The sequence below is a fragment of the Streptomyces sp. NPDC023838 genome (assembly GCF_040639555.1).
In the GTDB taxonomy this organism is placed as follows: domain Bacteria; phylum Actinomycetota; class Actinomycetes; order Streptomycetales; family Streptomycetaceae; genus Streptomyces.
The window spans coordinates 55,363-111,007 of record NZ_JBFAAD010000024.1; the positions used below are offsets into that span (position 1 = coordinate 55,363).

Below are 55,645 nucleotides of genomic sequence, written 5' to 3' on the forward strand. Positions count from 1 at the left end.
ACGCCGGGACCGGCGATCCAGCACCCTGCCTGACAGGCAAGGACGGACCGCTGCTCCTGTCAATGAGTCCGCTCCTCGGAGAGTCTGGCACCATGCAGCGACATCGCAGTCTGGGACATTGTCGACCCAAGGAAGCAGGCAGTCGAAGATGAGCGATCCTGGCGGTACGAGGCAGCATCATCCAGTCGTCGTCGCGCACCGAACCCACCGCGCCGGCGACACCCAGTTGCGCATCGCCGATGCGATCACCAAGTTCGCCGGCTCCATGAAGTTCGTCTATCTTCATGCGGTCGGTTTCGGGCTCTGGATGCTGTTCGTGGAGTCGAACCCATGGCCCATGCTGACCCTCGTCGTATCCCTTGAGGCGATCTTCCTTTCGACGTTCGTCATGATCGGCCAGAACCGGCAGGCCGAGTTCCAGCAGGCGAAAGCCGATCACGACTTCGTCGAGCAGGAACTGGAGCTCAAGACGAACACCGAGCTGACCCGAGCCATCCACACGATGACCGCGGAACTCCACCGCCGGTTGCTGACCACCCCCGAGAAGCAGTAAGCCGCCGCAGCCTCACTTCCCTCGTGACCCGCGCCACCGACCCCGTGCCCCTGGCCCCCGCGCCGCTGGCCCCCGCGCCTGCCGGAAGCAGACCGCGGGTCAAGACGTCGACAGGTACGCGGGAGCAGCCCACGCGACGTCGTCGACCGCCAGCCACGGCGCAGCCGCGACGGCCGTCGGCGTCACACCGGCGAAGGCCATGACGTCCCGATGGAGGTGGGACTGATCGACGTAGCCTACCTCCGCCGCCACCCGTGACGCAGTGTGACCCGCGGCCAGACGGTGTGCCGCATGGTCGAAACGGACGAGCTGAGCGGCGCGCTTGGGGTGGAGACCGATCTGGGCCCGGAACCGGGACCACAGACGCTTACGGCTCCAGCCGACCTCGGCCGCAAGCGGCTCGATCCGGACCCCTCCCAGGTTCGTCACCATCTGCCCCCACACGAAGGCGACTTCAGGTTCGACCGCCCGTCCGGCCTCGTAGCGCCGTACGAGTGCGGCCTCCGCTATCGCGAACCGGTCGTCCCATGACCCGGCGGCGCGCAGCTGCTCCTGGGTGCGCGCGGCGGCGCGGCCCCAGAGGTCTTCGAGGGATACCACCGTGGTGCTCAACTCTGCACAAGGGCCCAGCACCGCGTGCGCGACCGGCGGCGACAGCCGCATCTGCAGGCACTCGATGCCCCGGCCGCGCCCGCGAACGCCGCCGGACGCGAGCCCTACGACGACGCTGCCGCTTCGCTGCCCGCCGCTGAAGTCGTCGACGACGATCGGCTCGTCACCGAGGTCGACGGCCACCGTGACGGCCGGGTACGGGACCACGCCCAGGTCGACGAGGTCGGTCGTACGGGCCCGGAATCCGGCCATGCTGACCCCCGGCAGCCGACCGCGTCGCGACGGGGTGGTGATGTCCCACATGGACGCGGCGTCATGGGCTCGCTCGGCAGGTCGCATGGCAGGTCGCACAGCGGGTCGCATGGCGCCAAGCTACGCGAACATTCATCCAAGACGCCACGTCCGGGCCGCGCCGACACTGATGGCTCCTGCAAGTCCCGTATCAGGAAGGACCGTTTGTGACGCGCTCACCGATCGACCCGTTCACGCCCGCCGTCGAACTCGCCGCGGCAATCCGCCGGAAGGAGGTGAGTCCGGTCGAGGTGGCCGACTGCTTTCTCGAGCGGATGGACCAACTCGACCCCAAGCTGAACGCCTTCTGCCACCGGGCCGACGACGACGTCCGCAAAGCCGCGTCCGTGGCGGCCGACGCGGTGGCGCGGGCCACGTCGACCGACGACCTCCCGCCGTTCCACGGCGTTCCGCTGCCGGTCAAGGACCTCGTCGACGTCGCCGGATGGCCCACCACCCATGGGTCGGCCGGCGCCGGGCAGGCACCGGCCGGGGCGTCGGACCCGGTTGTACGACGGTTCGTGGACGCGGGCTTCGTCCTGCTCGGCAAGACCACCACCTCCGAGTTCGGCAGCCTGCCCTTCACCGAGAGCGACGCCCTGGGCGTCTCGCGCAACCCGTGGGACCCGGACCGTACGCCCGGCGGGTCGTCGAGCGGCGCGGGCGCTGCCGTCGCCGCCGGGATGGCGCCCATCGCCCATGCGGAGGACGGCGGTGGGTCGATACGGATCCCCGCGTCGTGCAACGGCGTCGTCGGCCTCAAACCCACCCGCGGTCTGGTCACCAACGCCACCGTGGAGGTGGAGGGTCTCGGCACCAGTGGCGTGGTCACCCGCTCGGTGGCGGACACCGCGGCGGCCCTCGATGTGCTGGCGCGTCATGATCCGGCCGCGTGGTGGTCGCCTCCGACGCCGCGTACGTCCTTCGCCGCCGCGATCGGGACGGACATGCCGACCGGGCTGCGCGTCGGTGCGCTCACCGACTCCCCGATCGACGGGATACGTGTGCACCCGGCGTGTATGGCGGCCGTCGATGTCGTACTCCGGACCCTCGAATCGGCCGGTCAACACGTCGTCGACACACCCCTTCCACTGCCGTCGACCGACGAACTGGTCGCGGCGTTCACGGCCCTGTGGAACGTCGGCGGCGCCGGAATCGTCCTCGCGGAGCCGGACCGTGTCGAGCCGCACAATCGCGCCCTGCGTGAGGCGGCGCGAGGGATCGACTCCTGGGCGTACGCGGAAGGGGCGAGGAAGGCCCAGCAGTTGTCGCGGCGCATCGTCGAAGGCTTCCTCGCCGGATTCGACCTCCTCGTCACGCCGACGATGGCCTGCCTTCCGCCACTCGTGGGTGCCTGGCGGCCAGGCACCCACGACGATCCCCTGAGGGCGCTGGTGAACAGTTACCCGATGGGGGTGTTCACATCGGTGTTCAACGTGACCGGCCAGCCCGCGATCTCCCTCCCGATCCACCACGACGAGGCCACCGGCCTGCCCGTCGGCGTCCAGATCGTGGCGGCACCCTGGCGGGAAGACCTCCTGCTCCAGGTGTCCCGCACCCTCGAACTCGCCCACCCCTGGACCGGTCGCCGCCCGCCTGTCAGCTGAGTACGGAGGCTCTCCCCGACGTCCTACTTCCCGCAGACGCGGGGACCATGGCGAGGAGGGAGCCATGGCGAGGAGGGCGCCATCGCGAGGAGGGGGCCATCGCGAGGAGGGCGCCTCGGAACACGACGCCCACTCATCGAGCTGCAGCCCGGTTCACCCACCGAGTGTTTCCGCCATGCGGTCCAGGTCGGTGAGAAGGGAGGCGAGGCGTCTCGGCGGGACGGCGTCGGTCAGCTGCTGGTCGATGGTGTAGACGGCAGAGCGTGCCGCGGCGAGGCGGCGGTGGCCCTCCTCGGTGAGGTGCGCGGGCAGGGCGCGGCCATGGTCGGTCGTGGTCGCGCGGGTGATGAGGCCGGCGTCCTGCAGTGCGCGCAGGACGACGTTCATGGACTGCCGGGTGACGAAGGTGCCGCGGGCCAGTTCGGCGTTGGACAGCCCGGGGCGCTGGTCGAGGAGTTCGAGGCAGGCGTACTGCGGCACGGTCAGGCCGTGCTCACGCAAGGCCCTGTCCATCGCGCCACGCAGGGCGGCCGCCGCCCGCTTCAGGCGGTAGCCCAGTCGCTCAGTGACGTCGGCGGGCGGGGTCGGGTCGGTGGTCGTCCCATCACTCATGTCAGGAGTTTGACATAGCTGAGCGGAAACGCCTACCGTCGCATATGTCAAAGTCCTGACATTGAGCACGTCTGAGGAGCAGGAGCACCCATGACCACCACCGTTTCCGTCGCCGGGCCCGACTTCATCGCACTGCAGGTACGCGACGTCGACACGGCCGCTGCCTTCTTCGAGACGCAGCTCGGGCTGCGCCGGGCGCCCGCCTCGCCCCCCGGCGCCGTGGTGTTCACCACTGAGCCGATCGCGTTCGCCGTCCGCGAGCCCCTGCCGGGCGTGGACCTCGACAGCGTGCAGCGGCCCGGCCTCGGCGTCGCCCTGTGGTTCAAGACCAGCGACGCCGACGCCCTCCACGACCGCCTCCAGGCCGCCGGGACCCCCATCGTCAGGGAGCCGGAGGACGGCCCGTTCGGTAGGATGTTCACCTTCCTCGGCCCCGAGGGGTACGCCATCACCGCCCACGGGAACTGACCGCGCCCGCGAGGGGCAGGCCAGGACAGCCAAAGAGAACGCCCCGTTCCGGCTTTCCCCCGGCGTAGCAGACCTCGGCCCGGCCGGACCAGCGCGTCCAGGGTTTCGGCCGGCACCGCGAGGCGCTCGTCCTCGGGGCGGGCGCCTGCGTGGATCCGGGCTCGGTCCGCAGCCGTGGGGGGCGGCTTCAGCACCAGCCTGGCGTCGTGGCGCTGTACTCGGGCGAGCTCGCCGGCCCGGCGCTCCGTTCCCACCTGCGGTGGTACCGGTTGGCGCGGTGCGGTCCGGCTCTCCAGCCGGGTCTGTGTGGTCGAAGACGCTCCCTGCTGGGGAGGGATCAAGCGTGAACAGGCAACCGGTTCACTGGCTTCGCGTCGGCCGGACACCGGACGGGTCCGGCGCGGTGGCCGTGGCCGTGGCCGCGGCTGTGATCGACACCCGGAAGACCGCGCCCTCGCCCGGGGCCGTCTCCAGCTCCACCCGGCCCCCGTGGGCCTGGACCAGTGCCGAGGCGATGGCCAGACCCAGGCCGGCGCCGCCGCCGGTCTGCCGACTGCGTGAGGCGTCCACGCGGTAGAACCGTTCGAAGACCCGGGCTGCCTGCTCGGGCGCGAGACCGGGGCCCGAGTCGGCGACCTCGATGATGCCGTGGCCGTCCGCGGTGCCCACCCCGATGCGTACCGGAGAGCCCGGTGGTGTGTGCGCGACGGCGTTGCCGACGAGGTTCGCGACCACCTGGCGCAGCCGCGCCTCGTCGCCGAGTACCGGGGCGGGCCCGGGCGCGCCCGTGCCGCCCGGCCCGGTCAGTGTGACGGAACGCGTCGGGTCGAGGGCCCTCGAGTCGTGCAGGGCGTCGACGGCCAGGGTGCGCAGGTCCATGGGGGCGAGCTGGAGCGGCCGCTGCTCGTCCATGCGTACCAGGGTGAGCAGGTCCTCGACCAGACCGCCCAGGCGCACCGCCTCGCTCTCGATGCGGGCCATCGTGCGCTTCACATCGGCCTCGTCGGGCAGGGCGCCCATCCGGTACAGCTCGGCGAAGCCCCGGATGCCGGCCAGCGGGGTGCGCAGTTCGTGGCTGGCGTCCGCGACGAAGCGCCGCATCTGCTCCTCCGACTCGGCGCGCGCCGCGAACGCCGACTCCAGCTGCGCCAGCATTCCGTTGAGCGCGCTGGTCAGCCGGCCCGCCTCGGTACGCGGTGAGGCGTCCGGCATCCGGTGCGAGAGCGGGCGTCCCGCGGCGATCTCCGCCGCGGTGGCCTCGATACGGCGCAGCGGGCGCAGCCCCGCCCGTACCGCGAACCAGCCCGCCACCCCGAGCAGCAGCGCCACGACGACACCGATGAGCTGGAACGCGGTGGCCAGGTGGTCGACCGTCGACGAGACCTCTTCCAGGGGTGCCGCCACGACCACTCCGGCAGGCAGCGCCGGGTCGCCGCCGGACACCGGCATGGACACCGGCACGATCAACATCCGCCAGCTGCCGCCGCCGTGGTCGCTGGGTACCTCGAAGGGTTTGCCGAGGCGGGTCTGGAGCGCCTTCGCGTCCATCACCGGCCACAGCGGCCGGGGGTCGCCCGCGGCGACGGGCTGGCGGAACTGGTCGGTGATCTTGCCGTCGTCGGCCGCGAACGCGATCACGTACTGGCTGGGCAGCCAGGCCCGGCCGCCGCCCGCTCGGGCCGCGTGCGGCGCCGGGGTGCCCTCGACGCCGACCCGGCGCGCCACCGAGTCGCCGAACCGGCTCAGTTGCTGGTCCACCCGTTGCACGAGCTGGCCGCGGACCGAGTTCAGGACGACGGTGTCACTCACCGTCAGTCCGAGCGCCACCATGGCCATGGCCAGCAGTACGAGCCGGGAGCGCAGCGACAGCGCGGAGACGCGGCGCGGCAGCCACCCGAGCCGCGCGCGGAGGTATCTCAGCATCGCGCGGCCACCTCAGGACTGCGGGCGGCGCAGCACGTAGCCGATGCCGCGCACGGTGTGGATGAGCTTGGGTGCGCCGTCGGCCCCGGAGTCCACCTTGCGGCGCACGTACGAGATGTACGACTCGACGATGCTGAGGTCGCCGCCGAAGTCGTACGCCCACACGTGGTCGAGGATCTGCGGCTTGGACACCACCCGGTCGGCGTTGGTCATCAGGTAGGCGAGCAGTTTGAACTCGGTGGGGGAGAGCGAGACGGGCCGCCCCGCGCGCAGGACCTGGTGGCCCAGCGGGTCGAGTTCGAGATCGCCGGCCACCAGGCGGCCCTCGCTGCTCGGGCCGCCGGTGCGGCGCAGGATCGCGCGGATCCGGGCAATCAGCTCCTCCAGGCTGAACGGCTTGGTGACGTAGTCGTCGCCGCCCGCCGTCAGCCCACTGATCTTGTCGTCGACGCCGTCCTTGGCGGTGAGGAAGAGCACCGGCAGATGGTCGGGGCCCGGGCCGCCGCCGGCTTCCTCGCGGAGTCTGCGCACGACGGCGAATCCGGTCATGTCGGGCAGCATCACATCGAGCACCACCAGGTCCGGGCGCTCCTTGGCGACGGCCGCGAGCGCGTCGGCCCCGGTGGCCGCCGAGACGACCTTGAAGCCGACGAAGCGCAGCGAGGCCGAGAGCAACTCCCTGATGTTGGGCTCGTCGTCGACGACGAGCAGGCTCGCCTCGGCCGTGGCCGTGTCCGTCGGGGCCATCGGGTTCCTCCTCGTGGCGGCGTGGGCGGTGGGCGCGCGGTCAGCCCCGGCCACCGCCGAAGCCGCTCGCGCCGCCCTGGGTGACGGTGGTCGCCGCGACGTCCCCGGAGGCATTCTGACTGCCGCGCACGGTCACTGTCTGACCCGGCTGCAGATCGGACACCTTGCCGCTCTTGGCCTCGGTGACCTGGGTGCTGCCGACCGTGGTGACCTTGACGACGTTGCCCTGGGTGTCGGTGACGTAGATGGTTGTGCCGTCGACGAGCTTCACCGTACCGATGGTGAGACCGCCCGCCGCGCCCGGGCCGGTGCCGTCGCCCTGGCGCTGGCCGCCCTGCCCGGAGCCGAAGCCCGGACGCTGCCCGCCCTGCCCGGCGCCGAAGCCCTGGCGCTGGCCGCCCTGCGCGGAGCCGCCACGTGCCCCGGCCGCGGACGGTGTGCGCTGGGTGGCCGACGACGAGCCCTGGTTCTGGTTCTTCTCCACCAGGGCGCCCGCGGTGAAGGCGAGTCCCGCCACCAGGCCGCCGGAGAGCAGCAGCGTCAGCCACGGCAGCCGCGGCCGGGGCGGCGCGTTCAGCTCGGCCGAGATGTCCCGGGCGTCGGGTGGTTCGGCGAGGATGTCCTCGGGGCTGGCGGTCTGCGTCGGGCTGCCGGTCTGCGCGGGGCTGTCGGCTTGCGTGGGGCTGCCGGTCTGCGTCGGGCTGCCGGTCTGCGCGGGGCTGCCGGTCTCCGTAGGGCCGGCGCTCTCCAAGGTCTCGGCGTTGCCGAACATGTCAGCTTCTCCCTGTCCGTACATCCGTGTCCGTACATCCGTGTTCGTCGTGTCCGTACATCCATGCTCGTCACATCCGTGCATGGGGGTCACTCGTGCCGCAGGGCTTCGATGGGCCGCAGGCTCGCGGCCCGGTTGGCCGGGTAGCCGCCGAAGAACAGCCCGATGGCCACGGCGATGGCGAACGCGCCGACGACCGATTCGGGGATGATCACCGGCTTGATGCCGACGATCGTGAAGTGCGAGCCGATGAGGCCCGCCGCGACGCCGAGCCCGCCGCCGATGAGCGAGAGCAGTGTCGACTCGGCGAGGAACTGCCCGAGGATGACGCCCCGTGGTGCTCCGATCGCCTTGCGGATGCCGATCTCCCGGGTCCGCTCGGTCACCGTGACGAGCATGATGTTGGTGATGCCGATCCCGCCGACGAGCAGGGAGATCGCCGCCACCGCGCCGAGCAGCACCGTGAACGTCTTGTTGGTGTCCGCCTGCGTGGTGAGCAGGGAGGCCTGGCTGCTGACCCGGAAGTCGAGCGCGTTCGGGTCCTTGATGCCGTGCCGGCCCATCAGGACGGTCGTGATCTCGTTCTGCGCCGGCGTCGTCGCGTCGGCCGACTTGGCCTCGACGAGGATCTGGCCGATCGCGCCGAAGCCGGTGAACGCGTTCTGCACGGTGGGCAGCGGTGCGACCACCACGTCGTCCGGGTCCTGGAACCCGGTGCCGCCCTTGGTGGCGAGGACCCCGACCACTGTGAACGGGGTGCCGCCGAGCGTCATCTTCTTGCCGACGGGGTCGGCCGTGCCGAAGACATCGGTCGCCGTGGTCGAGCCGATCACGGCCACCTTGCGCGAGCCGAGTACGTCGTCCGAGCTGAAGTAGTCGCCCTTGGACACCTTGCTGTTGGACGCTTTGAAGTACGCGGGGTAGGTGCCCACCACCTGGCTGACGGTGTGTGAGGTGCCCTCGTACAGCGCGGTCTGTGAGGTGGTGGTCTCGGGGGCGACCGACTCGATGTGCGGCGCGGACGCGGGGTCGGCGAGCGCGCGTGCGTCGTCCACGGTCAGCGGCTTGGTGGCGGTGGCGCCGGAGGAGCGCGAGCCGCCGAAGCCGCCGCCCGACGACACCGTGAGGGCGTTGGTGCCGAGCTTCTCGATCGAGTCCTTCACGGCTTGCGAGGAGCCGTTGCCGACGGCGAGCAGCACGATGACCGCGGCCACACCGATCAGCACCCCGAGCATGGTCAGGGCGGAGCGCACTTTGTTCGCCGCGAGTCCGCCGAAGGCGAAGCGCAGTGTCTGGAACGGGTTCACCGGCCGCCTCCGACCAGGGAGTTGCTGTCGTGCAGGGCAGGTGCTGAGTCGTCCTTGCGCAGGGCGGGCGGCGGGCCGTCCACGGGTGCCTGGCGCACGTCGTCGACGATCCTTCCGTCGACGAGCCGGATGACCCGCTTGGCGTGGCGGGCGACTTCGTTCTCGTGGGTGATGAGGACGACGGTGCGCCCGGCCGCGTTCAGCCGGTCGACGACGGCGAGCACCTCCTCGGTGCTGTGGCTGTCGAGGTTGCCGGTCGGTTCGTCGGCGAGGAGCATCGCGGGTGCGGTGACCAGGGCGCGGGCGACGGCGACGCGCTGCTGCTGGCCGCCGGAGAGTTCGTTGGGGCGGTGGTCCATCCGGTCGGCGAGTCCGACGAGGGTGAGCGCCGCCTCGGCCCGTCGGCGCCGCTCGGCGGGCTTCACACCCGCGTACGCCAGCGGCAGCTCGACCTGGGCCAGCGCGGGGGTACGCGGCACCAGGTTGAACGACTGGAAGACGAAACCGATCTTGCGGTTACGGACGAGGGAGAGCTGGTGCTCGTCGAGGCCGCCGACGTGGATTCCGTCGAGCAGATACCGGCCGGAGGTGGGTACGTCGAGGCAGCCCAGGATGTTCATCAGGGTCGACTTGCCGGAGCCGGAGCTGCCCATGACGGCGACGAAGTCGCCCTGCTGGACGACGAGTTCGACGCCCAGGGCCCGGCCGCTCACCGGGTCGACGGGGCCGCTGAGGGCGTGAACGGCTGCGTCGCCGTGCCCGTACGTCTTGATCAGTGAGCGCACCTCGATGACGGGCGCAGGGTCCCAGGGCCCGTTGTCGGTGTTGGATTCGGATGGCGCCTCGGGCAGGGCCGGGGTTCTACGTGGCCACAGGGATGACGCTGCGATTTTGCGCGTCCACGGGGTCGGCGTCGCGGCTTTGCGTGGCCACGGGGGTGGCGTCATCCGCGGCCACCTCCGCCGCCACCGGTGCGGAAGCCGCCGCCCGCGCCGCCGCTGCCGCCACGGGTACGTCCGGCACCGCCGCCGAGGCCGCCGGGGAAGGTGCCGCTCGGGAAGCCGCCGTTGCCCGTCGCGGACACGCTGGCCAGCTGCACCTTCTGGCCCTCGCTCAGGCCGCTGAGGATCTGGTCGGCGCTGTCGCCTTCCAGGCCCACGGTGACCGGGGTACGTGACGTGCTGCCGTCTTCGTTGACCACGGTGACCGTGCGGTTGGCGCCGGTGCCGCTGACTGCGACGGTCGGCACCGACAGGGCGCCGGACGCCTCGCCCGTGACGACCTGGATGCTCGCGCTGAGCCCCGTACGCAGGTTTGAGGTGGGGCTCGTGATGGTGAGGGTGGCCGCGTACTGGACGGCGCTGCCGGAGCCGCTGTTGCCGCCTCCACCTCCGCCTCCGCTGGAGCCGGCGCCGCTGCTGACGGGCAGCGAACTGACCGACAAGACCTTGGCGTTGAGGGTGGTGCCGGACTGGGCGTTGAGGGTGACGGTGGCGGCCTGGCCGGGCTTGAGCTTGAGTGCGTCGGCCTCGGAGAAGTTCGCCGTGACCTGCATGCCGGACGGGTTGGTGAGTACGACGAAGCCCGACAGGATGGAGGATGAACTGGCGCTCGTAGAGCTGGAGTTGGAGCCGTTGCCGGAGCTGCCGCCGCCGTTGCCCGCGCTGGTGCCATTGCCGCCGGTTCCGGAGACCGTGTCGCCGGGCTTCGCCGATACGGAGGCGACGGTCCCGGCCGCCGGGGCCCTGAGCGTGGTGCCGTCCACGGCACGCTGCGCCGCGTCCACCGCGTTCTGGGCCTGGGTGAGCTGGGCCTCGGCCTGCGCGAGCTGCGCGGGGTCGACGGTCGGGTAGGCGGTGGGGGCGGGGGCGGTGTTGGCGGAGCCGCGCGTCGAGGGGGAGCCGCCGGACCCGGACCCGGACCCGGACCCGGACCCGGTGCTCGAACTCGGCTGGCCTTCCTGCACCTTGGTGAGGTTGGCCTGGGCGGCAGTCAGCGACGCCTCGTCCTGGGCGAGGGTCTCCTTGGCGGCGGTGGCGTCCACCTTGCCGAGGAGCTGACCCCGGGTGACCTTGTCGCCCGGCTTGACGTCGACCTCGGTGAGTTTGCCGCCGGTGGTGAAGTTCACCCCGGCGTCGCTCGGCGAGGACAGCGAACCGGAGCCGGACACCGTGGCGAGGACCGTGCTCTTGGTGACCGTGACGGTTCTCGCGTCGGCCCGTCCCGGAGTGTCGCTGTGGCTGGTCACCGCGGAGTAGGCGCCGCCGGCACCCGCGAGGACGGCCACACCGAGCACCGAGTTGATCAGGACGGCTTTGCGCCGTCGGGGGAGCACCTTCATGAAGGCGGATCCTGGCGGCCCGCACTTTGGAAGACCTGGGAGCTTTCTGGGAGTTTCCTGGGAGCGCGAATACCCAAGAGGCTTCGCATTCCGGTGGTTAAGGGCGATAGCGGACCACCATGCATGCCCCGGGGGTATGTGCGGGCCCGGACGTCCAGGAAACTCCCAGCTGTTCCCCCGGAGGCGCCCACCCGGGTGCGGTTCAGTCGTGGGTCGCCGACGGCGTACCCGTACAACTCATGCAGGCGAGGCCGTCGTCAGTCCAACGCACCGAGGAGACACCGGACATGACCTGGACCAAGCACCGGCCGGCGACCGTGCGCACCGCCATCGCCGCGCGCACCGCCTTCGCCGTGCGGGCCGCCGTCGTCGTGCGGGCCGCCGTCTCGGCCGGCGCCGTCGCGGCGTGCGGCCTGCTGCTCGCGGCCTGTTCGTCCTCGGACGCGGCATCCAGCGCGGAGGCGAAGCCCGCGGCTTCCGCTTCCGCCTCCGCTTCCGGCGGGGCGAAGGGCATGGACGCCTACCGGCAGTGCCTGGCGCAGCACGGCGTCACGTTGCCGCCCCGGCCGAGCGGCAGCGGCCGCCCGAAGGGGGCCGGCCGGGCGAGCGGCGGCACGAGGCCCCCCGGTGGGTTCGGCGGGTTCGGGGGCTTCGGGGGCGGGGCGTCCGCCGATCCGGCCCAGCGGGAGGCCGCACAGGCCTGCGCGAGCGAGCGCCCGCAGTTCAACGGCCGGGGCGGTGGTGCCAACAGCACCGCGATGAAGGCCTTCACGAGCTGCCTCAAGGACCACGGAGTCGTCCTTCCCTCGGCCTCCCCGGGGGCCGGAGGCGGCCTGCGCGGCCTCAACACCTCGGACCCCAAGTCCGCGCAGGCCTTCCAGGTCTGCAAGGCCCTGCTCCCGCAGCGCCGCTCGGGATCCCCGTCGTCTTCAGCGTCCCCTTCCGCGTCCCCTTCTGCGAGCCCGACGGCCTGAGGGGGCGAGCCTCCTCCGCCTGGCTGTGTGCGGTCCGCCTAGATGAATGAGTCCGATGCCGACGCACATCGACCCCGTGCTCAAGGGGGGTGCGCATGAGGTGGGACGCAGGCACGGAGGTGGGACGCAGGCACGGTATGCGCGAACTGTGCGACGTCGAACATCAGATGGGCGGACAGCACGGACACCCCTACGGGCGATGCGTACTGGAAGGTCGCGACGGACGGCATCTACGGCGATCGCTGGGGAACCATTCAGACCAGGTGGTCCGGAACCGGCAAGGAGACCATCGACCTGGGCTGGTCGATCACTGCCACCGTGGACGCCGGAGGAAACCCCGCCACAGCCGACTTCGGCAGCAGCGGCATACACGCCGTTCGCGAGCTGGCTCCGCGCTGCGACGACATACCCAAGGGCATCGGGCCCGGCTGCGTGCTGCCGTACTTCAGCCCGACGTACACCGTCGACACCAACCTGTACCCGGCGGCCGGTGCGTACTACTGGCTGATGCAGCAGAAGATGCCCTACCACGAGGGTTCGGTTCGGTGGGACTCCCTGCTCAGCTACCTCGGCACGGACACCACGGTCAAGAACCCCAAAACCGGCCAGCCGTGGACCAAGGATGACAGCCGCGGAGTGGTATGCCCGGACAAATGGGCCAAGCGTCCGGCCGACGCGTCGCTGGGGACTCTGTCCTGCGACGAATACGCCATGGCCACCACCCACGAAAGCGGCGGCTTTCCAGGCCGTAACCAGGTGACATCAGGCGACCAGTGCGCCCAGCTGTTCGCCGACAAGGTAGACGGCACCGGAAACTTCGGCATTTGGGCCGACACGAGGACCGCAACGAACGGGCCCAGCGGCAAGGAACCCTGCGGGAGGGCATCGATACCCGACAAGCAGAACTCGGGCGCGTTCAGCAACAGCTATCCGGCGCCATCATGGCGCATGCTGGACGGCGATAAGTTCTTCGTCTCCAATCCCGGATTCGATCACTGCACAAGCGTCCACACCACCTGCGCCTGGCGCAAGATCGGCTGACACGACGCGAATGCCTGTGGGGGACCAGACCGCGGTCTGGTCCCCCACACGCGTCTGCGGCCGGACAGGTCAGCCGGTGTACTCCACCCACGGACGGTCCGGATCGGGAACGTTCGGTGCCCCCCACACCAGAGCCCCGCCCGCAATACCCGGTTTGCCGTGTGTAGACAGGGACGGCACTTCAAGGCTGTCGGCGATCTCTTCCAAGTAGGTGACCAGCGTTTCACGCTTTTCCTCGTCCCGGTACGGGTAGTGGTCTTCCCGGGACCAGGGGTACATGTAGCCGGTGTCGGTTTCGAGGTAAAGGCCGTAGGCGGTGTCGTCGGCTCCGAAGGAGCACACGGGTATCCACGTCCTCTTCCACACCGTGGTCTCCTCTTCGTCCCTTCCTGCTGCCCGCCGGATGGCGCCAAGGGTGTCCGATTGCTGCTGGATATCCATTTTCATCCGGTAGAGGTAGACCACCCTGTCCAGGTCCATCAGAGCCCAGCCGTCCAGGAGAAACCCCGCGCCGTACACGTGGCGGACACCCGCATGCAGGGACCACAGCGCCTTCAGGGGTGCGGGGACCGGCACGCCGAGTGTTTCTTCGAGCGCAGCGATCTCCTCCCGTGAGGCGCCCGGCTTGAGGGATGCGTACGACGCGGGAGCATGGGCGCGCAGCCATGTTTCGATACGGTGCCACGCGTCGGTCACCTGCCGTACCGCTATCTCTTCCGGCTGCGGTTCTGGTGCCGGGGGCTGGTCCTTGGGGAGCGCGAAGGGGGGCTGGCTGGCGAGGAACTCCGCGAATGCCGCCGACTGCTTCGGGTCCATGTATCCCTGGCGTCCTTGGCGCGCCCGCTCTTCCAGCCAGGCAAGATCACGAGCAGAGCGCATCTCGGCCACGATTACCCGGTCCCGTGTGAGCGTCATGCGCAGCCCGTCCGCGTGTACGTACCGGGTGTACGGGCCCTGCTGTTCCGGTCCCGGAACGCTTTCCGGCGATGCGTCCGGAACGGGCAGCGGGTCTCCGGAGCCCCGCTGTGCCCAGTGCTTCAGCTCGGCCAGCTCGGCCGCCGGAAGGACCACACCCACCAACTCGCCACCAGCGGTGATACTCACGCGCTCGCCGGCCTCCTCGACCATGGAGGCCAGGCGCTCGAAGTCCTCGACCGCATCTGCCAGTTCAACGCTCCTCAGCGGCGTGCCGTCCGGCGTCACGTTCACTTCCCTTCTGCGGGCGGGCCATCTCGCGTGTCGTACGACACTAGCGTCGGCCCATGTCATAGGAGTGCGAGAGGAACCGGCGCTGTGACGTCCTCACCTCCTTTGCCGTTTCGCTTGGGTACGGCTGTGAGTGGGCCGGAATCGGAAAATACCCTTCCTGACCGGGCGCGATGGGGCACCTGATGTACGGGCAGCGCGTGCGGGGTGTGGAAGTCATGCCGAGCCCCCGCCCAGGCGGGGGACCACCGCCGTCGAGTCCGGGCGGGGGGACACGGCTACCCAGGTGCTCGCCGAAGACCCGGCCGGCGCCGGGGCGGTGAAAAAGCTGGTGTGCGGGCTCGACGGAACCGGGTAAGGTCTTTGTCATGTTCTTCCAGACGCTGATTTACGAGTGAGAGCGTGACGGGCCCCTGCTGACGTCCTTCGACGTCGCCGCCCGTCCCCCATCGATGAATCCGTAGATCACTTCGCATCATTACCGGGAGAACCCGTGACCGTGAGCAAGAACATCAACAACCCCGTGGGCCAAGGCGGCGGCCAGCGCAAGAAGCAGTCCCGCGCCGAACGACAGAACAACGGTCCGCACCGCAACCGCGACCGTCAGAGTGCAGCCGAGCAGAAGGCGGAGCTGGTGCGCAAGATGCGCGAGAAGGCAGCCGCAGCCGCAGCTGAGGGCGCCGCGCAGGCGGGCGACGACACCGCACAGAGCTGACGCACCGCCGCCGCAGGGCGGCACCGCATGGGGCAGGGTCCGGACCACGACGCGCGGTCCGGGCCCTGCTGTTTGCCGGAGTAGTTCCGTCGGTCTGCCTTTCCGGCGCGACGCTGGCTGCGGATGAGAGTGCCGTCGATCAGGACGACCTCCCCGCCCCGTGTGGCGACCATCTTCAGGGCGCGGTCCAGGCGTGGAGCCTGCGCGGCGAGCAGGGTGATCAGCTCGTCGCGCCAACGGCGGAGGTGGACTCAGACACGTTGTTGCCGCCGGCCATGTCGGCCAGGCGCTGGGCGTGCCGCAACACCGCAACACGGCCAGGACGATCACCACGATCCTTCCAGGCGGCAGGATCACCACCTGGACCGGATCACCTTCAGATGGCGTCGCAGCAGACCGGCGAGGTGGCTGACGGGGCGCGTGGACAGCGGTAAACGGCACTGGTAGGCAAGTGCGCCGGATTTCTCGGCAGGCCCTTCAGTTTCCGTCACACAGCCTCAAAAACGGCAGCCGGAGGAACCCCAGTTACGCCACATCTCACCGGCTCCGACGTGGGAGGGTGGTCTTTGATCCTCGTCCCGGTGTCTGCTGAAGCCGTTGCACAAGAGGCGGAGCACGGTTGGAGGCGTGAGTGAAAGGCCCTGACATGTCCCGCGGTGCTCGTCTGGCCGCCCACGGCGCAGTTTCCACATCGCTGGCGCTGCGCAGTGACCACAGTCTGCGCGAGTTCGTGGACGCCGGCACACCGCTGGGGTCAGGCATCGGTGGGAAGACGGTCCTGCTCGAGGTCGAGGGAACCCAGGTCTTCGTCAAGCAGGTACGGCTGACCGATCTGGAGCGACGGCCGGAGCATGTTCACTCCACCGCGAATCTGTTCGGTCTCCCGGCCTTCTGTCACTACGGCATCGGTACCATCGGCGCCCCGGGGTTCGGGGCCTGGAGGGAGCTGGCCGCCCACACCATGACGACGAACTGGGTGGTCGCGGGAGACTACGAGGGCTTCCCCCTGATGTACCACTGGCGGGTGATCCCGGACTCTGGTCAGCCGCTCCCCGAGGAACTGGCCGATGTGGATCGAGCTGTCGCCTACTGGGGAGGCGGATCAGCGGTACGCCGGCGGATCGCAGCTCTCCAGCAGTCCACGGCAAGCCTTGTGCTGTTCCTGGAGTACATCCCGCAGAACCTGCACGACTGGTTGGGCGTCCAGGTCGGGGCCGGCGACGAGGCGGCCGAGCGGGCCTGCGCCATGGTCGACGACGAGCTGAAAGCCGGCATCTCGTTCATGAACGCCGGCGGGCTTCTGCACTTCGACGCCCACTTCGAGAACATCCTCACCGATGGCCGACAGCTCTTCTTCACCGACTACGGCCTCGCGATCTCCTCACGCTTCGACCTCACACGGGACGAGGCCGACTTCTTCGACCAGCACCGCACCTACGACCAGTGCTACGCCGTCACCCACTTGGTGAACTGGCTGGCCGTCGCTCTCTACGGATACACATTGGAAGAACGGAAGGCATTCGTGAATGCTTGCGCCCAAGGGGTGCCCCCGGAGGGGGTTCCCGCGTCGGTCGCGGCGTTCCTTGTCCGTTACGCACCGATCGCCGCGGTGATGGGCAACTTCTATTGCGAGTTTCAGCAGGAGAGCCGAGCAGCTCCCCATCCGCTGGCAACCATCTGTCGTATAGGGCTAAGTGCGTGATCAGCAGCAGCCGGGTCACAGGCGGGTGGTGAACCGGCCGTCGGGTAGCTTCCGCAGCCAGCCGCGGTCGACAAGTCTGACCAGCTTCCCGCGTATCGGTTCCAGCTTGCCCGGACGTTGACGTCCAGGTGCGCGACTCCCAGCAACTCGCCGACCTGCCGAACCATCACCGGTCCGGCGGCCTGCTGCGCGCCGGCGAGAATGCGCTGGTAGTCCGGCGGAAGCACGCTCTCCTCCACATCGGAGGTGCGGTGGGATCAGCATGACCGCCCGTCCACCCACCTGCGCGGCGACCACTTACGCGCACGTTGTGACGAAGGACGGGGAGTCGGGACCGCGCCCGCGTGCGCGGGGACCACAGCCGCGGTCTGCGGCTGGTCGAGCAACGGAAGGGACCACCCCCGCGTGCGCGGGGCCACGGCTCGGGCATCGTCATCAGCAAAGACGCCGCGGTACCACCCCCGCGTGCGCGGGGACCACAGGCCGTGACCTGAGCCTTCACGTGGCTGTCGTACGGATTTTGCTCACTTCTTCAGATTCCGGCATTCCGATCAAAATGCGTGTAATCGGTGGCTAGTTGTGGGGGTCGAACTCCCCCCCCAACAGGCTACTGGGAGGGGCCGCCAGGGGGAGACGAAAAGGCGTCGCGCTCACCATCCCGATCGAACCGCCCCTCCACGCCCATGGAATTCGCCTTGTCCTGAACAGAGCACCGATAGCTTGCCCGTTTCCTCCTCTGCCCGTTATTCGCACTCCGGGCCGTACTGGGCATCAGCACCGCACCACACCGGTGAGCCAGTCGGACCAACAGCTCAACCGGCGTTCCCAGTTGTATCGAGTTCACCGTCCGCCGCATGGTGTCGCGGGCGGCGTCCCACCCTTCTCAAGGAGTCGCCAGGGAGCCGCGAAGGACGCTGGCTCCCCGCCCCGCACACCCCCTACCTCACCGCCCCCGATCCAACGTGCTCCGCATCGCATCCATGATGTCCTGGCGCGCCCCACGGAACGCGCGGCGGGCCTCCGCGCACTCGGCGGTCTCGTACGTGGACCCCGCCATCACCACATCCCGGTAGTCGCCCAGCGCCCTCGTGGCCGCCCGCGCCTTGGTGACGACCTCCGCAGGAGCGACGAGTTCCAGCTCGTACTGGCGTGCGTACACCGCGTTGTCCTGGATCGCCGGCCTAGCCTGCTCGGCCCGTGCCTCCGGCGCGACCGCCAGAGAACGGCTCGCCAGCGATATCGCATCCCTGGCGAGCGTCGCCGCATCGAGATAGCGCGCGTACGCCGTACGTAACTCGCTCCGCTCCTGCTCGCCCAAGCTCCGTCTCCAGCGAACCCGCTCGCCCAGAAGCGTGCTGCCCATGCCGATCACCGCGCCCATGGCCGTCCCCACCACCGTCGCCCACTCCATGGCCGGAGGATAGGGAACGCTTCCCTGTGAACACAGCCGTCTGCCGGTTTCCGTCTCTCCGGCCGGCCGGAGAGACGGGTCAAAGGACGTCACAGGACGGCCGCCCCGCCCCTTACCCCATCGGCCCAACCCCCCGCGCGCCCGCCCCACCCCCCACGTTCCAATAAACAAGTGACCGTCGGACAGCTCACCGCGCCGCTGCCGCCCCCCGACGCCGCGGCGCCCCACGACTGTCTCGCGCGCAACGAATGGATCTGCGGGGAGTACCTCTCCTCGCGCCGCTCGATCCTTTGGGACGCCGTCGTCCAGCACCTTCAGCTGACCGTCGTCTCCGTCGCTATCGGGCTGGCCGTCGCCCTGCCGCTCGCCGTCGCCGCGCGGCGGTGGCGGTGGGCCGCCGGGCCCGTTCTCGGGGTCACCACCGTCCTCTACACCATCCCCTCCCTCGCGATGTTCTCGCTGCTCCTGCCCGTGTACGGGCTCTCAGCGACCCTCGTCGTGGCGGGAATGGTGCTCTACTCGCTCACCCTCCTCGTACGGAACATCCTCGCCGGGCTGCGCGCCGTACCCGACGAGACGCGGCAGGCCGCGCGCGGCATGGGATACGGGCCCGTACGGCTGCTGCTCGCCGTCGAGCTGCCGCTCGCCCTGCCCGCAGCCATGGCCGGCCTGCGCATCGCGACCGTCTCCGCCGTCTCCCTCGTCACCGTCGGCGCCATCGTCGGCTACGGCGGGCTCGGCAACCTCATCTACTCCGGCATGAACACCTACTTCAAGGCCCAGGTCCTCACCGCATCCGTCCTCTGCGTCGTCATCGCCATCGTCGCCGACCTGGTTCTCCTCCTCGCCCAGCGGTTGCTCACCCCGTGGACCCGGGCGGTACGCGCATGACCCCGCGCCCCCGGCCCGCGGTGGTACGACGCCCATGACCCCGCGCCCCCGGCCCGCGGTGGTACGACGCCCATGACCCCGCGCCCCCGGCCCGCGGTGGTACAACGCCCATGACCACCCTCTCCCACGCCTGGTCCTGGCTCACCACCTCCACCCACTGGCACGGCGAGAACGGCATCTGGCACCGGCTCGGCGAACACCTCTGGCTCACCGCCCTCTGCCTCGTCCTCAGCTGCCTCATCGCGCTGCCCGTCGCCCTCGTACTCGGCCACCTGGGCAAAGGCGGCGCCCTCGCCGTCAACCTCTCCAACATCGGCCGGGCCGTGCCCACGTTCGCCGTACTCGTTCTGCTGCTCCTCACCCCGCTCGGCAGGCACGGGGAAGCGCCCACCATCGTCGCGCTCATCCTCTTCGCCGTACCCCCGCTCCTCACCAACGCCTACGTCGGTATGCGCGAGGTCGACCGTGACGTCGTCCGGGCCGCCCGGGGCATGGGCATGACCGGCAGCCAGATGCTCTGGCGTGTGGAGCTGCCGCTGGCGCTCCCGCTGCTCCTCACCGGCGTACGCATCGCCGCCGTCCAGCTCGTCGCCACCGCGACCCTCGCCGCGCTCGCGGGCGGCGGCGGGCTAGGGCGGATCATCTCGGCCGGGTTCAACCTCGCCTCGACCCCGCAGGTGGTCGCGGGCGCCGTCCTCGTCGCCGTCTTCGCCCTGCTCGTGGAGGCGATCTTCGAGGTCGTGCAGCGCCTCGGGCCCGCCTGGGCGAGGGGCGGTCCCTCATGAAAGCCCGACACGCGCTGAAGGCCCGACACGCCCTCCCGTTCCTCAGCGCGCTCCTCGCCGCCCTCACCCTCACCGCCTGCACAACCGGCCCCGCCCTCGAAGCCCAAGGCGCCGTCGCCGCAGCCCCCGGCGACAGCAAACACCTCACCATCGGCACCGCCGGGTTCACCGAAAGCGACCTGCTCGCCCAGATGTACGCCCTGCTCCTCGCCAAAGCCGGTTACCGCACCAAGATCCTCTCCGTCACCAACCGCGAGCTCTACGAACCCGCCCTGGAAGCGGGGCAGATCGACGTCGTCCCCGAATACACCGCCACCTTCGCCGACTGGCTCAACGCCCAAGTCAACGGGGCCGACGCGCCGCCTGTCGGCTCGCCCGACCTCGCCACCACCATGACCGCCCTACGCCGCCTCACCGTCCCCCGCGGCCTCACCGTCCTCGACCCCGGCAAGGCCGTCGACCAGAACGCCTTCGCCGTGACCGCCGCCTACGCCCGGCAGCACAAACTGCACACCCTCAGCGACCTCGGCGCCGCCAAACTGCCCGTACGGCTCGCCGCCGGTGACGAGTGCGTCCAACGCCCGTACTGTGAACCCGGGTTGAAGAAGACGTACGGCATCGACATCACCGCCGTCGACCCCAAGGGCGTAGGCACCACCCAGTCCAAGCAGGCCGTGCAGAACGGGCAGGACCAGATGGTCCTCACCACTACGACGGACGCCACCCTGGACGCCTTCGGGCTCGTCCTGCTCGCCGACGACAAACACCTCCAGAACGCCGACTGCATCGTGCCCGTCGTCAACCGTTCGCGGGCGGGCAGCAAGGGGGTCACCCATGCACTGGGCTCCCTCAACACCGTATTGACCACCGCTGACCTGGCCGGCCTCAACCAGCAGGTGGACAGCTGGCGGCGGCTGCCGAAAGACGTGGCCCAGGCCTACCTGGTATCGAAGGGATTGCTGCGGTCCAGAGGTCCCTGACGTCCCTGATCGCCCTGACGTCCCTGATCGCCCTGACGTCCCACGCGTGCCTAACCCTGTCCCACGCGTTCCTACCGGTCCTGACGCCCCTGACGCCCCGGAATCCTGTCCCGCAACCGGTCCTTGCCGCGCCGGTGCAGCCGCCGCTGGACACGCCCGAGCGCGCGGTCCGGCGGCACCTCGTCCACCAGGTCGTCGGCGCTTTCCTGTACGGACACATGGACGTGCACGTCGTGCCAGCCGTCCGCGTGCAACTGGGCGCTGCGGCGGGTGCTCTCGGGGACGAAACCCGACTTCAGGGCCACCTGGCAGGCCGCGTGGTTCGCCATCGGATGCGCGATCTCGATCCGGTGCAGCCCCACCGTGTCCAGCGCCCACGAGGCGAGCGCGGCCACCGCCGCGGGCGCGACCCCCTGACCGCGGACCGAGGGCAGGATCCAGTACCGGCACTCGGAGCGGCCGACCGCCAGGTCCAGGCAGCACAGGGCCACCCACCCGACCAGCGCGCCGTCGGACGAGCGCACCACCGCCCAGTGCGCGTCCGTCTCGGCGCGCCAGCCCTGCCGCCAGCGCGCGATCCACTCCCGGGTCTCGATCTCGCAGTCCGCGCGCCGCCGCGTCCAGTGCTGGATCGCCGGATCCTGGTACGCCTCGTAAACGAACGGCGCGTCGTCGAGTTCCCAGGGTCGCAAGAACAGACCGGCGGATACCGCGAGGGCCGGTTGGTCAGACCGTCCGAGGCGGCCTGCCGGGACTACGGCAGGGACCAGCTGGGGCATGGGTCCATCATGGCAGTGGAGCGCCGCCGGAGGGAGCCGGTCCAGGGGACCGCCCCACCCGGTTTTTCACGTTCGGCTTTCACGTCTGCCTTTCAACTTCGTCCTTCGCGTCCCCCTTCGCGTCCCCCTTCGCGTCCCCCTTCGCGTTCGCGCTTCGCGTTCGCCTTTCGCGTTCGCCTTTCGCGTTCGCCTTTCGCGTTCGTACGGGACTTGTGAGACCACGCCACCGACTCGACCCCGACAATGGAGCCAACAGGAAGTACGAGGAAGAGCGGGCGAGAGGGACACGAAGGTATGGATCACGACGAGCTCCGCAGCCGGTTCGCGACACTCACCACCGCGCACATGGCGGACGCCTGCCTCCGCGCGCGCGTGCCGGTACGGTGCGCGCCGTCCGCCATGTATCCCGTGGTGGACGGCGGACGCGTCGCCGGACGGGTGGCACCCGCGCGACACGTCGGCAGTGTCGACGTCTTCCTGGAGGCGTACGAGGAGGCCGCGCCCGGCGACGTACTGGTCGTCGACAACGGCGGACGGCTCGACGAGGCCTGTGTGGGGGACCTCGCCGTCCTGGAGGCGCAGGACGCCGGGCTCACAGGTGTCGTCATCTGGGGTCTGCACCGCGACACGGCCGACATCCGGGCGATCGGGCTGCCCGTCTTCAGCATGGGTGCGACCCCCACCGGGCCGCAGCGGCTGGACGGCCGCCCCAAGGACGCGCTGGAGGCGGCCACCGTGGGGGACTGGATGGTGAGCCGCGAGGACGTGGTGTTCGGGGACGACGACGGCGTGATCTTCGTACCCGCCGACCGGGCGGCCGAACTCCTCACCGTGGCCGAAACCATCCGCGACACCGAACGCCGCCAGGCGGAACGGATCCGTGAGGGCAACTCCCTGCGCGAGCAGGTGCAGTTCGCCCGCTACCTGACCGACCGCCGCGGCAACCCCGCCCTCACGTTCCGTGAGCACCTGCGCGCTGTGGGTGGGGCGATCGAGGAATAGGATGGCGTGTGTGCGGAGGGTGCGCCTCGCCGTATGACCTCACCACCCCCCATACGCGATGCCCCCTTGGCGGAAGGGACCGGTATCACCATGTCCACACTGCTCATCGACGCCCACGAGCCGCTGGCCGTCGAGGCCACGGCGGCGATCCGCTCGGGGGACCTGCCGGCCCTCCGAGGGCTCCTCGCCGCACACCCCGGTCTCGCGGCGGCCCGGCTGGGCGACGAGCTGGTGAACCGAACCCTGCTGCATGTGGCCACGGACTGGCCGGGCCACTTCCCCAACGGCCCGGCCATCGTGACCGCGCTCGTCGAGGCGGGCGCGGACGTGGGTGCACGGTTCACCGGCCCGCATACGGAGACCGCACTCCACTGGGCGGCCAGCTGCGACGACGTGGACGTCCTGGACGCGCTGCTCGACCTCGGCGCGGACATCGAGGTCGACGGCTCGGTCATCGCGGGCGGCACGGCGATCGCGGACGCGGTCGCATTCGGCCAGTGGGGGGCCGCCCGCCGCCTGCTCGAACGCGGCGCCCGTACGACCCTGTGGCAGGCGGCCGGGCTCGGCGAACTCGACCGCGTCGCCGCCTACTTCGCCCCCGGCGCCACCCCACCGCCCGCCATCGAGATCACGGAGGCGCTGTGGTGCGCCTGCCACGGCGGCCAGCAGCCGACGGCCGCGTACTTGCGCGAACGTGGCGGCGACATCAACTGGGTCGGCTACGACGAGCTGACCCCGCTGGACGCGGCCGCCCGGGCGGGCCACGGCGAAGTGGTCGCCTGGCTGCGGAAGTTGGGGGCGAGGTCGGCGAAGGAGCGGGCGTAAGGCGCGGGCGACGCGGTCAGGGTCAGGGGCACGTCAGGGGCGCCATCAGACGCCGGCCGGCATGCGTCGTGTACTCACCCGAGGCGTTCGAGCAGAGCTGATGACGGCGGCGGAGGAGTGGTCAGACCGCCTGGTGGACGGCGCCGTTCGCCTTCGGGCCCGGCGCCTGGTCGGCCTTGGCGAGGTCGACCGGCTCGGGTGCCGGTGCGGGGGCCAGTGCCGGCGCGGCGGCCGCGGACTCCCTGCTGAGGAAGGCACCCAGTTCACCGATGGTGCTCATCAGCGGCGCGGGGAAGACGACGGTGGTGTTCTTGTCGACACCTATCTCCACGAGGCTTTGCAGGTTGCGGAGTTGGAGGGCGAGGGGGTGGGCCATCATGGTGTCCGAGGCGTCCCCCAGCGCCGCCGCGGCGAGCGATTCGCCTTCCGCGTTGATGATTTTGGCGCGCTTCTCGCGCTCGGCCTCGGCCTGACGGGCCATCGCACGCTTCATGCTGTCGGGCAGCTGGATGTCCTTGAGCTCGACCAGGGTGACCTCCACGCCCCACTCGGCGGTGCTGACGTCGAGGATCTCGCGGATGTCCAGATTGATGCGGTCGGTCTCCGACAGCGTCTCGTCCAGGGTGTGCTGGCCGACCACCTTGCGCAGGGTGGTCTGGGCGATCTGGTTGATCGCGGCGTGCACGTTCTCGATGGCGATGACCGACTTCACGGCGTCCACGACGCGGAAGTACGCCACGGCCGACACGTCGACGCTGACGTTGTCGCGGGTGATGATGCCCTGCGACTGGATCGGCATCGTGACGATGCGCAGCGACACCCGGTGCAGGACGTCGACGATCGGGATGATGGTCCGCAGGCCGGGAGGCCGGGTGCCGACCAGGCGTCCGAGCCGGAAGAGGACCCCTTCCTCGTACTGCTTGACGATCTTGAGGGCCATGGCCAGCGCCAGCAGCGCGAGGAGGCCGACGACGACGATGAGGACGATCAGAAGCTGCATGTGCCGCTCCCTTCGATGAGGACCCGTGCGGATCCCGAGTGGATCCCGGCTCGTGTGCTCCGGATCAGTGTCCGTGCTCGTGTGTGCGCTGGATCAGTGTCCGTGCTCGTGCCGGATCCGGCGCCGGGGGCGCAGACGTCCTCGGCCCCCGTCCCGCTGGTCGCGGCGGACGGGGGTGGCGGGCGGCTCGGAGTTCCCGGGGGCCGGCTCTGCGGCCTTGCCGGAGACCGGCTGCGGGATGGTGCTGCGGTCGTCCCGGCGGCCGGGCGCGAACCGGCTGTAGTGGTGCAGGACGATCCGCTCGGCGTGCTGGCCGTTGAGCCGGTGGATCAGGGCTGCCGCGCCGATGATCAGGAGGACCATGACGAGGATGGTCAGGGCCGTGGCCATGGCGGTCACATCCCCACCAGGAGGCGGCTGGGCCGGGCCGGCACGCCGACGCGGATCGACGGGGCGCCGCCCTCGTACTCCCACGATTCCTCGGGGTCTTGCGGCCGGTCGGCCGACAGTTGGCCGTGGCGGGATTCCTCGGCGGCCATGAGCGCGCTCGCGGTCAGCGGCGGCCCGGTGTCCGCGGTCGCGGCGGCCATCAGCCGTGCGGCGGCGGCCGCGTCGGTCTGCGGCGGGATCACCAGCAGATCCCAGCGTCCCACGGCGTAGGACAGCAGGAGCAGCTTGTGCGGATCCACCTCGGGCGTGAACCAGCCCGCCTTCACCACATGCCCGTGCACGGGGATCTTGTGCGGGATGACGGGCCAGTACTGAGGATTGACGGCGATATGGGTGATCCGGGCCCACGCGGGGTCCAGTACGTCGATCAGAGCCGGAAGTTCACTCAGCAGGTCACGCGAACGGGGCCACCACGCTCCGTCCAGAAGTCCACGGGCGGCGCCCGCGGCCTTCAGCGCCAGGCGGGCGGTGGGTGCCAGGTCTACGGGGCTCTCGCTCCGCAACCCGGGAAAGTCGATGGTCGCGGACATCACGCGAACCCGTCTCCAGGTCGCCGCCCGTGGACAGCGGCCTGGTGTCATTACTCGCCGAGAACGACGCCGACACGGAGGCCGGGGTACGAAGTGCTCTCGGTACCTCCAGCGTACTCCTCGGCGAAGCCGGACGGGGGGTACGGGAGAGGAAGAAGCGGCTGCCGGGCACCATCCGGAGTATCTTGGAACGACGACGTGTCTTGAAACGGCAGCGTCGATTTATCGTCGATTTACCCCTCAGGAACACACCGATGTTCGTACCGGCGCGGGGCGACGTGTCGGCACGCCGGCAGGACACGCGCAGGCAGGCGAACCATCATGGCAGAATCCGACACCCCCACCCCTCCGGGACTCCTTCCGGACACCGTCCACCAGGACACCATCCACCAAGCGGTGAAACCCGGAACGGCGCTGCTCAGGCTGGAGACGACCCGGTCCCGCGCAGGGGTGCTCGACGGCGCGTGGTGGCCCCGGTCCCGTGACATCGCGGAGGAACTGCCCGCTCTGATCACCGCGCTGACCGAGCATGTCGGCCCCATCACGCGGGTCGGCCTCGACGCCACCGCCTGGCGGGGGATCCCGACGCGTCTGGTGATCGACGACCGCGTCGTGCACCTCGACTCCTTCCCGGTGGGTGACGACACGGTCCTTGTCACGCGCGGCGAAAACGACCACTTCTCGCTGCTGGTGGTCCCTCCGGACACGTCCGCCGACGCCGCGCGCACCGCGATGGCCCGAGCGGTCCACGCCGACAACGTCACTCAGGCCGCACAGATCCTCATAGCGAACGTCCCCGAGTGAGGGCCCACGGAGGATGCGGCGAGCGGATAGGCGAGCGGATAGAGGACGCAGGTCAGCCGCCAAGACCCTTGAGCGGCTCCGAGTCGTCGATGAACGCGCGGGCAAGATCGGACAGCCGGCGGTTGTGGGAGCGGGCGTAGCCGCGCAGGGCGGTGAAGGCCTGCTCCATGTCGATGCCCTGGCGCTCGGCGAGCTTTCCCTTGGCCTGCTCGATCAGCACCCGGCTGTTCAGGGCGGTTTGCAGCTGCTCGTTGAGGGCGGTACTGCGCTGGGCGGTGCGGTGCTGGAGGAGGCTGATGGTGGCGACGTCGGCCAGTGCCTGGGTGATGGGGGTGGCCGCCGGGTCGAAGGGGCCGAGGGCGGTACGGAAGAGGTTGAGCGCGCCCACGACGTCGTCGCGCAGGCGCATCGGCAGGGCCTGGACAGCCGAGAAGCCGCTCTGCCGGGCCAACGCGGTGAAGCGCGGCCAGCGAGTCGTCTCGCTGCCGAGGTCGGGCACGGTGACGGGGGCGCCGCTGCGGAAGCATTCCAGACAGGGGCCCTCGTCGTTCTGGATCTGGAAGAGCTCCAGCAGGCGTACGCGTTCGTCGGAGGCCGCCATCACGCGGAGTTCGCCGTCGCGGTCCGCCAGCAGCACGCCGGCGGCGCTCACGTCGAGCAGCCCGACGCACCGGTCCGTCAGCAGACGCAGGAAGTCGATGAGGTCGAAGTCGGCGACCAGGTTGTCCGCCAGCTCGACGAAGGTCTTGGCCAGGAGCTGCTCATGCATGGCGACACCCTTGGTTGGGGCTGGTTTCACCGGGAGGGAAGTGGTCGGCGGGGCAGCGCGGTTGGACGCCTGCCGGAGTCTCAGTCCTCGTCATCGCGCGGCTCCTCGCCGGAGTCGGAGCCGGAGCCGGAGTGGGAGCCGGAGCCGGAGTCGAAATCGGAATCGTCGCCGGAATCGGCATCAGCGCCGGAATCGGAATCGAGGGAGAGGCGGAGCCGATGGGCCACCACGTCGGCGGCCACGTCGGCGAGGCGCACTCCCGTGGCGTACGCATGGGCGCGGAGGCGCACGAAGGCGACGTCGATGCCGACGCCGAGCTGCACCGTGAGGATGCCGGTGGCCTGGTCGATCTCGGCCGGGTAGCTGCCGAGGTCCTCCTGCCGTCCGTCGGGGGACAGGGTATCCCGTCGATCTCCCGGTCTGTCGATCTGCGTGTCGAGGAGTACCAGCGTCGTGAAGTCGGCGAAGGCCAAGGCGTCGGCCAGCTGTTCCACATCCAGCTCGACGGGCATGCTGGAGTACAGATCCAGGACTCCCGGACTGATCGCCCCGATCTGGAGGGGGAACGCGAAGACCGCGCGTATTCCGGCTTCCAGGGCGGCGTCGGCGAACACCGGCCAGTGGTACGAGAGTTGACTGGACCGCAGGTCGGGTGTCAGGACCGCGGATCCGTGCGCGAAGGCGTCGACACATGGCCCCTCGCCCACCGTGAGCTGTAGTTCTTCGAGCCGTTCGCTGACGTCGTCGGTGCTGCACAGCGGATGGCCGGCCGTGCATGGGGACATCGCCGACACCCCGGCCCCACCGACGGGCAGGGCTGCCACGGCCGCGGTGCAGACATCCACCAGGCCGACCCGGGCGCCCCGCAGCGCCGCCTGCTCCGCCACTCGGAGCCGGATCCGCGCCGACCGGTTACCCGTCATGCGACGCACCGTCCGTCCGATGAGTGGTCTTCCAATCGCGTGGTGTTCAAATGAGTGGCGTTCCCATGAGTGGCGTTCACATCGTGCGGCTGAGTGGCGTTCACATCGTGCGGCAGCGTCCATCGGAGCCGGTCCATGGAAGGATCACGCCAGGGCCGGGCCTTCGGTCGGAAGAAGGGAGTTCCTGAATTCCGCGGGGTCCCGGCGAAACGGGAAGAGGATGCCCGCCCCAACGATCCAGAGCGGCATGGCCCTACGCCGTACCCGCCAGTCAACTCCCGGCGATCTCCCCTGTCAACGCCGCGGTGGTCGCGGCGAGCAGGAGGAAGGGGCGCGTGAGCGGGCAACAGCGGCGGCCGCGATGCTCCGGGGCGCGCTCCCGAAGAGTGCGGTGACTGCCCGGCGCTGCCAGGGGCCTGGGGACGCTCCGCGTACGCCAGTGCGGTCCGCGCTCTCCGAACAGTCACCCAGGCGTTATCTGCGCCCTTTGTTACGGAACGGCTCGGCGGAGCGTATCCGCACTCCTCCTGCGGGACTACGCTGTCGGGTGAGGCCCCAGCCCCCGGTTGCGATGATCCGACCCACGCCCGGAGGCCCGCCATGATCGTGCTGCTCGTTCTTCTCGTCATGGCCCTGTTCGGGCTCGGCTTCCTGAACGGCATGTGGTGGGTGGTCGCGGCCGTGGTGGTGTTCGCTCTCTTCCAGTACGGGCGGGGCGGCGGGTACGACGACTGGGGCCGCGGTGACGATTCCGGGTTCCGCAACTACCGGGACTACCGGGACCGCGTGGACCGTTGGGACCGTCGCTACAGCCGTCAGCGCCGAGGCCGGTGGGCTCGCCAGGACCGCCGGGACCGCGAGCGACACGGGTGAACCCCACCAGAGGTGGACGCCATGTGGTGGACGCCATGGGTAAGACGCTCACCGTCGATGACGAGCGCGGGGCTCCGGCAGAAGCGGCCACCACGCGGGATGCGCGTCTGGCGTCGCGGTGCGTCGAACTGCTCGCGGAGAACGAGCAGTTGCGCCGGGCGATGGAGAGCCGCGCGGTGATCGACCAGGCGCGCGGCATGGTGATGGTCCTCGCGCCGTGCTCGCGCGGCGAGGCCTGGGCCCTGCTGGTGGATGTCTCGCAGCACTGCAATTCCAAGCTTCGCGAAGTGGCCCGCGCCCTCGTCGGCACCACGGACGGTGAGCCGCTGCCGGCCACGATGCGACGCGCGCTCCACCACGCACTGCGCCGTCATCACGCGGCGAAGCGACGATGAGGGCCGCACCTGCCCGGCGACGCCGGGGGCTGTCTCTCCAACCCGCCGGGGCCCTTCGTCCCGGCATGCCCGTCGGGCTCCGCGGCGAGTAACCCGGCCCCCGGACCCCAAACTCCGGCCCGACCGGTTGTCCCGATGTCTGTATTTAACCATTTCTGGCCAGTAGGCCGGTTCTTCGAATTTTATTCGGATGTTTGGTGAAGTGGGATGGGGGGACTCGGGCAACAGCAGTCGAACGAAGGGGAATTCCCCCCTCTGTTCAGCTGGAAAATCAATGGAGGAGCACTTTATGAGTGACATGTGGGGCTACCCGCAAACCGCCGGACATCAGGCGGGAAATGATCTGACCGGATACAAGGTGGAGGCGACCGACGGCGCCATCGGCAAGGTCGACAAGTGTTCCGACGAGGTCGGCTCCGCGTATCTCGTGGTCGATACCGGTATCTGGATCTTCGGCAAGCACGTGCTGCTGCCCGCCGGCACGGTCAAGAGCATCGACGTGTCCGCGCGCAAGGTGTACGTGTCCCGGACGAAGGAAGAGATCAAGGACGCTCCGGAGTTCGACAAGGAGAAGCACCTCGGCGATGCGGACTACCACCAGAGCCTTGGCGCGTACTACCAGACCCCGCGCAACATGCCCCGATAGTAGGGGGCTTCCAGGGTGGCGGCCGACCGGGATTCCGGTCGGCCGCCACCTGCGCGATCCGGGGCCATGCCGCTGGGGCGGGCCGGAGGCTGGTTTCGATTTCCCCCTCCCGGCTACCCGGCGGGCATGTCCAGACGCTATGGCGGAAACCCCGCCGCGACGATCATCCTCATCATCGCGGACATCACCGCGCTGATCCTGATCCTGTGGATCGCCTTCTTCCTGTTGGACGCCAACACCGCGAACGACCTGGTGTCCTGGGTCCACCACTCGGCGAACTGGCTCTCGGGCTGGTCCCGCGACATGTTCAACGTCAAGTCCGACGACTGGCGCACGATCCTCAACTACGGGCTGCCCGCGGTGGTCTACCTGCTGATCGGCCACGCGGTGGCGGGTCGGGTCAACCGCTCGTAACACCCCTGCGGCCGCCGATCACCCCGCCCGCCCGTCCGCCATGTCCGCCCGTCGGGCCCCTCACCGCCCGGCCTCACCTCACCGGCCGTCGCCGACCGCGACGCGACCAGCGCACGGCGAAGAAGGCGATGTCGACCACCAGGACGACGACGCCGATGGCCAGCAGGTAGCCCAAGCCGTGCGCGACCGCGCCGATCAGCCCCAGGACGACGGCCACGAGGACGAGGAACAGGAAGATCGCCATGATGCGGTTGTCTCCTTCGTGCGGGGGAGGGCTGCCCGACGGCTACCTGCGTGCCAGCTGGCGTTCGCCGGCGGTGCCGGGGCGGTACTCCAGGCCGTAGTGCTGGAAGATCGACTCCTCCTGGTCGGCGGGCAGCACGTCATCCGTTCCGATGGAGGGGGCCTGTCGGACCTGGCTCCTGGGGTACGGGACCTTGACGTAGCGGGGACCGAGGACCGCCTCGTCGAGAGGGACGAACACCAGGCGGCGGCGGGTCGGCAGGCCGGTCAGGACAGTGGCCATGGCGGGCTCGTCGGTGCTCGTGTCCACGTACACCGCTTCGAGCACCCCGATCCTGTGCCCTTTCGGATCCACCACGTCCTGGTTGCGCCACTCGCGGACGTCGGCTGAGGTGATCATGCTCGTTTCCCTCCGGTTGAGTCCCGCATCGGCAGGTCTCCGCCCTTCCAGCCTGCCCCCGATCGCGTACGACCACCACGCCGACCACGCCGGGATGTCACCCCAGCCGCATCAGTTTCGGGCCGAAGGACGGTTCGCGAAGATCCTTTACGGCGATCACCTTGAGGTCCTGGGCGGCCACTGTCGGTGTCCAGCTGCCGAGGCTGCCGTTCACGCACATCCCGGGCGTGACGGGCGCCCCGCCCCCTACGCGTCCGCCACCGACTCGAACTCCACCTCGCCCCGCCCCACCCCCTGCGCATCCGCGTCCACCGACCGCCGCAGGGCCTCATGGAGCTTCGCGGGGGTCAGGACGCCCGCGAAGTGGGAGCCGTCCAGGACCGCCACCCAGCCCGCGTCGTACTGGAGCATCTCGCTGAACGCCTGCTTCAGCGGGGCGCCCAGCGGGACCCAGGCCTCCATGCGGCGGGCCAGGTCCGCCACCTTGGCCGGGGTTCCCGCCAGGGAGAGCTCTTCCGTCGCGACCCAGCCGTGCAGCTCGCCGGAGGCGTTGAGGACCACCGCCCAGCGCGCATCCGCCTCGCGCAGCCGCGCCGCCGCGACGTCGGCCGGCTCGTCGAGGCGGGCCAGCGGGGGCTGCTCCAGGTCGGCCTCCTCCACTGTGGTGACCGAGAGGCGCTTCAGGCCCCGGTCCGCGCCGACGAACTGGGCCACGTACGGGGTCGCCGGGGCGCCCAGGACCGCCGCCGGGGTGTCGAACTGTTCGATGCGGCCCTCTCCGTACACCGCCATCCGGTCGCCCATCCGTACCGCCTCCTCGATGTCGTGCGTGACCAGGAGGACGGTCTTGCGCACGGTCGCCTGGAGACTCAGGAACTCGTTCTGGAGCCGCTCGCGCACCACCGGGTCCACCGCGCCGAACGGCTCGTCCATGAGCAGGACGGGCGGATCGGCGGCCAGCGCCCGGGCGACCCCGACGCGTTGGCGCTGGCCGCCCGAGAGCTGGGCCGGGTAGCGGGAGCCGAACGTCTTCGGGTCGAGGCCGACCAGGTCCAGGAGCTCCGCCGCCCGCGCCCGCGCCTTCGCCCTCTTCCAGCCGACCAGCGCCGGAACGGTCGCCGTGTTGTCCAGGACCGTGCGGTGCGGGAACAGGCCGACCTGCTGGATCACGTAGCCGATCCGGCGGCGCAGTTTCACCGGGTCGACCGAGGCGATGTCCTCGCCGTCCACCAGGATCCGGCCCGACGTCGGCTCGATCAGGCGGTTCACCATCATCATGGTCGTGGTCTTGCCGCAGCCCGAAGGGCCGACCAGGGTGACCAGTTCTCCCTCGTCCACCTCGAAGGACAGGCCGTCGACGGCGCTCGTGCCGTCCGGATACACCTTGCTGACCTGCTCGAACCTGATCACGGATCCACGCTAGGGCCTGTCGTCAAATTCCCGTCTGTCGGTCGGCCGGATGGCGACGGGCGGGGGACGCTCGGTCCGGCCCATGTGATCCACTGGGCCGGACCGGACGTACGACCGAGACCAGGAGCCCGCCCCCTTGACCCCCGCCGCAACCAGCACCACCGCGCCCGCCTACCGCCAGCCCGGGACCGTCCTGGTCGACCACCGCTTCGCCGTACCGCTCGACCACGCCCGCCCCGACGGCGAGCAGATCGAGCTCTACGCGCGCGAGGTCGTCGCCGCCGACCGCGCCGCCGACCGGGAGCGGCTGCCCTGGCTGCTCTATCTGGAGGGCGGCCCCGGCTTCGGCGCCCGGCGGTTCATCGGGCAGCAGGCCTGGCTCGGGCGCGCCCTGCGCGACTTCCGGGTGCTCCTGCTCGACCAGCGCGGCACGGGCCTGTCCACCCCGGCCAACCGCCAGACCCTCCCGCTGCGCGGCGGCCCCCACGAACAGGCCGACTACCTCGCCCACTTCCGCGCCGACTCCATCGTCAAGGACTGCGAGCTCATCCGCCTCCGGCTCACCGGCGGCGCGCCCTGGACCGTCCTCGGCCAGAGCTTCGGCGGCTTCTGCGCCACCCACTACCTCTCCACCGCGCCCGAGGGCCTCGCCGCCGCCCTGATCACCGGCGGACTGCCGTCCCTGGACGCCCACGCGGACGACGTGTACCGGGCCGCCTTCCCCCGCATCGAGCGCAAGAACGCCGCGTACTACGCCCGCTATCCGCAGGACGTCGAGCGGGTGCGCCGTATCGTCGAGCGGCTGGCCTCCGAACGCACGGTCCTGACCAGCGGTTACGTGCTGACCCCGGCGGCCTTCCAGTCGCTCGGCATCCTCCTGGGCGGCGGCGACGGCGCCCACCAGCTGCACTACCTCCTCGAAGACGCCTTCGTGCGCACGGCCGCCGGCCCGGCGCTCTCCGACGCCTTCCAGGAAGGCGTGCACGCGGCTCTCTCCTTCGCCGCCCATCCCCTCTATGCCGTCCTCCACGAGGCGATCTACGCCCAGGATTCCCGCCCCACCGACTGGTCGGCCGACCGGGTCCGTACGGAATTCCCCCAGTTCTCGGCAGAGAAGGCGCTCGCCGGAGACGGGCCCGTCCTCTTCACCGGCGAATCCGTGCACCCCTGGCACTTCGAGACCGACCCCGCGCTGCACAGCCTGCGCGAGACCGCCGAGCTGCTCGCCGCCCGCACCGACTGGACCCCGCTGTACGACCCGGCCGCGCTCGCCGTCAACGAGGTGCCCGTGGCGGCCGCCGTCTACCACGACGACATGTACGTCGACACCGCGCACTCGCTGGCCACCGCCCGCGCCGTGCGGGGGCTGCGCACCTGGGTCACCGACGAGTACGAGCACGACGGCGTGAGGGCGGGCGGCGCGCGCGTACTGGACCGGCTTCTCGCCCTCGTACGAGGTGAGTTGTAGACAGGGCGGACGTGACACCCGGCGCGCGGCGGGCGCCCCGTCCCGCCTCGTAAGCTGCGGTTATGACAGAGCAGTTGAAGCAGTTGGAAGAGATGCCCGACGACTGGCAGCGCGCCCTCGCGGTCGTCGCCCACCCGGACGACCTGGAGTACGGGTGCGCCGCCGCGATCGCCGGCTGGACGGACGCGGGCCGTGAGGTCACGTATGTGCTCGCCAGCCGTGGCGAGGCGGGCATCGACGGCCTGGAGCCCGCCAAGTGCGGGCCGCTGCGCGAACAGGAGCAGCGGGCGAGCGCGGCCGTCGTCGGCGTCTCGGCGGTGGAGTTCCTGGACCACAAGGACGGTGTGATCGAGTACGGGACCGGACTGCGCCGGGACATCGCGGCGGCCATCCGCCGGTACCGCCCCGAACTGGTCATCACGCTCAACCACCGGGACACCTGGGGCGGCGTCATCTGGAACACGCCCGACCACCGGGCCGTCGGCCGGGCCACCCTCGACGCCGCCGGGGACGCCGGCAACCGCTGGATCTTCCCCGAGCTCATCGAGCAGGGCCTGGAGCCCTGGAACGGCGTGCGCTGGGTGGCCGTGGCCGGTTCCACGTCCCCGACCCACGCCGTCGACGCGACCGCCGGGCTCGAGCGGTCGGTGGACTCGCTCATGGAGCACCGCACCTACATCGAGGGCCTCACGGACGAGGAGCCGGAGACGTACTGCCGCACCTTCTTGACCGCCAACGCCGAGCGCGCGGCCGCCCGCTTCGGGGGCCGCCCGGCGGTGGCGTTCGAGCTGTTCCCCCGGTAGGGCACGGCAGGGTCGGCACCCAGGGCCGGACGGGTTTCCCCGCTCGGGCCCGACGCCCAGTATTCTGACGTACCGTCAATTAACCAGTCCGGTACGGGAATGGGGGCTCATCGCGATGATCGACACCCTCGACCGGGAGATCCGGGACGGTGAGGAGCGGATGCGCCTCGACGTCACCGCGCAAGGGCTCGGCATCCTCACCCTCTGCCGCCCTGAGAAGCTGAACGGCTGGAGCTGGGAGTCCAGCCGTCAGCTCGGCCTCCTCGCCGACCGGATCCGCTTCGACGACGCGATCCGCGCCGTACTGCTGCGGGCCGACGGCCGGGCCTTCTGCGCCGGTATCGACGTCACCGCCCCCGGCGGCGCCATCACCGGCCGCTCCCCGGCCGAGCGCACCCACCGCTACTACGAGGGCATCCGCTGGGTCCACGAGCGCTTCGCCGCGTTCGCCCGGCTGCCTCAGCCCGTGGTCGCGGCCGTACAGGGGTACTGCCTCGGCTTCGGCTTCGAGCTCGCGCTGATGGCCGACATCCGGGTCGCCGCCGAGGACGCCGTCTTCGCGCTCCCCGAGACCGGGATCGGAGTCGCCGTGGACGCGGGCGGCGACCTGCGGATCGCCCGGGACGCGGGCGCGGGCTGGGCGAAGCTCCTGGCGCTCACCGGCCGCCGTATCGACGCGCCCACTGCCGAACGGCTCGGCATCGTCCAACAGGTGGTCCCCGGCCCGGAGTTGGAGAGGAAGGCGCGAGCGCTGGCCGGGGAGATCGCTGCCAACGCCCCGCTCGCCGTACGGGCGGTCAAGCGCGACATCGACGCCTTCGCCGACGCCGGGCTGGCCGCCGCCCTCGACCGTACGGCGATGGCCGCCGCCCTCACCCTCACCTCGGAGGACGCCCGCGAGGGTTACGCGGCCAAGGCGGACCGCCGCCCGCCGAGCTTCGACGGCAAGTAGTGCCCGGCCCCGGTTCACCCCATAAACGGCCCCCGCCCCAGCTGCTCCCGAACCGGTGTCACCGGCGCGGCGACCACGGTGCGGCGCTGCCAGTTCGCGCCGTCGACCACCAGGGTGTGGCCGCTGATGAAGCGGGCGTACGGGGAGGCCAGGAAGGTCGCCGCCCAGCCGAGCTCGCGGGGCTCGCCCACCCGTAACGCGGGCTGCCGGGCGTCGAGTTCGCCCCGCGCCGCCGCCGTTTCAAGGCCCGACCGGATGGCGTCAGGCATGTCCGGGTGCGGGAAGAGCCCCGGCACGAGCCCGTTGACCTGGATGCCGTACGGACCCCACTCCACCGCCAGTGTCTCCACCAGGTTCCGCACCCCGGCCTTCGCGGCCGCCGAAGGGGCGTATCCAGGACCGCCCGTCCAGGCGTACGACGCCCCCACGTTGATCACCGACCCGGGCGTCCCGGCCGCGAGATGGCGGCGGCCGAACTCACGGGTCGTGAACCAGGTCCCCGTCAGCGTGATGTCCACGACGGCGCGCCAGGCATTGGGGGACAAGTCCTCCGCCGGGCACGGGAAGTTGGCGGCGGCGCTGTTGACGAGCACCCCCGGCAGCCCGGCCTCCCGTACGGCCAGGTCGAAGGCCGCACCGACCTGCTCCGGATCCCGGACGTCGCACACGGCCACCACCACCCGCCCGCCCAGTCCCGCCAGCTCCTCCCGGGCCGCCTCCAGCCGCTCCTCGCCGCGTCCCACGATCACCAAGTCCGCCCCCAACCCGGCGAATTCGGCTGCCATCGCCTTGCCGAGCCCGGAGCCGCCGCCGGTCACCAGGACCACGGTCCCGTCGTACGTCCCCGGCGGCAGTGCGCGGGCGCCGGGCGGGGGAGGGGCGGGCAGGCCCGGGAGCGGGGTGTCCAGGGGTGAGGTGTCCAGAGGTGAGGTGTCGTCCGTCATGGCGGCAATCCCTACCGCCAACACCCCGAATCCGCCAGACACGGCTACTGAGAAGGCGTCAAAATCCCTGTGTGGCAGTGACTCAGGACGAATCGGCGATCGCGGCGGTCTGGGGGCAGCAGCACATCTGGTCGCGGAGTGCGGACCGGCTGAAGAAGGCCGTCGAGGAGGCGCGCAGCAAGGCCCTGCTGCTCGCGATCCTCGCGGCAGTGCTCGGGACCGGGTCGGCCCAGGCGATGGGCCGCAACGAGGGCGTCGGCAAGGCGCTCGCCTTCGCCGCCGCCCTGGCGGCGGGGGCGGCACCGCTGTTCGCCCAGCGTGGCGGGGCGGCCCGGCTCAGCGACTGGATCCGGGTGCGCGCCGTGTCCGAGGCGCTGAAGGCCGAGGTGTACACCTGCCTTGCGCAGGTCGGGCCTTACCGGGACCTGGCGGGCGCGGGTGCGCTGCTGGCCGAGCGCGGGCGCGCGTACCGGACGGACGGCGGCGACCTGATCCGGTACACCGCCGGGATCACCGCCCTCCCGAGGCCGCTGCCGCCGGTGACCGACCTCGACTCGTACGTCGAACATCGTCTGCGGCGCCAGATCGAGACGTACTACCGGCCCAAGGCCGAGTGGATGCGGGGCAAGGTTGTCCTGGCGGGCCGGGTGGAGCTGGCCCTCGGCGGGCTCGCCGCCGTACTGGCGGCGGCCGCCGGCGTGTTCTCCGTCGGTGGGCTCGCCGCGTGGGTGCCGGTGGTGGCGTCGGTCTCGGTGGCGCTGACCGCACACGCGATCGCCCAGCGGTACGCGTATCAGCAGCTCGAATTCCTGCGTACGGCCGAGGAGTTGGAGCGGTTGCTGGCGCGGTGGGAGGGGGCGGCCGGGGGTGTGGGGACGCCCGAAGCGGCTGAGGCGTTCGTGGCCGAGTGCGAGCATGTCATCTCGATCCAGAACGAGGCGTGGATGATCCGCTGGACGGTCGGCTGATGGAACGCTCCGCCGAGCCGCTGTCGGATGCGGCGTTCGAGAACCGGTACCTCGACTTCGTGGCCAAGAGGTACGACCGGGTTGAGCTCTTCGGTGTCGACCTCCGGCCGAGACACTCCAAGAAGGGCTGGCCGCTGCGCGACCTGTACACCGATCTCAGGATCTTCAGCGCTGCCGGGGAGTCCACGGCGGTCAAACCGGGGAGTGTGCTGGCCGGAGGCCGCCGGATGCTGGTGCGCGGTGCCCCGGGTTCCGGAAAGACGACGCTGCTGTGGTGGACGGCCGTCTCGGCCGCTCGCGGGCAGCGGAGCACCGACGACCACCTGCACGAACACCTCCCCTTCGTCTTGCCCGTGCGGAGTCTCGGGCAGCGCCGTGGGCTTCCGCGCCCCGCGGAGTTCCTCGCCGCGGCGGGTCTGGTGATCGCGGACGAGCAGCCGGTGGGCTGGGTGGAGCGCGTACTCGCGGCGGGGCGTGGCCTCCTGCTCATCGACGGCGTCGACGAGGTGGCGGAGTCCGAGCGGGCCGACATTCGCTCCTGGCTGGGCGAGCTGCTCACGGCGTATCCACTCTGTTCGTACGTGGTGACGACGCGGACCGAGGCCGTGCCCGAATCATGGCTGGCGGAATGGGAGTTCGCCTCCATCGAACTGGCCCCGCTGAATTCCGAGGGCATTCAGGAACTCATCACCCGTTGGTACGCCGTCACCTCGGCGGACGCCGCCGAATCGGTGGAGGGGGCGCGACTGCGGGAACGCCGGGACGACCTGCTGGCTACTGTCACCGGACGGCCCGACCTGAGCGAGCTGGCGAGCAACCCCCTGATGTGTTCGTTGCTGTGCGCCGTCCACAACGAGCGGAGAGGCCGGCTGCCCCACACCCGCTTGGATCTCTATCGCACCGTTCTCTCGATGATGCTGGTACGACGGGATGCGGAGCGGGGCGTCTCGGCGCCCGGCATGACGGAAATCGGAGAAGAACCCCAGACCCAGTTGCTGCAACACCTCGCCTACTGGTTGCAGCGCAACGGCCGGACCGAGGTGGACCTTCGCAGAGCCCACGGGCTGATCGCCGGGCTACTGCCGTCGCTTCCCGCCGTCGCCGCGCGAGAGACGCCCGAGTCGGTCCTCGCGTATCTCCGGGAGCGCAGCGGCATGCTCCAGTCGGCCGCCCCCGACCGCATCGGTTTCGCTTCCCGGAGCTTCCAGTCCTACCTCGCGGCGAAAGCGGCCGTAGAGCAGGGGGACTTGGGGCTGCTGGTCGCCAGGGCGGACGACCCGAACTGGCAGGACGTCGTTCTCTTGGCGTTCGGCCATGCCCGGTCGAGCGAGTGCACGGAGCTGTTCCGGGGACTGCTGGACCGTGCCGGGCGCGACCCGCGGAGCCGCGTCCGCCTCCATGTGCTGGTGGGGGCGGGGTTGGGGTACGCCGTCCAAGTCGACCCCGCGCTCCGTGAACAGATCGTCGACCGACTGAGGCAGTTGATTCCGCCCCGCACGGCCGACGAGGCGGACGCGCTGGCCGAAGTGGGCGAACTGGTGCTGGAGTTGCTGCCGGATCCCGACGGCCTCGACCCCGACGGACCCGAAGCACGCATGACCGTGCGCACCGCCCAGCGGATCGGAGGTCCAGCCGCCCATGAGCTGGTCCGCCGTTTCGTCGCCGCCCGCAGGGTGCGCGCCGCCCGCGTCCAGCGCCCGCCCGCCCGGCCCGAGCCCGAGGCCGTCCGGGTCGAGACATGGACCACCGCGCCACGGCGCGTGGCCGCCGGTCCAGGGACGCTGGAGCTCACCGGCACCGACGTCCCGACGGACCTCGACCGGCTCGCCGCCACCGTCCACCACGTGGTCTGGCGCGGCGCCACGCCCCCGTACACCGTCCTGAGCCGAATGCCGTTGCTGCGCATGCTGGTCCTCGCGGACAGCCCCGGCCTGACGGACCTCGGCGGTCTCGCCCCGCTGCGCCGGTTGCGTACGCTGCGGATCACCGGGTGTCCGGCCCTCACGGACCTCACGGCGCTCTCCCGCACCGGCGTGGTGTTCCTCGACGTGTCACCGAACCCCGGGGCCGCCGTGCTCGCCACGGTGGCGCGGGCGGAGCGGTTGCGGGTCCTCGGATTCCCCGTGCCCGCGGGGGAGTTCGACCTGGAGGGGCTGCGGCGCAGCCTGCCGGGAGTGGAGCTCGTGCCGCGTTCCGGCGTCCGCGCATGAGGCGGCACCCGGACGTGCAGAATGACTTCCGGACGCACCGTTGAGGGAGGGCCGCGTGCTGCGGTACGACAAGGAGTTCGACCCGAAGGCCCACGGTCCTGAGAGCGACGGCGCCGATGGCCCCGCTCCCGGCCCGGGGCGGTACGCCGCCGACGACGAGGTGTACGTCTTCGACGACGACGAAGTCGTCCTCGCGGTCAACGTCGCGCTCAAGACGGGACGCCCCCTGCTCCTGTTCGGCCCGCCCGGCTCCGGCAAGTCCACCCTCGCCCCCAACGTGGCCAGGATCAAGCGCTGGGAGTACTACGCGCACGTCGTCACGGCCCGCACCGAGCCGGAGGACCTGCTGTGGCGGTTCGACGCCATGCAGCGGCTCAACGACGCCCAGGCGCAGAAGCTCGTCGACGACAAGGGGCACTACTACACCAAGGGCCCACTGTGGCGGGCCTTCGAGGCGTCCGGCGAGCGGTCGGTCGTCCTCATCGACGAGATCGACAAGGCGGACCCGGATCTGCCCAACAGCCTGCTCGGGCCGCTGGGTTCGCTCTCGTTCCCCGTACCGTGGGACCACGAGCAGTCGGTCTCCGTACCGCCGGAGCGAGCGCCGTTCGTGGTGATCACGACCAATGACGAGCGCGAGCTTCCCCGGCCGTTCCTGCGCCGTTGCATCGTGTTCGAGCTGCGGGCCCCCAGCACGAAACACCTGTTGAGGGTGGCGGCCTCGCATCTCGGGGAGCGGTACGAACCGGAGCTCGCGGAGAAGGTCGCCACGCACATCCTGGACGTACGCAGAACGCTGGAGGATCCGGGGGCCGGGCCCAGCACTGCCGAGTATCTGGACGCGCTCAAAGCCAGCCAGCAGCTCGGGGTGGTGCCGGGCACGCCGGAGTGGACCGCCCTTGAGGCGGTGACCCTGCGCAAACGACGCGACGGAACGGAGCCGAGCGCGTGAGCGGGGGCGTGGCCGGGCACGGGGTGGGAGCCGGAGCCGGAGCCGGGCGCGGGGTGGGGGCCGGGGTCGGGCGCGGTGAACTCTTCCTCGGTGATCTGGTGCGCGCCATGGCCGAACTGAAGCCCGCCGACCTGGCCACCCTCGCCGCCATGGCCGCGCTGCTGGGGCAGAGCGGCCGCGTGCCCACGGCGGTTCCGCAGAGCCATGCGGTCCGGGCCGCCGGTCGCGGCAGCGGGAGCGGCGACGCCAGGGCCGTGCGTACCGAGCCGGTATCCGGCCCGCCCCTGCGCCGCACGCCCGCGCGGCCTCCCTTGGCCGTCGCCGCCGAGCGGGCGCCGCGCGCGGACCGGCCGGACCTCTCCGGGCCGCCGGAGGACGAGCACGGGGGTGCGGAGCGGGCGGTCCTGCTGGCCGACAGGCCGGTGGACTTCTCGCTCACCGCGATCGGCGGACCCGCGCCGCAAGCCACCGTGGCGGACGAGGTGGCTTCCGGCGCCGAGCTGCCGGCGCGCAGGACGAACGCCACCCCGCTCTCCCACGAACCGCCCTGGAAGGGGGACTGGGCCCGGGGCATCATGTTCGCGGTGGCGGCCACCCCGGTGGCGAGCAGGGAGCTCGACCAGCGGGCGCTGCTGCGCGGCGTCGCGGGCGGCCAGGCGCTGCGCGCCGTGCCGCGCCGACGGCGCTTCAGCACCCGGCGCGGTGCGCAACTGCTGCTCGATCACGGTCCGGGCATGGCGCCGTTCCGCGACGACGGGGTGTGGCTGCGCGACCTGGTGGGCAGCATCGCCGGACGCGACCGGGTCGAGGTGCTGAGGTTCCGTGGCGCGCCGGGACGCGGCGTGGTGCGCCAGGATCCCCTCACGATCGACCCGTACCGGCCACCGCCGCCCGGCACACCGGTGATCCTCTTCTCCGACCTCGGCCGGATGCGGCCGCCGTTCGCGGGGCGGGGCGTCGCGGGTCCACTGGAGTGGCGCGCGTTCGTCCACGCCGTGGCGCACTCCGGCTGCCCCGTCATCTGTCTCACTCCGTACGAGAGCGCCGACTATCCGGCCGTGCTGCGCAAGAAGGTGGCGTTCGTCCCCCTCGACCGTCGTGTCTCGCTGCGGCACGCACGGGAGGCGACGGCGCGGGCGCGCGGGTGGCTGGAGAGCCCATGACGAGCCACCCCGAGGCGCCGCAGGCGCATCTGCCGTCACGGTCCGGTCGCTCCGACCGCTCCGACCACTCCGAACGCACCATGGAGGAGTACATCCCCCAGCTCGCGCGGAGCCGGCCCCAGCTCGTCCGGCTCGCCGAGTGCCTGTCGCTCGCCGCCGGAGTGGAGCGACCGCTGTTGCGACGCGTCCGGCTGCGCTTCCTGCCCCGCTCGACGGCGGGCCTTGAGGCCGAGCTGTGGTTCTCCCCGCTGGTGGAGGCGGCGAGCGATTCCTCCCTGCTGCTCGACCCGGCCGCGGCGGCCGTCCTGCGGCGGCGCCTGGCCCGGCGGCCCCGCCAATTCATCCAGGACGTACGGGACTTGATGGTCGAGGCGCATCTGGGGGCGCAGCCCATCGCCCGCTGGTTCGAGGATCTGCTGTGGGCCGATCTCTTTCCGGCCACCTCGACACCCCAGTACATCGGCGAGCAGCTGCGGCGCGTCCTGCACGCGGTCACGGCGACGGGCCACGCCGGCGACGAGATCGGTCGCTGGGCCCTGCACTACATGCCGCGCCTGCCGAGCGGGGTGCGACAGTACGACGACGCCTGGCGCATCCAGGTGGCGTCGTCCGAACGCCTCGGCCTGGCACCGCCGGAGGACCTCTTCTCCCGTCCGCCCGGCACGACCGCCGCCGCACGTGCCCTCGTACAGCGGGACATTCCCGTCGGCGTGGTGGCCCGCTCCGACGGCCTGGTGCTCAGCCGCCCGCCCGCCGACGGGGCTCGTCACGTGATGGCGACGGGGGTGCGTACGGCGCGGGTCGAGGCGGCGAGTGTGCTCGCACCCCAATCGGCTCCGGTGCAGCTGGAGTTGATGGAGGATCAGAGCGTCCTCCTCCCGTTCACCGTGGTGCAGCGGCTGTCGGTGAGTGGCGAGCCCGTCCTGGGCCTGGCGCACGCCGGGGCGGCTTACGAGGTGGCGGTCGCCTCTCGTACGGAGGTGGGTGCGCGGTACGCCGTACTGCTGGCGGACTACACGATCGTGCTGCACGCGGACGACGGCACGGAGATGGGGCGCATCCCCGCCGAGGACGGCGGCCCGCCACGGAAGTCCCTCAGCCTGTCGGCGGACGGGGCGGACCTGGCCTGGATCGAGGGGGGACGGGAGATCGAGTACGAACTCAGCACGGGAGAGTACTCGTCTGAGGGGCCTGCTGAAGGGGGCACGGCTCTCCTTGTGCGGTTTCCGGGAGACCGTGAAGGGGGCCTGGAGCGGCTCAGAGGCCACGGCGACGAGTTCTTCCTGGCCGGGCCGTTGGGGGTGCAGCATCTCGGCGGCGAAGGCGCTCCGCCGCGGGCTTTGTGGCTGTTGGACGAGGTGTTTCGCTTCGTAGTGGTCGACAGATGGGGCGGGCTGACGTTGTATGACGACGGGGTGTCGCGGAGGCTCAGGGGTCGTGAGGTCACCGCCGTGGCCGCAACGCGGCACGGGGCGCACCTTGTCTGGGCGCGTGCGGACGGACAGATTGAAGGGTGCGTCGTCGGCGACCCCGACGACAACGACGAGATGCGGATCGACTTCGGCTCCGCGCCCTGGCAGATCACCTCTCTGGCCATGAGCGAGGACGGCCGCTGGGTCGCGGCCGTGGGCGGTGACTCCAGGCTCCTGCTGTGGGACCTCACCGCAGGGGCGTTCGTACGCCACGTACGGCGGCTGGGCTTCTGCGCCGACCGCGTCTTCGCGCTGCCCGGCGGCGAATGGGCGGTCTCCGGCACGGGCGGACCGGTCGAGCTCACCACCGACGACGGTCGGCAGTACGTCGTCACACCGGACACGGAAGCCGTGTCCAACCCGGTGGACGTGCCCGCCTGGATCCGGGGCGAGGTGATCGCCGAGGTGCGCGCGGGCCGGGACGCGGTCTCGTTCGTCGACCTGGCGGAGTCGATGGCATCGGTCCGGGCCGCGGGCGTCACCTGCCTGGCCGTCGGACCGATCACCCCGACTGGCCGGGGTGAAGTGGAGGGAATCCCCCACGAAGAGGAAATCCCCGACTCCCAGGGCAACTTCGGAGACTTCGTGTCCCTGCTCATGTCCGCCCACCACCATGGCGTTCGGATCGTCGTCGACATGGACCTGACGGCAATGGACGACGCGCCGGTCGGCCGGATCCTCAACTCGATGCGCCAATGGCTGGACCACGACGTCGACGGTCTGCGCCTGCTCGACGACCGCCGCCTCGACGCGGACGTACTGCGCGATGTGCGCCATCTGCTGGACGGCTACGACGACCGGGTGCTCATCGGTACGCACACCCCTGGGCTTCCCGCCATGGCGGTCTCCGACCTCGGCGCCACTGGCGCCCTGAACGCGGCCTGCGATGTCGTGGTGAAGGCCGTGCAGGGGGAGCTGATCATTGGCGTGACAGAAGGCGCCCTGGTCAGGAGCGCACTGATCGACGCCCAGTTACCCCTGGCCACGGCCAGGCCCGGAGCGCAGTGGGGCCATCTGCTGCCCGACGACCTGACCGCACCCGGGCGGACGGCGTTGCCCCTGCGAGTGCTGCTCGGTCTGCCAGGATGTCCCATCGCTCCGCTGTCTCTCCTCCAGAGCCAGAACCCGGAGGTGTCGAGGATGCTGGAGCTGCGCCGGGACCACCTTGCCCTGTCCCGAGGTGACGTCCATGAACTCCCCTTCGCGCCAGTGGACTTGCACGGGGTCGTACGGCGCCACGGTGACGAGATCGTGCTGTGCGTCACCAACGCCGGGGTGGACCGCGAGACGCTCCACATCACCCCGGACGACCTGGGCGGAGACGGCGACGCACGGCTCCTGGACCTGTTCGACGGAACCGTCGTCCCGTGCACCGACGACACCCCCGCGACCGTGGCCGTCGACGGCGGCGCCGTCCGCTGGTACCGGCTGCTCCCGATACCGCGCACCGCCGCCTCCGGCGCCGGGGAGTAGTGGCATGGCACGTCCCCGGATCTTCCTCAGCCACAGTTCGCAGTGCACCCCCGAGTCCGGGTGCGACTGCCGGTCCTACCTGCTCGCGCTCGAAGCGCATCTCGTCGACCTGGGCTGTGAACCGATCGTCGACAAGGGCATCCTGAACGGCGGCGACCTCTGGTACGGCAAAGTGCTCACCGAGATCAAGAAGTGCCACGGCATGATCCTCCTGCTGTCGCCGCACGCGCTCGACTCGTACTACGTGATGGTGGAGGCGATCGTCGCCGACGCCGAGCGGGCCTGGACCGACGACGCCTTCGTGGTGCTGCCTGTGACGCTGCCCGGAGTCCGGCGGCGCCAGCTTCCCGACAGCGGGCTCGGCAAGCTGAACCTCGGCCGGTTCGACATGGTGGACTGGAGGCGGCAGTACGGTCCCGACCGGCCCCCGGCGAAGATCGCCAGGACACTGCGGCCGCTGGTCGAACGCCAGGGCGCGCTCCCGTATCCGGAGGTCACCGACTTCCTCGTGGGGCGGATCTCCGACCTCTCGGACGCGGCCCTGGAGCATACGGCGGAGATCCTGGGAGTCGCCACCTTCGCCTATGCGCGTGCCCACTCGCGGTATGCGGTGGTGCAGGGGCTGCTGGCGGAGCGGCCGGTCGAGAACGTCGGTGACAGCTGCGCGATGCGCAAGGCGGTCAAGCACTTCCTGCCCAAGGTGAAGAGCCGGGAGCACCGGCAGGAGATCGTGGACCTGGTCGTGCCGTTCGCCCGGGTCCCCAAGAAGGCGGCCGATCAGCTGCGGCTGGTCGGGGAGGGCGCGGGCGACCGGGTGGCGCTGCTGGGGTCGACGCTCAAGGAGACGCCGGACATGTACGTGCGCAGGGCGAGTGAGACCCCGGACTCGTGGATGGTGCGAAAACCCGCTCCGCGCCACGACGCGGCGGACTTCGTCGAGGGCGTGATCGCCGAGGTGCGCGCCTGCGTACTGGACTCGATCGGGTTCGGTATGGAGCACGACGACGAGACCCTACGGCGGCTGCTCGCCCGCCATGAGGCGGAGTCGGGGCCGTTCACGATCGTGCTGTACCAACCCCCCGACGCCGAACTCCTCGACCGCCTGCTCGTCGCGTTTCCCCGGCTGCTGTTCGTCTTCGCCCACGAACAGGCGGCCACCGCGCGAGGGTGCAGGAGCTCCGCCCGGATCGCCGGGCTGACGCCGGGCCAGGAGCAGGACATGGTGATCACGCACAGGGAGTTCCGGAAGCTGGCGGGGGCGCGGGAGTAGCAACCGAGGGGCCCGCGTGGCGTGGCCGGAACAGTGGGGTGCTGGGGGCGGGGAGGGGTGATGTCTCGCCTCGTCCGCCCTGTGCCTGTTCCCTCTCGGGCAAGCGACCGCTTAGTATGCCCACGAGCAAGGGTACGCAGCCGTACCGCCTACAGCGCGTGGAGGCCCCGAATGCAGGCATGGCGAGTGCACGAGAACGGCGAGCCGGGCGAGGTGATGCGGCTCGAAGAGGTCGACCGCCCCACCCCGGGCCCGGGGCAGGTGCTGCTGAAGGTGCGCGCCGCGAACATCAACTTCCCGGACGCGCTGCTGTGCCGGGGGCAGTACCAGATCAAGCCGCCGCTGCCGTTCACGCCCGGGGTGGAGATCTGCGGCGAGACCGAGGACGGGCGGCGAGTCATCGCCAACCCCGTGCTGCCGTTCGGCGGGCTCGCGGACCACGTGATCGCGGACGAGCGCGCACTGCTGCCCGCGCCGGACGCGCTGGACGACGCCGAGGCCGCCGCCCTGCACATCGGCTACCAGACCGGCATGTTCGGGCTGCACCGCAGGGCCAACCTCCGGGCGGGCGAGACGCTGCTCGTGCACGCCGCCGCCGGAGGGGTGGGCAGTGCGGCCGTGCAGCTCGGCAAGGCGGCCGGGGCCAAGGTCATCGGGGTGGTCGGCGGGGCCGAGAAGGCAGAGATCGCCCGCCGGCTGGGGTGTGACCTCGTCATCGACCGGCGCACCGACGACATCGTGGCCGCCGTGAAGGAGGCCACCGGCGGCCGCGGCGCGGACGTCATCTACGACCCGGTGGGCGGCGACGCGTACGCCAAGTCCGCCAAGTGCGTCGCCTTCGAGGGCCGCATCCTCGTCGTCGGCTTCGCCAGCGGCAGCATCCCCACCCCCGCCCTCAACCACGCGCTGGTGAAGAACTATTCGATCGTCGGCCTGCACTGGGGGCTGTACGCGCAGAAGGACCCCGCGTCGATCCTGCGCTGCCACGAGCAGCTCACCGAGCTCGCCGCTCAGGGGGCTGTCAAGCCGCTGATCAGCGAGCGCGTGCCGATGAAGGACGCCGCCGCCGCCGTTCAGCGCGTCGCCGACGGCACCACCACCGGCCGTGTGGTCGTCCTCCCGGAAGGAGCGCGGTGATGAGCGTCGACGCCGCCCAACTGATCGCCCGTACACGCGAGTTGCTCGCCGCCCACCCGCCCGCGGCCACCGACGCCCTCGACTTCCTCAAGGCCCGTTTCGACGCCGGGCTCGCCTGGGTGCACTACCCCGTGGGCCTCGGCGGGCTCGGGGCGCCGCGCTCGCTCCAGCCGGTCGTCGACGCCGAACTGGCGGCGGCCGGCGCGCCCGACAACGACCCGCGCCGGATCGGGATCGGGCTCGGCATGGCCGCGCCCACCGTGCTCACCTACGGCACCGACGAGCAGAAGCAGCGGTTCCTGCGGCCGCTGTGGGTCGGCGAGGAGGTGTGGTGCCAGCTGTTCAGCGAGCCGGGCGCCGGGTCCGACCTCGCCGCGCTCGGGACCCGGGCCGTTCGCGACGGCGACCACTGGGTGGTCACCGGACAGAAGGTGTGGACCTCCAGCGCCCATCTCGCCCGCTGGGCCATCCTGATCGCCCGCACCGACCCCGACCTGCCCAAGCACCAGGGCATCACCTATTTCATCTGCGACATGACGGACCCCGGCGTCGAGGTGCGGCCGCTGCGCCAGATCACCGGGGAGGCCGAGTTCAACGAGGTCTTCCTCACCGACGTCCGCATCCCCGACACCCACCGCCTCGGCGCGGTCGGCGACGGCTGGAAGGTCGCGCAGACCACCCTGATGAACGAGCGGGTCTCCATCGGCGGGATGCGCCAGCCCCGCGAGGGCGGGATGATCGGCTCCGTCGCGCGCACCTGGCGCGAACGCCCCGAACTGCGCACCCACGACCTGCACCAGCGCCTGCTCACCCTCTGGGTCGAGGCCGAGGTCGCCCGCCTCACCGGCGAGCGGCTGCGCCAGCAGCTCGCGGCGGGCCAGCCCGGCTACGAGGGCTCCGGCATGAAGCTCTCCTTCGCCCGGTTGAACCAGGAGATCAGCGGCCTGGAGGTCGAACTCCTCGGTCAGGAGGGGCTGTTGTACTCGGACTGGACCATGCGCCGGCCCGAGCTCGTCGACTTCACCGGCCGGGACGCCGGATACCGGTATCTGCGCTCGAAGGGCAACTCCATCGAGGGCGGCACCAGCGAGGTACTCCTGAACATCGTCGCCGAGCGCGTCCTCGGGCTGCCCGCCGAGCCGCGCAACGACAAGGACATCGCCTGGAAGGACCTGGCCCGATGACCGAGACCGCCCCCGACCTGCTGTACTCCGAGGCCGAGGAAGACCTCCGGGCCGCCGTGCGCTCCCTGCTGGCCGCCCGCACCGACACCCCGTCCGCGCTGGCCCGCGCCGAGTCCGACACCCCCTACGACCCCCGGCTGTGGCAGGCGCTCGGCGCCGAGATGGGGCTCGCGGGGCTGCTGGTGCCGGAGAAGCTGGGCGGCCAGGGCGCGGGGCACCGCGAGGCCGCGGTGGTCCTGGAGGAGATCGGCCGGAGCGTCGCCCCCGTTCCGTACCTCACCAGCTCCGTCATCGCCACCGAGACACTGCTCGGGCTCGACACCACGGTCGCCGAAGTCGCCGCGCTTCTGGGCGAGTTGGCCTCCGGGCGCAAGACCGCCGTGCTGGCCGTGCCGTTCTCGTACGGGCCCGACTCCGCGCGGCCGCGCGGCGGGCTCGACGGGATCGTGCGGACCGTGGCGGACGCCGCCACCGCCGACGTGCTGCTCGTGCCGACCGGGCAGGGGCTCTACGCGGTCGAGGCGGGCGAGGCGGCCATCACCCCGCTCATCCCGCTCGACCTCACCCGCCCCCTGGCCGACGTCGTCCTCGACGGTGTGCGCGGCACGCTGCTGGCCGACGCGGAGACCGGCCGGGCCGCCGTCCGGCGCGGTCTGCTCGCCGGGGCCGGGCTGCTCGCCTCCGAGCAACTGGGCGTCGCGGAGTGGTGCCTGACCGAGACCGTCGCGTACACCCGGGACCGCAAGCAGTTCAACCGGCCCGTCGGCTCCTTCCAGGCGCTCAAGCACCGGATGGCGCAGCTGTGGCTGGAGGTGGTGTCGGCGCGGGCCGCCGCGCGCAACGCGGCCGACGCGCTGGCGACCGGGAGCCCGGAGGCGCCGCTCGCGGTGGCGGTCGCGCAGGCGTACTGCTCGCGGGTCGCGGTGCACGCGGCCGAGGAGTGCGTCCAGTTGCACGGCGGCATCGGGATGACGTGGGAGCACCCCGCGCACCTCTACCTCAAGCGGGCCAAGTCGGCGCAGGGAGCGCTGGGTTCGGCCGGTGAGCACCGGGCGGCGGTCGCGGAGATCGTGGGGCTGCCCGGACCGGCATAGTCCGCGTCGAGTGTCCCGATTTTGACCACCCCTTTGCGTGCTGTTTAAATTGCGAGCTGTTGCGAACAGTTCGCAATAACGGTCGATCTTCAATAAGGGGTGTGGGGCATGGTCGCCCGTTCGATCCATGGGGCGATACGGGGAGCGGGCGCCGCGGCGCTGGCCGGAGCACTGGCCCTCACCGCGGCCGCCTGCTCGAACAAGTGAGCCGCCGCCTCCCCTGGGGGCCGATGGCACGGATGGCGGGGCGGCGGGCCCTGTTCGCCGCCCCCGTCCTGCTGGTGGTGACCTTCGGTGTCTTCGCCGTGGCCGCCGCCTCCCCCTTCGACCCGGTCAAGGCCTACGCGGGCACCGCCGGGCTCACCGCCTCGCAGGGCGACCTCGACCAGCTGCGCGCCAACCTCGGCGTCGACCAGCCGCTGGTCACCCGCTGGTGGGACTGGCTGACCGCCGCCCTCACCGGGGACCTCGGCGACTCCAGCGTGCTGCGCCAGCCCGTCGCCGACGTCATCGGCGAACGGCTCGGCTGGTCGGTCCTGCTCGCCGCCACCGCCTTCCTGGTCGCGATCGTCCTCGGCACCGGCCTCGGTGTGCTCGCCGCGCGCCGTACCGGCGGATGGCTCGACCGGTGCGTGAGCTCCGCCGCGTACACCCTGGAAGCCGCGCCGGCCTTCTGGCTCGGGCTGCTCGCCATCTGGTTCTTCGCGCTCAAGCTGGACGTGCTGCCCGCCGGCGGACTGACCGACGCGGCGAGCGACACGGTCACCTTCGGCCAGGTGGCGAGCCACCTCGTGCTGCCCGCCGCCGTCCTCGGCGTCTCCCAACTGCCCTGGTTCTACCTGTACGTACGCCAGGGCGTCGCGGACGCCCTGGAGGAGGACCCGGTGCGCGGGGCACGCGCGCGCGGGCTGAGCGAGCGGACCGTCCTGCTCGGCCACGCCCTGCGCTCGGGCATGCTGCCGATGCTCACCCTCGTCGGCTCGCGCGTGCCCGAACTCATCACCGGCGCCCTGCTCGTGGAGACCGTCTTCAGCTGGCCCGGCATCGCCGCCGCCACCGTGCAGGCCGCGACCTCCGTGGACTTCCCGCTGCCGGCCGCGCTGACCGTGCTCGCCACGGCCGCCGTGCTGCTCGGCAACCTGCTGTCCGACCTGCTCTACGGCCTCGCGGACCCGAGGGTGGGATTCGATGGCTGACACCCCCGACACCGGATGGCGTGCGCGCGGACGCGCACGCCGCTCCACCCGGACGCTGCGGGTCCGCGCCTGCGCCGTGATCCTCGCGGCCGCGCTCCTCGCCGTGCTCCTCGTACCGCCGCTGGCCCACCTCGACCAGCAGGCCGTCGACCTCTCGCGCAAGCTCCTCGCGCCGTCCCGGGAGCACCCGTTCGGCACCGACGACGTCGGCCGCGACCTGCTTCTGCGCTGTGTGTACGGGCTGCGGATCTCGCTCCTCGTCGGTGTCGTGGCAGCCCTCGTCGCCACCGTCGTCGGTACGGTCGTGGGCGCGGCGGCCGCAGCCCTCGGCGGCTGGACCGACCGGCTGGTGATGCGGCTCGTGGACGTGTTCTCCTCGGTGCCGCACCTGCTGCTCGGCATCTTCGTGGTCGCCATGTTCCGTCCCGGGGTGTGGCCGGTGATCGCCTCGGTCGCCGTGACGCACTGGCTGTCGACGGCCCGTATCGTGCGCGCCGAAGTGCTGTCCCTGCGCGCGCGCCCCTACATCGACGCGGCCGTCTCCGGCGGGGCCTCCCGACTACGGGTGACGCTCCGTCATCTGCTGCCCGGCGTGCTGCCGCAGGCCGGGCTCGCGGCGGTGCTGATGGTGCCGCACGCCATGTGGCACGAGTCGGCGCTCTCCTTCCTCGGCCTCGGCCTGCCCAGCCACCAGGCCAGCCTCGGCAACCTCGTCCAGTCCGCACGCGGCTCGCTCCTCGCGGGCCACTGGTGGCCGACGCTCTTCCCCGGCCTGCTGCTCATCGCCGTGACCCTCGCCGTCGCGGGCCTGGCCGGCGCCGGGCGCGAACGCCTGGACCCGCGCCGCCGATCGGAGCTGATGCTGTGACCAAGGCTGCTGTGACCACGGTCCTTTCGGTACGCGGTCTCTCCGTGCGCTTCCGGATGCGCGGCGGACGCCACATCGCCGCCGTCACCGACGTCTCCTTCGACCTGGCGGCGGGGGAGTGCCTGGCGCTGGTCGGCGAGAGCGGCTGCGGCAAGTCCTTCCTCGCCTCGGCCCTGCTCAGCCTGCTGCCCGGGAACGCCGAGACGGCGGGGAGCGCGGTGCTGCACGGCGGTGGCGACCCCGTCGACCTGCTCGCCGCCGACGAGCGCACACTCGCCCGTACGGTACGGGGACGCCGCATCGGTTTCGTACCGCAGAGCCCGGCCGCCCACCTCACGCCTGGGCGGACCTACGCGCGCAGCTCGCGGAGACGCTGCGCGAGCTCACCCGCACACCCAGGCGCGAGCTGCGCGCGGCGACCGAGGCGGCGGCCGAGCGGGCCGCGTTCCCGCTCGGGCACCTCGACCGCCATCCGCACGAACTCTCCGGCGGCCTCGCGCAGTGGGCCGCGACCGCGCTCGCCCTGGTCGGGGACGTGCCGCTGCTGCTCGCGGACGAGCCGACGACCGGGCTCGACCGCGACCTGGTGGACCGCACGGCCGACGAGCTGCGCCGCACCGCCGACGAAGGCCGGGCGCTGCTGATGATCACCCACGATCTGGCGGCCGCCGAGCGGATCGCCGACCGGGTCGCCGTGATGTACGCCGGGCGTGTCGTCGAACTCGCCGACGCAACCTCGTATTTCGGCGGGACCGGACCCCGTCACCCGTATGCTCGGGGCCTGCTCGACGCGCTCCCGGAGCGGGCCTTCACGCCCATCCCCGGGATGCCGCCCGAGCTGGGCGATCTGCCGGAGGGCTGCGCGTTCGCGCCCCGCTGCGAACGGGCCACCGGCCAGTGCGGCACCCTGCCGCCGTTCGACGGCCGGGTCGCCTGTCACCACCTGGAGGAGCCCGGCCGTGCTTGACCTGAAGAACATCACCGCCGGGTACGAGCTCGGCAGCCCCGTGGTCCGCGAGGCGAGCCTCACCGTCGCCCCCGGCGAGGCGGTCGGCCTGCTCGGTCCCAGCGGCTGCGGCAAGTCCACCCTGGCCCGGGTCGCCGCGCTGCTGCACCGGCCGGACGGCGGCACGGTCACCCTCGACGGGGCCCTGGTCACCGAGTGGCGCCACCGCGCCCCGCGCGCGCGGCGCACCACGGTCGGGGTCGTCTTCCAGTCGCCCCGGCTCGCCGCCGACCCCCGGCTGCGGCTGCGCGAGCTCGTCGCCGAACCGCTGCGGGCGACCGGCCGCCAGATCGAGGTCCGCGAGCGCGTCGACGAACTGGCGGACCTGGTCGGCCTCGGCGGCGACCTGCTCAACCGCCGCCCCCACGAGGTCAGCGACGGCCAGCTCCAGCGCGCCTGCCTGGCCCGCGCCCTGGTCCTGCGGCCGCGCCTCCTGGTGTGCGACGAGATGACGGCGATGCTGGACGCGTCGACGACGGCGGCGCTGGTGGCGGTGGTCGAGCGCTACCGCACACAGACGAGCGCGTCCCTCCTCGCGGTGGGCCACGACCGCACGCTCCTGTCGCGCTGGTGCGACCGGGCGGCGGAGTGGGGCGAGCTGTCGCAGTAACCTGCCTGCGACAGGGCGGGACCAGGGCGGACCCGCCGCCCGCCCCCCGGGCCCCCGGGTGACCGGACGGCGAAGGACCGGCCAACTCTGCGCAGCGGCCTGCCCGTCGGGGCCGGAGCGACCGCATACTCGTTCGCGTCCGCCCGTCCCACCGCCCCGGGAGCACCCCATGGCTCGACTGACCCGCCGCAGCGCCGTCGCCGCCCTCGCCGCGGCCGCCGCCTCCGCCGCCATCGCGCCCGCCGCCGCGGCCGAGCGCGCTCACCCGACCGGGCCCAGACCGCTGCGCCGGACCCACGCGCACAACGACTTCGAGCATCCGCACCCCCTCTTCGACGCCCTGGCGCACGGGTTCACCAGCGTCGAGGCCGACGTCTTCCTGGTCGACGGAGAGCTCCTGGTGGCTCATGACCCGACCCAGCTCGACCCGACCCGTACGCTCGAAACGCTCTACCTCGACCCGCTGATGGCCCGCGTCCGGGCCAACCACGGCTCGGCGTACCGGGGTTACCACCGCCCCGTACAGCTCCTGGTCGACATCAAGACCGACGGCGCCGCCGCCTACCTGGAGCTCGACCGGCGGCTGCGGCCGTACCGCCGGATGCTCAGCGGCTACGCGCACGGCCGCGTCTCGACCGGCGCCGTCACGCCCGTCGTCTCCGGCGACCGCGCGGCCCGCGTGCCCATGGAGGCGCAGAAGGTGCGCCACGCGTTCTACGACGGCCGCCTGGAGGACCTCGGCACCGCCGCCACCGCCGGCTTCATCCCCCTCATCAGCAGCAACTGGACGACGAGCTTCAGCTGGCTCGGCGCCGGGCCGTTCCCGGCCGCCGAGCGCCAGAAGCTGCGCGCGATCGTCGGGCAGGCCCACGCGCACCGGCAGCGGGTGCGGTTCTGGGCCACCCCCGACCTCGCCGGGCCCGAGCGGGACGCCGTGTGGCGCGAACTCCTCGCCGCCGACGTCGACTACATCAACACCGACGACCTGGCGGGTCTGGAGACCTTCCTCCGCGCGCACGGAGAACAGTACGGAGAGTAGTCCCGGGCGCCCACCTGACGTGACACGCGTCCCACGCCTCACGGGCCGTCACCCGCAGTCAACACCCGTACGGCGGACACGCCACGCGCCCGACCGGCCCGCCTCCTCCGCCACACTGGCCGCCGAATGCCGCAATTCCGGCGCGGTGGAGGAGGTTGGCCATGGCCATTTCGATCTCGGTGGTGCTGTTGCTCGTGGTGCTGGCGGTGATCTTCCTGCGCAGCGGCGGACTCAAGATCTCGCACGCGATGGTCTGTGTCCTGCTCGGCTTCTTCCTCGCCGGTACGAGCATGGCCCCCACCATCCAGGACGGTCTGAACGCCACCGCGAGCGTGGTCGGTAGCCTCAGGCCATGACCCCGGCCCGCCAGAAGATCACCGCCGAGGCGCGGCGCGCCCGCCTCGGCCCCCGCCACCTCCTCACCCCGGCCACCCGCGCGGCCACCCCCGAGGCGGTGGCGGAGGCGCTGGTGGCGCTGCACGCCACCGACCCCGCCACGGTGTATCTGGCGGTCGCCGCGCGCGCGACGGCCGCGTCGGTGGGCGAGCTTGAACGCGCGCTGTACGAGGACCACTCACTCGTACGGATGCTCTGCATGCGCCGCACCATGTTCGTGCTGCCCACGGCGCTCGCCCCGGTGGCCGACGCCGCGGCCGCCCGGACCGTCGCCCTCCGTGAGCGTGCGGGCCTCGCGAAGGTGATCGAGGAGCAACTCGGCTTCGACGCGAAGTGGTTCGCGGCCACGCAGGAGGCGGTCCTGGCCGCCCTCGCGGCACGCGGCGAGGCGACAGCGGCCCAACTGGCCGACGACGTGCCGGACCTGAAGGTGCAGATCGTCCAGGCCCCCGGCAAGCCGTACGAGGCGAGGCCCCGCATCACCAGCCGCTTCCTCGGCGTCCTGGCCGCCGAAGGGCGCATCCGGCGCGGCCGTCCGCTCGGCACCTGGGCGTCCAGCCAGTTCCGCTGGACGGTCGCGGAGCCGCACCCCGAACTCGCGGCCGACGAGGCCAGGGCCGAGCTCGTCGCCCGCTACCTGGAAGCCTTCGGCCCCGCCACCACCGAGGACGTCAAGTGGTGGACCGGCTGGACCCTCACCGACACCCGCAAGGCGCTGGCCGGAACCGGTGCCGTCGACGTCGACCTCGACGAGGGCCCGGGCCACGCCCTGCCCGACCAGCTGGCCGCGCCGCCCGACCCCGAGCCCTGGGCCGCCCTGCTGCCGGGCCTCGACCCGACACCGATGGGCTGGCGCCACCGCGACTGGTACCTCGACACCGGCCACAAGGCCGAACTCTTCGACAACACCGGCAACATCGGCCCCTCGGTGTGGTGGAACGGCCGCATCGTCGGCGGCTGGGCCCAGCGCCCGGACGGCGAGATCGTCACGCACGTGTTCGCGGACCAGGGCCGTGAGGCGAGCGCCGCGATCGAGGCG

General features: G+C 71.3%; 55 protein-coding genes and 1 pseudogene (1 of these 56 cut by a window edge). 36 read left to right on the top strand and 20 right to left on the bottom strand.

The features are described from left to right. The first annotated feature begins 148 nt into the window (after positions 1–148). Positions 149–553 (top strand): DUF1003 domain-containing protein, encoded by a 405-nt coding sequence (locus tag AB0G17_RS25870; RefSeq protein ID WP_361387387.1) that lies wholly within the window; start codon positions 149–151, stop codon positions 551–553. Positions 554–652: 99 nt separating this feature from the next. Here the strand turns inward: AB0G17_RS25870 and AB0G17_RS25875 are convergent, their stop codons facing one another. Beyond that, positions 653–1,528 (bottom strand): helix-turn-helix domain-containing protein, encoded by an 876-nt coding sequence (locus tag AB0G17_RS25875; protein WP_361387390.1) that lies wholly within the window; start codon positions 1,526–1,528, stop codon positions 653–655. Between the two features lie 95 nt (positions 1,529–1,623). On the opposite strand from AB0G17_RS25875, the gene AB0G17_RS25880 reads away from it, so the two are divergent. Further along, entirely contained in the window at positions 1,624–3,063 is a 1,440-nt protein-coding gene (locus AB0G17_RS25880; protein ID WP_361387393.1) for an amidase, read from the top strand. A gap of 153 nt (positions 3,064–3,216) precedes the next feature. Here AB0G17_RS25880 and AB0G17_RS25885 read toward each other — a convergent pair whose 3' ends face one another. Beyond that, a complete protein-coding gene (locus tag AB0G17_RS25885; RefSeq protein ID WP_361387396.1) occupies positions 3,217–3,675 on the bottom strand; it encodes a MarR family transcriptional regulator in 459 nt (152 codons plus the stop codon). Positions 3,676–3,765: 90 nt separating this feature from the next. On the opposite strand from AB0G17_RS25885, the gene AB0G17_RS25890 reads away from it, so the two are divergent. Continuing rightward, positions 3,766–4,143 carry a VOC family protein gene (locus tag AB0G17_RS25890; protein WP_361387399.1) on the top strand — a complete coding sequence of 126 codons (378 nt, stop codon included), beginning with the start codon at positions 3,766–3,768 and terminating at the stop codon, positions 4,141–4,143. Positions 4,144–4,503: 360 nt separating this feature from the next. Here AB0G17_RS25890 and AB0G17_RS25895 read toward each other — a convergent pair whose 3' ends face one another. The 6 genes from AB0G17_RS25895 to AB0G17_RS25920 form a co-directional block, all read right to left on the bottom strand. Beyond that, on the bottom strand, positions 4,504–6,066 hold the full coding sequence (locus AB0G17_RS25895; protein WP_361387402.1) for a HAMP domain-containing sensor histidine kinase: 1,563 nt from the start codon (positions 6,064–6,066) through the stop codon (positions 4,504–4,506). Between the two features lie 12 nt (positions 6,067–6,078). Next, entirely contained in the window at positions 6,079–6,813 is a 735-nt protein-coding gene (locus tag AB0G17_RS25900; RefSeq protein ID WP_361387405.1) for a response regulator transcription factor, read from the bottom strand. Between the two features lie 40 nt (positions 6,814–6,853). Continuing rightward, on the bottom strand, positions 6,854–7,585 hold the full coding sequence (locus AB0G17_RS25905; RefSeq protein ID WP_361387408.1) for a hypothetical protein: 732 nt from the start codon (positions 7,583–7,585) through the stop codon (positions 6,854–6,856). Between the two features lie 89 nt (positions 7,586–7,674). Next, positions 7,675–8,892 carry an ABC transporter permease gene (locus AB0G17_RS25910; protein WP_361387411.1) on the bottom strand — a complete coding sequence of 406 codons (1,218 nt, stop codon included), beginning with the start codon at positions 8,890–8,892 and terminating at the stop codon, positions 7,675–7,677. Continuing rightward, the gene (locus tag AB0G17_RS25915; RefSeq protein ID WP_361387414.1) at positions 8,889–9,677 is read right to left on the bottom strand and encodes an ABC transporter ATP-binding protein; all 789 of its coding nucleotides are present in this window, start codon (positions 9,675–9,677) and stop codon (positions 8,889–8,891) included. The genes AB0G17_RS25910 and AB0G17_RS25915 overlap by 4 nt, the downstream gene beginning before the upstream one ends. Positions 9,678–9,835: 158 nt before the next feature. Then, entirely contained in the window at positions 9,836–11,233 is a 1,398-nt protein-coding gene (locus AB0G17_RS25920) for an HlyD family efflux transporter periplasmic adaptor subunit (protein WP_361387417.1), read from the bottom strand. Positions 11,234–11,520: 287 nt separating this feature from the next. On the opposite strand from AB0G17_RS25920, the gene AB0G17_RS25925 reads away from it, so the two are divergent. Further along, the gene (locus tag AB0G17_RS25925; RefSeq protein ID WP_361387420.1) at positions 11,521–12,207 is read left to right on the top strand and encodes a hypothetical protein; all 687 of its coding nucleotides are present in this window, start codon (positions 11,521–11,523) and stop codon (positions 12,205–12,207) included. A 318-nt stretch (positions 12,208–12,525) separates the two neighbouring features. Beyond that, positions 12,526–13,248 (top strand): hypothetical protein, encoded by a 723-nt coding sequence (locus AB0G17_RS25930; RefSeq protein ID WP_361387423.1) that lies wholly within the window; start codon positions 12,526–12,528, stop codon positions 13,246–13,248. A 69-nt stretch (positions 13,249–13,317) separates the two neighbouring features. Here the strand turns inward: AB0G17_RS25930 and AB0G17_RS25935 are convergent, their stop codons facing one another. Continuing rightward, on the bottom strand, positions 13,318–14,451 hold the full coding sequence (locus tag AB0G17_RS25935; protein ID WP_361387426.1) for an SMI1/KNR4 family protein: 1,134 nt from the start codon (positions 14,449–14,451) through the stop codon (positions 13,318–13,320). A gap of 496 nt (positions 14,452–14,947) precedes the next feature. Between AB0G17_RS25935 and AB0G17_RS25940 the strand changes: the two genes are divergently transcribed. Continuing rightward, positions 14,948–15,169 carry a DUF6243 family protein gene (locus tag AB0G17_RS25940; RefSeq protein ID WP_361387429.1) on the top strand — a complete coding sequence of 74 codons (222 nt, stop codon included), beginning with the start codon at positions 14,948–14,950 and terminating at the stop codon, positions 15,167–15,169. A gap of 631 nt (positions 15,170–15,800) precedes the next feature. Next, positions 15,801–16,871 carry a protein kinase family protein gene (locus tag AB0G17_RS25945; RefSeq protein WP_361387432.1) on the top strand — a complete coding sequence of 357 codons (1,071 nt, stop codon included), beginning with the start codon at positions 15,801–15,803 and terminating at the stop codon, positions 16,869–16,871. 943 nt (positions 16,872–17,814) lie between these two features. Here the strand turns inward: AB0G17_RS25945 and AB0G17_RS25950 are convergent. Then, positions 17,815–18,282: a hypothetical protein gene (locus AB0G17_RS25950; RefSeq protein WP_361387435.1), complete on the bottom strand. Its 468-nt coding sequence runs from the start codon at positions 18,280–18,282 to the stop codon at positions 17,815–17,817. Between the two features lie 171 nt (positions 18,283–18,453). Here AB0G17_RS25950 and AB0G17_RS25955 point away from each other — a divergent pair, with 171 nt between their 5' ends. The 3 genes from AB0G17_RS25955 to AB0G17_RS25965 all read left to right on the top strand — a co-directional run bounded on the left by AB0G17_RS25955 (position 18,454) and on the right by AB0G17_RS25965 (position 20,938). Beyond that, positions 18,454–19,173: an ABC transporter permease gene (locus AB0G17_RS25955; RefSeq protein WP_361387438.1), complete on the top strand. Its 720-nt coding sequence runs from the start codon at positions 18,454–18,456 to the stop codon at positions 19,171–19,173. A gap of 110 nt (positions 19,174–19,283) precedes the next feature. Further along, the gene (locus AB0G17_RS25960) at positions 19,284–19,958 is read left to right on the top strand and encodes an ABC transporter permease subunit (protein WP_361387441.1); all 675 of its coding nucleotides are present in this window, start codon (positions 19,284–19,286) and stop codon (positions 19,956–19,958) included. Next, complete coding sequence (locus AB0G17_RS25965) at positions 19,955–20,938, top strand: ABC transporter substrate-binding protein (protein WP_361387444.1); 984 nt, start codon at positions 19,955–19,957, stop codon at positions 20,936–20,938. The genes AB0G17_RS25960 and AB0G17_RS25965 overlap by 4 nt, the downstream gene beginning before the upstream one ends. A gap of 71 nt (positions 20,939–21,009) precedes the next feature. On the opposite strand, the gene AB0G17_RS25970 is transcribed toward AB0G17_RS25965, so the two are convergent. Continuing rightward, the gene (locus AB0G17_RS25970) at positions 21,010–21,630 is read right to left on the bottom strand and encodes a GNAT family N-acetyltransferase (RefSeq protein WP_361387447.1); all 621 of its coding nucleotides are present in this window, start codon (positions 21,628–21,630) and stop codon (positions 21,010–21,012) included. A 381-nt stretch (positions 21,631–22,011) separates the two neighbouring features. Between AB0G17_RS25970 and AB0G17_RS25975 the strand changes: the two genes are divergently transcribed. Together AB0G17_RS25975 and AB0G17_RS25980 are read left to right on the top strand one after the other, a co-directional pair. Continuing rightward, positions 22,012–22,719, top strand: a complete 708-nt coding sequence (locus AB0G17_RS25975; protein WP_361387450.1) for an RraA family protein — start codon at positions 22,012–22,014, stop codon at positions 22,717–22,719. 90 nt (positions 22,720–22,809) lie between these two features. Beyond that, complete coding sequence (locus AB0G17_RS25980; protein WP_361387454.1) at positions 22,810–23,544, top strand: ankyrin repeat domain-containing protein; 735 nt, start codon at positions 22,810–22,812, stop codon at positions 23,542–23,544. 121 nt (positions 23,545–23,665) lie between these two features. On the opposite strand, the gene AB0G17_RS25985 is transcribed toward AB0G17_RS25980, so the two are convergent. The 3 genes from AB0G17_RS25985 to AB0G17_RS25995 all read right to left on the bottom strand — a co-directional run bounded on the left by AB0G17_RS25985 (position 23,666) and on the right by AB0G17_RS25995 (position 25,524). Further along, entirely contained in the window at positions 23,666–24,544 is an 879-nt protein-coding gene (locus AB0G17_RS25985; RefSeq protein WP_361387457.1) for a slipin family protein, read from the bottom strand. A gap of 93 nt (positions 24,545–24,637) precedes the next feature. Continuing rightward, a complete protein-coding gene (locus AB0G17_RS25990) occupies positions 24,638–24,934 on the bottom strand; it encodes a hypothetical protein (RefSeq protein WP_361387460.1) in 297 nt (98 codons plus the stop codon). Between the two features lie 5 nt (positions 24,935–24,939). Continuing rightward, positions 24,940–25,524 carry a DUF5994 family protein gene (locus AB0G17_RS25995; RefSeq protein ID WP_361387463.1) on the bottom strand — a complete coding sequence of 195 codons (585 nt, stop codon included), beginning with the start codon at positions 25,522–25,524 and terminating at the stop codon, positions 24,940–24,942. 321 nt (positions 25,525–25,845) lie between these two features. Here AB0G17_RS25995 and AB0G17_RS26000 point away from each other — a divergent pair, with 321 nt between their 5' ends. Continuing rightward, positions 25,846–26,328, top strand: a complete 483-nt coding sequence (locus AB0G17_RS26000) for a DUF5994 family protein (protein ID WP_361387465.1) — start codon at positions 25,846–25,848, stop codon at positions 26,326–26,328. Between the two features lie 52 nt (positions 26,329–26,380). Here the strand turns inward: AB0G17_RS26000 and AB0G17_RS26005 are convergent, their stop codons facing one another. Together AB0G17_RS26005 and AB0G17_RS26010 are read right to left on the bottom strand one after the other, a co-directional pair. Next, a complete protein-coding gene (locus AB0G17_RS26005; RefSeq protein WP_361387468.1) occupies positions 26,381–27,097 on the bottom strand; it encodes a GAF and ANTAR domain-containing protein in 717 nt (238 codons plus the stop codon). 80 nt (positions 27,098–27,177) lie between these two features. Continuing rightward, on the bottom strand, positions 27,178–28,020 hold the full coding sequence (locus tag AB0G17_RS26010; RefSeq protein WP_361387471.1) for a GAF and ANTAR domain-containing protein: 843 nt from the start codon (positions 28,018–28,020) through the stop codon (positions 27,178–27,180). Between the two features lie 600 nt (positions 28,021–28,620). Between AB0G17_RS26010 and AB0G17_RS26015 the strand changes: the two genes are divergently transcribed. From AB0G17_RS26015 to AB0G17_RS26030, 4 genes are all read left to right on the top strand, one after another. After that, positions 28,621–28,893 (top strand): hypothetical protein, encoded by a 273-nt coding sequence (locus tag AB0G17_RS26015; RefSeq protein ID WP_361387473.1) that lies wholly within the window; start codon positions 28,621–28,623, stop codon positions 28,891–28,893. A 35-nt stretch (positions 28,894–28,928) separates the two neighbouring features. Beyond that, positions 28,929–29,288, top strand: a complete 360-nt coding sequence (locus AB0G17_RS26020) for an ANTAR domain-containing protein (protein WP_361387476.1) — start codon at positions 28,929–28,931, stop codon at positions 29,286–29,288. A 289-nt stretch (positions 29,289–29,577) separates the two neighbouring features. Continuing rightward, positions 29,578–29,934, top strand: coding sequence for a PRC-barrel domain-containing protein (locus AB0G17_RS26025; RefSeq protein WP_361387479.1), 357 nt, complete (start codon positions 29,578–29,580; stop codon positions 29,932–29,934). Between the two features lie 126 nt (positions 29,935–30,060). Then, on the top strand, positions 30,061–30,348 hold the full coding sequence (locus AB0G17_RS26030; protein ID WP_361387482.1) for a hypothetical protein: 288 nt from the start codon (positions 30,061–30,063) through the stop codon (positions 30,346–30,348). Positions 30,349–30,421: 73 nt separating this feature from the next. Here AB0G17_RS26030 and AB0G17_RS26035 read toward each other — a convergent pair whose 3' ends face one another. The 3 genes from AB0G17_RS26035 to AB0G17_RS26045 form a co-directional block, all read right to left on the bottom strand. Next, positions 30,422–30,592 carry a hypothetical protein gene (locus AB0G17_RS26035; RefSeq protein ID WP_361387485.1) on the bottom strand — a complete coding sequence of 57 codons (171 nt, stop codon included), beginning with the start codon at positions 30,590–30,592 and terminating at the stop codon, positions 30,422–30,424. A gap of 42 nt (positions 30,593–30,634) precedes the next feature. Continuing rightward, positions 30,635–30,991 carry a PRC-barrel domain-containing protein gene (locus tag AB0G17_RS26040; RefSeq protein ID WP_361387488.1) on the bottom strand — a complete coding sequence of 119 codons (357 nt, stop codon included), beginning with the start codon at positions 30,989–30,991 and terminating at the stop codon, positions 30,635–30,637. 246 nt (positions 30,992–31,237) lie between these two features. Beyond that, entirely contained in the window at positions 31,238–32,401 is a 1,164-nt protein-coding gene (locus tag AB0G17_RS26045; protein ID WP_361387491.1) for a betaine/proline/choline family ABC transporter ATP-binding protein, read from the bottom strand. Positions 32,402–32,537: 136 nt separating this feature from the next. Here AB0G17_RS26045 and AB0G17_RS26050 point away from each other — a divergent pair, with 136 nt between their 5' ends. From AB0G17_RS26050 to AB0G17_RS26060, 3 genes are all read left to right on the top strand, one after another. Next, positions 32,538–33,869, top strand: a complete 1,332-nt coding sequence (locus AB0G17_RS26050) for an alpha/beta fold hydrolase (protein WP_361387494.1) — start codon at positions 32,538–32,540, stop codon at positions 33,867–33,869. A gap of 62 nt (positions 33,870–33,931) precedes the next feature. Further along, on the top strand, positions 33,932–34,672 hold the full coding sequence (locus tag AB0G17_RS26055) for a PIG-L deacetylase family protein (RefSeq protein ID WP_361387497.1): 741 nt from the start codon (positions 33,932–33,934) through the stop codon (positions 34,670–34,672). A 115-nt stretch (positions 34,673–34,787) separates the two neighbouring features. Next, complete coding sequence (locus AB0G17_RS26060; RefSeq protein WP_361387500.1) at positions 34,788–35,624, top strand: enoyl-CoA hydratase/isomerase family protein; 837 nt, start codon at positions 34,788–34,790, stop codon at positions 35,622–35,624. Between the two features lie 14 nt (positions 35,625–35,638). Here the strand turns inward: AB0G17_RS26060 and AB0G17_RS26065 are convergent, their stop codons facing one another. Continuing rightward, on the bottom strand, positions 35,639–36,568 hold the full coding sequence (locus AB0G17_RS26065; protein ID WP_361387503.1) for an SDR family oxidoreductase: 930 nt from the start codon (positions 36,566–36,568) through the stop codon (positions 35,639–35,641). Positions 36,569–36,639: 71 nt separating this feature from the next. Here AB0G17_RS26065 and AB0G17_RS26070 point away from each other — a divergent pair, with 71 nt between their 5' ends. The 16 genes and pseudogenes from AB0G17_RS26070 to AB0G17_RS26145 form a co-directional block, all read left to right on the top strand. Beyond that, positions 36,640–37,536, top strand: a complete 897-nt coding sequence (locus tag AB0G17_RS26070; protein ID WP_361387506.1) for a DUF4231 domain-containing protein — start codon at positions 36,640–36,642, stop codon at positions 37,534–37,536. Further along, on the top strand, positions 37,536–39,746 hold the full coding sequence (locus AB0G17_RS26075; RefSeq protein ID WP_361387509.1) for an NACHT domain-containing protein: 2,211 nt from the start codon (positions 37,536–37,538) through the stop codon (positions 39,744–39,746). The genes AB0G17_RS26070 and AB0G17_RS26075 overlap by 1 nt, the downstream gene beginning before the upstream one ends. 55 nt (positions 39,747–39,801) lie before the next feature. Continuing rightward, positions 39,802–40,698, top strand: a complete 897-nt coding sequence (locus AB0G17_RS26080; RefSeq protein ID WP_361387512.1) for a MoxR family ATPase — start codon at positions 39,802–39,804, stop codon at positions 40,696–40,698. Further along, complete coding sequence (locus AB0G17_RS26085; protein ID WP_361387515.1) at positions 40,695–41,861, top strand: hypothetical protein; 1,167 nt, start codon at positions 40,695–40,697, stop codon at positions 41,859–41,861. Before AB0G17_RS26080 ends, AB0G17_RS26085 begins: the two co-directional genes overlap by 4 nt. Further along, a complete protein-coding gene (locus AB0G17_RS26090) occupies positions 41,858–44,806 on the top strand; it encodes an alpha-amylase family protein (protein WP_361387518.1) in 2,949 nt (982 codons plus the stop codon). The genes AB0G17_RS26085 and AB0G17_RS26090 overlap by 4 nt, the downstream gene beginning before the upstream one ends. A 4-nt stretch (positions 44,807–44,810) precedes the next feature. Further along, positions 44,811–46,076, top strand: coding sequence for a TIR domain-containing protein (locus tag AB0G17_RS26095; RefSeq protein WP_361387521.1), 1,266 nt, complete (start codon positions 44,811–44,813; stop codon positions 46,074–46,076). A 171-nt stretch (positions 46,077–46,247) separates the two neighbouring features. Beyond that, positions 46,248–47,213: an NADPH:quinone oxidoreductase family protein gene (locus AB0G17_RS26100; protein ID WP_361387524.1), complete on the top strand. Its 966-nt coding sequence runs from the start codon at positions 46,248–46,250 to the stop codon at positions 47,211–47,213. Further along, positions 47,213–48,397 carry an acyl-CoA dehydrogenase family protein gene (locus AB0G17_RS26105; protein WP_361387527.1) on the top strand — a complete coding sequence of 395 codons (1,185 nt, stop codon included), beginning with the start codon at positions 47,213–47,215 and terminating at the stop codon, positions 48,395–48,397. Before AB0G17_RS26100 ends, AB0G17_RS26105 begins: the two co-directional genes overlap by 1 nt. Continuing rightward, on the top strand, positions 48,394–49,491 hold the full coding sequence (locus AB0G17_RS26110) for an acyl-CoA dehydrogenase family protein (protein ID WP_361387530.1): 1,098 nt from the start codon (positions 48,394–48,396) through the stop codon (positions 49,489–49,491). Before AB0G17_RS26105 ends, AB0G17_RS26110 begins: the two co-directional genes overlap by 4 nt. Before the next feature lie 230 nt (positions 49,492–49,721). After that, complete coding sequence (locus tag AB0G17_RS26115; RefSeq protein ID WP_361387533.1) at positions 49,722–50,687, top strand: ABC transporter permease; 966 nt, start codon at positions 49,722–49,724, stop codon at positions 50,685–50,687. Continuing rightward, positions 50,680–51,555 (top strand): ABC transporter permease, encoded by an 876-nt coding sequence (locus AB0G17_RS26120; protein ID WP_361387540.1) that lies wholly within the window; start codon positions 50,680–50,682, stop codon positions 51,553–51,555. Before AB0G17_RS26115 ends, AB0G17_RS26120 begins: the two co-directional genes overlap by 8 nt. Before the next feature lie 56 nt (positions 51,556–51,611). After that, a pseudogene (locus AB0G17_RS26125) lies at positions 51,612–52,522 on the top strand (ABC transporter ATP-binding protein). Beyond that, on the top strand, positions 52,515–53,171 hold the full coding sequence (locus AB0G17_RS26130; protein ID WP_361387543.1) for an ATP-binding cassette domain-containing protein: 657 nt from the start codon (positions 52,515–52,517) through the stop codon (positions 53,169–53,171). The pseudogene AB0G17_RS26125 and the gene AB0G17_RS26130 overlap by 8 nt, the downstream one beginning before the upstream one ends. Positions 53,172–53,340: 169 nt before the next feature. Continuing rightward, a complete protein-coding gene (locus AB0G17_RS26135; protein WP_361387546.1) occupies positions 53,341–54,210 on the top strand; it encodes a phosphatidylinositol-specific phospholipase C/glycerophosphodiester phosphodiesterase family protein in 870 nt (289 codons plus the stop codon). Between the two features lie 161 nt (positions 54,211–54,371). After that, on the top strand, positions 54,372–54,566 hold the full coding sequence (locus AB0G17_RS26140; protein ID WP_361387549.1) for a hypothetical protein: 195 nt from the start codon (positions 54,372–54,374) through the stop codon (positions 54,564–54,566). Beyond that, positions 54,563–55,645 carry the 5' portion of a winged helix DNA-binding domain-containing protein gene (locus AB0G17_RS26145; protein WP_361387552.1) on the top strand. It continues 87 nt past the right edge of the window, so 1,083 of the gene's 1,170 nt are visible here — the first part of the coding sequence; the start codon lies at positions 54,563–54,565; its stop codon lies beyond the right edge, outside the window. Before AB0G17_RS26140 ends, AB0G17_RS26145 begins: the two co-directional genes overlap by 4 nt.

Excerpts from the sequence above, each read along its gene's own strand:
- AB0G17_RS26110 (WP_361387530.1), top strand. The coding sequence starts at position 48,394 with ATGACCGAGACCGCCCCCGACCTGCTGTACTCCGAGGCCGAGGAAGAC.
- AB0G17_RS26090 (WP_361387518.1), top strand. The coding sequence starts at position 41,858 with ATGACGAGCCACCCCGAGGCGCCGCAGGCGCATCTGCCGTCACGGTCC.
- AB0G17_RS26095 (WP_361387521.1), top strand. The coding sequence starts at position 44,811 with ATGGCACGTCCCCGGATCTTCCTCAGCCACAGTTCGCAGTGCACCCCC.
- AB0G17_RS25920 (WP_361387417.1), bottom strand. The coding sequence starts at position 11,233 with ATGAAGGTGCTCCCCCGACGGCGCAAAGCCGTCCTGATCAACTCGGTG.
- AB0G17_RS26035 (WP_361387485.1), bottom strand. The coding sequence starts at position 30,592 with ATGGCGATCTTCCTGTTCCTCGTCCTCGTGGCCGTCGTCCTGGGGCTG.
- AB0G17_RS25905 (WP_361387408.1), bottom strand. The coding sequence starts at position 7,585 with ATGTTCGGCAACGCCGAGACCTTGGAGAGCGCCGGCCCTACGGAGACC.
- AB0G17_RS26030 (WP_361387482.1), top strand. The coding sequence starts at position 30,061 with ATGTCCAGACGCTATGGCGGAAACCCCGCCGCGACGATCATCCTCATC.
- AB0G17_RS26010 (WP_361387471.1), bottom strand. The coding sequence starts at position 28,020 with ATGACGGGTAACCGGTCGGCGCGGATCCGGCTCCGAGTGGCGGAGCAG.
- AB0G17_RS26005 (WP_361387468.1), bottom strand. The coding sequence starts at position 27,097 with ATGCATGAGCAGCTCCTGGCCAAGACCTTCGTCGAGCTGGCGGACAAC.
- AB0G17_RS26115 (WP_361387533.1), top strand. The coding sequence starts at position 49,722 with ATGGCACGGATGGCGGGGCGGCGGGCCCTGTTCGCCGCCCCCGTCCTG.
- AB0G17_RS25995 (WP_361387463.1), bottom strand. The coding sequence starts at position 25,524 with ATGTCCGCGACCATCGACTTTCCCGGGTTGCGGAGCGAGAGCCCCGTA.
- AB0G17_RS25985 (WP_361387457.1), bottom strand. The coding sequence starts at position 24,544 with ATGCAGCTTCTGATCGTCCTCATCGTCGTCGTCGGCCTCCTCGCGCTG.
- AB0G17_RS26055 (WP_361387497.1), top strand. The coding sequence starts at position 33,932 with ATGACAGAGCAGTTGAAGCAGTTGGAAGAGATGCCCGACGACTGGCAG.
- AB0G17_RS25895 (WP_361387402.1), bottom strand. The coding sequence starts at position 6,066 with ATGCTGAGATACCTCCGCGCGCGGCTCGGGTGGCTGCCGCGCCGCGTC.
- AB0G17_RS25890 (WP_361387399.1), top strand. The coding sequence starts at position 3,766 with ATGACCACCACCGTTTCCGTCGCCGGGCCCGACTTCATCGCACTGCAG.
- AB0G17_RS25900 (WP_361387405.1), bottom strand. The coding sequence starts at position 6,813 with ATGGCCCCGACGGACACGGCCACGGCCGAGGCGAGCCTGCTCGTCGTC.
- AB0G17_RS25875 (WP_361387390.1), bottom strand. The coding sequence starts at position 1,528 with ATGCGACCCGCTGTGCGACCTGCCATGCGACCTGCCGAGCGAGCCCAT.
- AB0G17_RS26020 (WP_361387476.1), top strand. The coding sequence starts at position 28,929 with ATGGGTAAGACGCTCACCGTCGATGACGAGCGCGGGGCTCCGGCAGAA.
- AB0G17_RS25960 (WP_361387441.1), top strand. The coding sequence starts at position 19,284 with ATGACCACCCTCTCCCACGCCTGGTCCTGGCTCACCACCTCCACCCAC.
- AB0G17_RS26075 (WP_361387509.1), top strand. The coding sequence starts at position 37,536 with ATGGAACGCTCCGCCGAGCCGCTGTCGGATGCGGCGTTCGAGAACCGG.
- AB0G17_RS25990 (WP_361387460.1), bottom strand. The coding sequence starts at position 24,934 with ATGGCCACGGCCCTGACCATCCTCGTCATGGTCCTCCTGATCATCGGC.
- AB0G17_RS25965 (WP_361387444.1), top strand. The coding sequence starts at position 19,955 with ATGAAAGCCCGACACGCGCTGAAGGCCCGACACGCCCTCCCGTTCCTC.
- AB0G17_RS26140 (WP_361387549.1), top strand. The coding sequence starts at position 54,372 with ATGGCCATTTCGATCTCGGTGGTGCTGTTGCTCGTGGTGCTGGCGGTG.
- AB0G17_RS25975 (WP_361387450.1), top strand. The coding sequence starts at position 22,012 with ATGGATCACGACGAGCTCCGCAGCCGGTTCGCGACACTCACCACCGCG.
- AB0G17_RS25885 (WP_361387396.1), bottom strand. The coding sequence starts at position 3,675 with ATGAGTGATGGGACGACCACCGACCCGACCCCGCCCGCCGACGTCACT.
- AB0G17_RS26060 (WP_361387500.1), top strand. The coding sequence starts at position 34,788 with ATGATCGACACCCTCGACCGGGAGATCCGGGACGGTGAGGAGCGGATG.
- AB0G17_RS25950 (WP_361387435.1), bottom strand. The coding sequence starts at position 18,282 with ATGGAGTGGGCGACGGTGGTGGGGACGGCCATGGGCGCGGTGATCGGC.
- AB0G17_RS26105 (WP_361387527.1), top strand. The coding sequence starts at position 47,213 with ATGAGCGTCGACGCCGCCCAACTGATCGCCCGTACACGCGAGTTGCTC.
- AB0G17_RS26000 (WP_361387465.1), top strand. The coding sequence starts at position 25,846 with ATGGCAGAATCCGACACCCCCACCCCTCCGGGACTCCTTCCGGACACC.
- AB0G17_RS26015 (WP_361387473.1), top strand. The coding sequence starts at position 28,621 with ATGATCGTGCTGCTCGTTCTTCTCGTCATGGCCCTGTTCGGGCTCGGC.
- AB0G17_RS26040 (WP_361387488.1), bottom strand. The coding sequence starts at position 30,991 with ATGATCACCTCAGCCGACGTCCGCGAGTGGCGCAACCAGGACGTGGTG.
- AB0G17_RS25925 (WP_361387420.1), top strand. The coding sequence starts at position 11,521 with ATGACCTGGACCAAGCACCGGCCGGCGACCGTGCGCACCGCCATCGCC.
- AB0G17_RS25980 (WP_361387454.1), top strand. The coding sequence starts at position 22,810 with ATGTCCACACTGCTCATCGACGCCCACGAGCCGCTGGCCGTCGAGGCC.
- AB0G17_RS26065 (WP_361387503.1), bottom strand. The coding sequence starts at position 36,568 with ATGACGGACGACACCTCACCTCTGGACACCTCACCCCTGGACACCCCG.
- AB0G17_RS25870 (WP_361387387.1), top strand. The coding sequence starts at position 149 with ATGAGCGATCCTGGCGGTACGAGGCAGCATCATCCAGTCGTCGTCGCG.
- AB0G17_RS26025 (WP_361387479.1), top strand. The coding sequence starts at position 29,578 with ATGAGTGACATGTGGGGCTACCCGCAAACCGCCGGACATCAGGCGGGA.
- AB0G17_RS26120 (WP_361387540.1), top strand. The coding sequence starts at position 50,680 with ATGGCTGACACCCCCGACACCGGATGGCGTGCGCGCGGACGCGCACGC.
- AB0G17_RS26100 (WP_361387524.1), top strand. The coding sequence starts at position 46,248 with ATGCAGGCATGGCGAGTGCACGAGAACGGCGAGCCGGGCGAGGTGATG.
- AB0G17_RS26135 (WP_361387546.1), top strand. The coding sequence starts at position 53,341 with ATGGCTCGACTGACCCGCCGCAGCGCCGTCGCCGCCCTCGCCGCGGCC.